This is a genomic window from Azovibrio sp. (genome assembly GCF_049658005.1).
In the GTDB taxonomy this organism is placed as follows: domain Bacteria; phylum Pseudomonadota; class Gammaproteobacteria; order Burkholderiales; family Rhodocyclaceae; genus Azovibrio.
Genome location: NZ_JBASOH010000120.1, coordinates 1 through 45,561 on the forward strand (window position 1 = coordinate 1; position 45,561 = coordinate 45,561).

Below are 45,561 nucleotides of genomic sequence, written 5' to 3' on the forward strand. Positions count from 1 at the left end.
GTTCGCCTCACCCGAGCCAGACCCGGCCATGCAGACCTGGTGGCTGGCCGTGCAGCAAGATGCTGTGGTATGGCGGCGAGACAATGAGCGGCTAGAGTTTGCTGCGCGCCCCTGGCAGACCTGACCCCCAGAAAGCACAACGCCCAGCGGAACGAATCGGGTGGGCGCAGTGATCAGCGGTATGGGAAGAGCTGACCTTGTGGCATGCCACCGCTTATGTGGGTTTTGGGGGGCAGGTGATTTTTTTCGAAGCGGCTACTGGAGCAACAACTGGGGCAACAACAGGAGCAACAACAGGAGCAACAACAGGAGCAACAACCGATAGAGATCCTTGAACATCAGGATGGTGTCGCGCACCTTCTGACTCTGGCGTTCTTTCTTTTCCGAGAGGCTCTCGATGAAGCCGGTACGCGGGTAAAAGTTCAGCACCGCCTCCTGATTGACCGCATCAACCGTGGGCAGTCGCACTGCAAACGGGGCGGTGGAGACGATGCTGCAGATCAACGGCGTCGCTGAGCGTTTCAACCGAACGTTAAAGGAACAGGCCATCCACGGCCGCGTGTTCAAGAATGTCGAGGCGGTCCGCGCCGCGGTCACTGAGTTCAAGGATCGTTACAATCGCCACTGGCGCCTCGAAAAACCGGGCTTCATGTCACCCCTCGAAGCCCGTCAGGCTCATGCCATTGGAAAGGTAGCCTGAGTTGCAAAACCGTGTCCAGGCAATCCGAGCCGGCACACACTAACTGACCACCGGGCGGGTGATGAGGAGTCTCGTGGGATACATCAGATTCCCTTGACGGAGTATTCCATCAAAGGTATATCGAACATATGAATTGGGTTGTCGAATACACCGATGAGTTCGGTGACTGCTGGAGCACGCTGTCCGAGGCCGAACAGGAGTCGCTGGCAGCCTCAGTGCAGCTACTCGAAGAACGTGGACCGAATTTGGGTTTCCCGCATAGCAGCGGAATCAACGGTTCCAAGCACAGCCACATGCGTGAGCTCAGGACGCAACACGAGGGTCGCCCTTATCGGACGCTTTATGCCTTTGACCCTCGCCGCCGTGCGATTTTGCTGATCGGTGGCGACAAGACTGGAGATGACCGCTGGTACGACGTCAATGTGCCGGTGGCGGACCGACTCTACGACGAACATCTGGAACAACTTCGAAAGGAAGGGCTGATCAATGGCTAAAAAATTCGCTGATCTGCGCGCTCAAATGTCACCTGGATCGCGCGCTCGGGCCGAAGCCAAGGCGCAGGCCATGCTGGCAGAAATGCCGCTCAACGAACTGCGTCAGGCGCGTGGGCTGTCGCAGAAGATGCTGGCCGAGGTGCTGCACGTTCAGCAGCCCTCCATTGCCAAGATCGAAAAACGTACGGATATGTACCTCTCCACGCTGCGCAGCCACATTGAGGCGATGGGCGGTGAGCTGGAAGTGGTGGCGCGCTTTCCCGACGGTGTGGTGAAGATTTCCAACTTTTCCGAATTGGGCAAAGCCACGCCGGCTTGAACCAGGCCCAGAAAGCACAACGCCCAGCGGAACGAATCGGGTGGGCGCAGTGATCAGCGGTATGGGAAGAGCTGACCTTGTGGCATGCCACCGCTTATGTGGGTTTGGGGGTCGGCGTGCAAATATTTTCGGTCACCAGGACTCCGGCTTGCGCAACGCCGAATGAGGAATGTGCTCGGGCAACTGGGCATTTCTCAGATACACGGGACTCAGCGGTTTGGACCAATGGGCATGCCGCGACAGGTCGGTCGAGATCCGGCGGTGATCATCACCAGGAATCGGTGCAACCAGCCCCAAACGAATCTCGGGATGATGCCGCCGCACCGTTGCCAGCGCAGCTTCCAGGTCCGTGTCGTTGCTGCACACAACGGCCTGGTCGCAGGCACCAGTCCAGGCACCCGCGATCAAATCCGCCGCGAGGTTGACGTCGGTTTTCTTTTCATTGAAGTCGTACACCTGCACCATCTGCAGGTCGGGCGCTTCGGCAATCGGTTTGACCAGTCGCTGAAATGGCGTCGTGGCAATGATCTTGCCTTCGATGATGGTGATCTGCGTCGGGTACATCTTGCGCAGTGCCTGCAGGTAGCGTCGTTGGCGTTGGGGTGTCTCCTGGTCATCGCACATCCGGCCCAGCACCGGCGCCGTGTAGTAGCGGACTTCGACCAGATCAGCCTCGGGATCAAGGACGTGGTCGCGAAAGAGGGCGAACAAATCCAGCTACTTGAGCGTGGTTTTTCTCAGCAACCCGTAGTACAGGTTGTAGCCATCGACGTAGACAACAGTCCGCAAAAATGCATCTCCAGAAAAGACAAAGCCGCCCGAAGGCGGCCTGTCGCCCCAAGAGCATCTGGCCAAACCAGACGGTCAAAGGGTGAGTCGTGAAAAAATCATACACCAACTTTGCGGTTGTGGACTACTTCACCCTGGAACGGAAGATTGCGACTCAAACTCCAGACCACGACGACGCACTCGCCCATGGCTGTCGCGCCCATAGCCATGGTACCGAGCCCGCACCCCAAGTGCGGCGATGAGGATGCCTTTGCCTTCCTCCCTGGACATGGCCTTGCCGCTCCAGCCCAAGCGTGTTTTAGACTCGCCCGATATTGAAGTCGGGATGACTGCGGATCATGGCGCAGGCTTGTCCCGTCAGTTCCCGGACGGCTGGGGCGGGGGGCGGGAGGATTTGATCAAACGGCCATGGCCGGGCTGCAGCGGCCGGGCGTTGGCGGGATAGAGCCGCGCCAGGATGGCTTCTTGTTCCGCCGAGATCTGCACCGGCTGCTGCAGCACCACCCAGATCACTCCCTCGGTGCAGGGAGGGGTGGTCAGGGAGCCCATGTAGGTGTGATAACCGCGTTGCTCCGGCAGCAGGCGGTTCAGGTCGATGGTCGCGTCAGGCGGCGCCACTTTCAGGTGTTTTTCCAGCGGCAGATAGTTCCAGAGCGTCTGGATCAGGGGATGGGCCTCGCCCTGTTCAAACAGTACGGCCACCACCAGTAGCTCGCCATCATTGGCGCGATGCACCAGATGCGCGCCCATGTCGAAGCCTCGTCCCTCGATCTTTTCCTCGGCCGGATGATGAAAATGCAGGTTTTGCAGCTCGTAATACTTGCCCAGCAAGCTCAGACGGTTGCCCCCGACCTGGACCTCGATGCCATGGCCGTTGTCCTGAATCACGAACAAGGAGGGCTGGTATTCAAAGTGCACCGGCTCCAGGTCGACGACGATGCCGTCACGGATGTCGATGGGCGACTGGCGCCGCCCTTCCCGGCAACTCATGGAGTCCGCGCGCACCTCGGCCCAGTGCTCCGGACCGCCCGGACCTTCATAGGCCCAGGTGGCGGGAGGGGGCGGCAATGACTTGGCGGAGGCGGCAGAAGCTCCCGTGCGGCGGGATGGGGCCGGTTTTTTCGGTGCCGGCGCCCGGCCACTCCTTCCTGCCGCCCCCCGCGCAGGGGAGTTGGCAGGGGAGTTGGCCTGGCGCTGCAGCATGGCCTCGTTGGCGGCATGCAGGGCGGCGGCCGCCGCACCGGCCTTGTCGGCGAGGCGCATGGCCTCACCCCGGATGCCGGGCGGGCGGCAAAGCTCGCGCAAGGTCCGGTCATCGAGCGTGCCGCTCCGCACCGGCATGGCGGACGAGGCGCGCACCTCTTCTTCGCGCAGCACTTCTTCATTCTGGCGGATGAAGCTGCGCTTCAGGGTCTGAGCGGTGCGCCGCTTGCAATCAAAAAGGGTGGTGGTCTGAATCGATTTGTAAGGTTCGCCACTGCGCAGGTCCAGGATTTCCTTGTCGAGCACCATGCGCGCCGTAGCCCGCACTTTGCCGTCCGCTTCGCGCTGGATGCTCGCCGTATCCACCTCGATCGAACGTCCTTTGTCGGTAGCAATCAGGCGCCAGGTGCCGGAAGCCTGGGCCAGGCCCGCCCCCAGGAGGAAACAGAGGAAAAGGAGGGCAGGCAGGGGACGATTCGTTTTCATCGGGAACAAAACTCCAGGGACAAGCTCGGTTTTTCGGCACCAGCGGACAATACCTGATGCCCCGGCAGGTTGTCATGATTGCCTTTGGCGCTGCTTTCCAGTAACTTCGGCCCCTTCGTTAGGGGTGCGAAGTTCCGCCATTTTCGCTGAGAAAAACCCTTTGAACCTGTACGGATCATGCCGGCGTAGGGAAACGAAGCGGTTCAACCGAACTTCCTCCCTCCTTGCCCGTCTCATCCAGCTTGCCGCCCGACCTTCCCGCAAGGAACACCATGAACGCCAAAGAACAATTCACCGCCGCCACCGCCCAGGTCGACGGCGCCGCCATCCAGCCCCTACCCAATTCCCGCAAGATTCATGTGCAGGGTTCCCGGCCGGACATCCGCGTGCCGATGCGCGAAGTCCGTCAGGACGATACCCCGACCGGCTTTGGCGGCGAAAAGAATCCGCCGATCTATGTCTATGACTGCTCCGGCCCCTATACCGACCCGGATGCCCGGATCGACATCCGCTTTGGCCTGCCGCCTTTGCGCCAGGGCTGGATCGAGGCGCGGGGCGACACCGAGGTGCTCGCCGAGCTTTCGAGCGCCTTCGGCCGCGCGCGCCTGGAAAAAGCCGCCGCCGACCCTGATCTCGACGAACTGCGCTTTCCCGGCTTAAGCCGCAAGCCCCGGCGCGCCAAGGCCGGCGCCAACGTCACGCAGATGCACTACGCCCGCCAGGGCATCATCACCCCGGAGATGGAGTTCGTGGCGATCCGGGAAAACCTGAACCGCCAGCAGTATCTGGAAAACCTGCGCAACAGCGGCCCGCTTGGCACGCAACTGGGCGAGAAGATGGTCAAGCTATTGAGCCGCCAGCATAAGGGCCAGGATTTCGGCGCCCGCATTCCGGCCGAGATCACGCCGGAATTCGTGCGCAGCGAGGTGGCGCGGGGCCGGGCGATCATCCCCTGCAACATCAATCACCCGGAGTCCGAGCCGATGATCATCGGCCGCAACTTTCTCGTCAAGATCAATGCCAACATCGGCAACTCGGCGCTTGGCTCTTCCATCGCCGAGGAAGTGGACAAGATGACCTGGGCGATCCGCTGGGGCGGCGACACGGTGATGGATCTCTCGACCGGCAAGAACATCCACGAGACGCGGGAATGGATCATCCGCAATAGTCCGGTGCCGATCGGCACGGTGCCGATCTATCAGGCCCTGGAAAAGGTGAATGGCAAGGCCGAGGAACTGACCTGGGACATCTTTCGTGACACCCTGATCGAACAGGCCGAGCAGGGCGTCGATTACTTCACCATCCACGCCGGGGTGCTGCTGCGCTACATCCCCATGACCGCGAACCGCATGACCGGCATCGTTTCCCGCGGCGGCTCGATCATGGCCAAGTGGTGCCTCGCGCATCACGAGGAAAGCTTTCTCTACACCCACTTCGAGGACATCTGCGAGATCATGAAGGCTTATGACGTGGCCTTCAGCCTTGGCGACGGCCTGCGTCCGGGTTCGATCTACGATGCCAACGACGAAGCCCAACTGGGCGAACTGAAGACGCTCGGCGAACTCACCGAAATCGCCTGGAAGCACGACGTCCAGACCATCATCGAAGGGCCGGGCCACGTCCCCATGCATCTCATCAAGGAGAACATGGACCTGCAGCTCGAATACTGCAAGGAAGCCCCGTTCTACACGCTCGGGCCGCTCACCACCGACATCGCGCCGGGCTACGATCACATCACGAGCGGCATCGGCGCCGCCCTGATCGGCTGGTACGGCACCGCCATGCTCTGCTACGTGACGCCCAAGGAGCATCTGGGCCTGCCGGACAAGAACGATGTCAAGGAAGGCATCATCACTTATAAGCTCGCCGCCCACGCCGCCGACCTGGCCAAGGGCCACCCCGGCGCACAGATCCGCGACAATGCGCTTTCCAAGGCGCGCTACGAGTTTCGCTGGGACGACCAGTTCAACCTCGGCCTCGACCCGGACAAGGCGCGCGAATTCCACGACGAGACCCTGCCCAAGGAATCGGCCAAGGTGGCGCACTTCTGCTCGATGTGCGGCCCGCACTTCTGCTCGATGAAGATCACCCAGGACGTGCGCGAGTTTGCGGCGCAGCAAGGCATCGCCGAAGCCGAGGCCCTGGAAAAGGGGATGGCGGAAAAGGCGGTGGAATTCGTAAAAACAGGGGCGGAGATTTATCGCAAGGTGTGAGCCCATGAACCCGCAACCGGAACAGGCCTGTCGCCCCCATTGCGCGGCCTGTTGCATCGCGCCTTCCATATCCTCCCTCAACAAACCTGCGGGGGTGGCCTGCCTGCATCTGGCTCCGGACCTGCGCTGCTTGCGCTTTCATCACCCCGACCGCCCCGCCTGCTGTTCCGGCCTGCAGCCCTCCCGGGAGATGTGCGGCGACAGCCGGGAACAGGCCATGGTCTGGCTGGCCGATCTGGAAAGGGCGACCCGGCCATCATGTTAGAATCGCCCCCCGCCCTTTTCTGCCGGCTTCGCGTGCCTGCCTCATGGACTTCATCCTTCTCCTCAAAGCCCTGATCCTCGGCATCGTCGAAGGATTGACGGAATTCCTGCCGGTTTCTTCCACCGGCCACCTGATCATCGTCGGCAGCCTGCTCGATTACACGGATGAGCAAAGCAAGGTGTTCAAGATCGTCATCCAGCTCGGAGCGATCCTGGCGGTCTGCTGGGATTTCCGGGCGCGGATCGGCAAGGTGCTGGGCGGCCTTTGCCGTGATCCGGGGCAACAGCACTTCGCCACCTTGCTGATCGTCGGTTTTCTGCCCGCCGCGGTATTGGGCGTGCTGTTTCACGGCGCCATCAAGACCTACCTGTTCAACCCCCTCACGGTGGCCATGGCCCTGATCGGCGGCGGCCTGCTGATTCTCTACATCGAAAAGCGCGCCGCCTTCCCCCGCATCGAGGCAGTCGACGCGATGCGCTGGCAGGATGCCCTCAAGGTCGGGCTGGCCCAGTCGGTCGCCATGTTCCCCGGTGTTTCCCGCTCCGGCGCCACCATCATGGGGGGCATGGTGTTCGGCCTGTCGCGCCAGGCCGCCACCGAGTTTTCCTTCTTTCTCGCCATTCCCACCATGTTCGCCGCCACGTTTTACGATGTCGCCAGGAACTGGAAGCTGTTGCACCTGGCCGATCTGCCGGTCTTCGCGGTGGGCTTCGTGGCCGCTTTCGTGGCGGCCATGCTCACCGTCAAAGCCTTGCTGCGCTTCGTTTCCAGCCACACCTTCGTCGGCTTTGCCTGGTACCGGATCGTCTTTGGCGTGCTGGTGCTGATCAGCGCCTGGACAGGAGCCGTGCAATGGACGGTTTGATCCAATGGACGGTTTGATCCTCTACCTGCACGGCTTCCGTTCCTCGCCGCTGTCCTGGAAAGTCCAGGCCTTGCGGCAGGCCATGGCTGAGCGGGGTCGGGCTGAGCGTCTGCTGGCCCCGGCCCTGCCTCCGGCTCCGGCCCAGGCCATGATCCTGCTGGAATCCCTGATCTGCCAGAGCGACGGCCCGATCACCCTGGTCGGCAGCTCCCTGGGCGGCTGGTACGCGACCTGGCTGGCGGAAAAATACGATCTCGAGGCGGTGCTGATCAATCCGGCGGTGGTGAGCGAACTGGACCTGAGCTCGTTCATGGGGCCCCAGGCCAGCTTGCACGACGACAGCGTCTTCGAATTCACCCCGGCCCATGCCGGGCAGTTGCTGGCGCTCGACATTCCCAGGCCGGATCCGGCCCGCTACCTGCTGTTGCTGGAAACCGGCGACAGGGTGCTGGATTACCGCCTGGCCGCCAACCGGTATGCCGGTTGCAAGCAGGTGATCCTCGCTGGCGGCGACCACAGCTTCACCCAATTTCCTCGCTTCATTCCGCAAATCCTTGAATTCGCCGGTTTATAATCCGGCGATGAACGTACTATTTGAAGAAGACGGCGGTTTCAGGGCCGGCAGCATTTTTGCGGATGGCGACACCTCCTTGCAGGTGGAAATGCCCTCCGGTAAGCGCAGCAAGATCAAGGCGGCCCAGGTGCTGCTGCGTTTTGCCAGCCCGGCCCCGGCCCAGATCCTGGAGCAGGCCGGGGCGCTCGCCACCGAGATGGAGGCGGAATTTCTCTGGGAAGTGGCCGGCGATACGGAATTTTCCTTTCTCGACCTGGCGCGCGACTATTTCGGCCACGAACCCACGGCGCCGGAAGCGGTGTCGCTCCTCCTCGCCCTTTATGCCGCGCCGATCTACTTTCATCGCAAGGGTAAGGGGCGCTTCAAGAAAGCGCCGGCCGACATGCTCCAGGCGGCCCTCGCCGGTCTCGAAAAAAAACGCCAGCAGGCGCTCGCGATCGAAGCCTGGGTCGAGGCGCTCAAGGCCGGGCAACTGCCCGCCGAAATCGCGCCCTACACGGATGCCCTGCTGGAAAAGCCGGATCGCAACCGGCCCGAGGTCAAGGCTTTCGAGACCGCCTGCGCCGAACTGGGCTGCAGCGCAGCACAACTCCTGCTCAAGACCGGCGCCCTGAAATCGCCTTATGAGGTGCATCTGCGCCGCTTCTTGCTCGAGCAGTTTCCCAAGGGCACCGGCTTTCCCGCCGTGGAAACGCCGCCCTGGCCGGATGACCTGCCCCAGGCCGGGGTGCGCGCCTTTTCCATCGACGATGCGGCCACCACCGAGGTGGATGATGCCCTGTCCGTCACCCGCCTGCCGGGCGTGGGCTGGCGCATCGGCATCCACATCGCCGCTCCGGGCCTGGCGATTGCCCAGGGTAGTCCCCTCGATGCCATCGCCCGGGCGAGGCTCTCCACGGTCTACATGCCCGGCGACAAGATCACCATGCTGCCCGATGCCGTGGTGCGCGCCTACACCCTCGAAGGCGGGCGGGACTGCCCGGCGCTGTCCCTGTACCTGACGGTGGACGACAACCTGGAAATCCTGGCGCACGAATCCCGCGCCGAGCAGGTGCACATCGCCGCCAACCTGCGCCACCACGAAGTCGAGCCCTGGTTCAATGCCGGGACCGTCGCTGGCCCCTTGCCGGACGAGCCCTTCAAGGACGAACTGCTGCTGCTCTGGCGCTTTGCCAATGCCTGCGAGAGCCGGCGCGGCAAGCCTTCCGCCGCCCAGGGCTTCAACGACTACAACTTCAGCATCACGGGCGACCTGGCCGATCCGGACAACTGCCGGGTCGAGATCAGCGAAAGGAAGCGCGGCAGTCCGCTCGACAAGCTGGTGGCGGAACTGATGATCGTCGCCAATTCGACCTGGGGCGGCCTCTTGGCGGAACGGGGCATCGCCTGCCTGTATCGGGCCCAGAGCGGCGGCAAGGCGCGCCTGAGCACCCAGCCCCAGCCGCACGAGGGCCTGGGCGTGCCCCAGTATGCCTGGATGACCTCCCCCTTGCGCCGCTATTGCGACCTGGTGAACCAGTGGCAGCTGGCCGCCTGCCTCACCGGCCAGACGCCGCCCTTCGCGCAGCGCTCGGCGGAGCTGTTTGCCGCCATGCGCGACTTCGAACTGACCTATGCTGCCTATGCCGAATTCCAGCGCAATATGGAACGCTACTGGTGCCTGCGCTGGCTGGTGCAGGAAAAACTGCAGCAGAGCGGGGCCACGGTGCGCCGGGACGAACTGGTGAAATTCGACCATCTGCCGCTGATGACCCGGGTCCAGGGCCTGCCGGAGCTGGCCCCCGGGCGCCGCCTGACCCTGCAGATCGACGACATCGACCCGCTGGGCCTGGAAGTGCGCTGCCATCTGCTCGAAGTGCTCCCGGAACGGGAAGCCGTGCCCGAACCGGCGGAGGCGGAGGAGGGGGAGGCAACGGCAGAGGCTCAGGACTGACCCATGTCGAAACGGCCCGCCTTCCTCGCCCAACTCTTCCCCCTGGGCTCCCCTCTGAGCTCCCCCTTGAGCCTTGCCCTGGCCGTCTCCTTCTTGCTGCACGGCCTGCTGCTTTCCCTGTACTTCACCTTCCCCGGGGCCTCGCAGAAGCGGCAGGACAAGACCCTGGACGTGATCCTGGTCAACAGCCGCAGCGCCAGCAAGCCCAGCACCGCCCAGGCCCTGGCCCAGGCGAATCTGGATGGGGGCGGCAATACCGATGCGGACCGGCGCGCCGCCACGCCCCTGCCGCCGACCCGGAAAACCCGCTCCGGCGAGCAGCTCGAACAGATGCAGCGCCGCGTCCAGGAACTGGAAAACCGGCAGCGGGAACTGCTGGCCAAGGCCAGCCAGGCCAGGACCCAGCCGCAGGAAAAAGCGGACGAGCCACTGCCCAAGCCGGCGCCCAGCACGGGTTTCGACCTGGCCGAAGCGGCCCGGGCCATGGCGCGCATGGAAGGCGAGATCAACAAGAACACCGAGGAATACAACAAGCGGCCGCGCAAGAAGTTCATCGGCGCCCGTACCAGCGAATACCGTTTCGCCCAGTACATTGAAGACTGGCGCCAGAAGGTCGAGCGGGTCGGCACCCTCAATTATCCGGAAGCGGCCCGGGGCAAGCTCTATGGCACCCTGATCCTGACGGTCACCCTCGACAAGAACGGGGAAGTGCTGTTCATCAGCATCGACAAGTCCTCCGGGCACAAACTTCTGGATGATGCCGCCCGGCGCATCGTCCAGATGGCCAGCCCCTACGCTCCCTTTCCCCCCGCCATCAGCCAGGATACCGATCAACTCGCGATCAGCCGGGCCTGGACCTTCACCCGCAGCGACAGCCTCGAAACAAAGTAAGCCGCCAGGGCCAGGTGGCGAGAGTAAAATCGCAGGTTCCGCTCACCCCGCACGACGCCCCATGACTTCCCTCTACGCCGTTTTTGGCAACCCCATCGCGCACTCGCTGAGCCCCCGTATCCACCGCGCCTTTGCCGAGCAGACCGGCGCGGATCTTCGCTACGAGGCAAGGCTTGCGCCGCTGGATGGCTTTGCCGCCGCCCTCGGCCAGTTCATCGCGGAAGGCGGGCAAGGCGCCAATGTCACCCTGCCCTTCAAGGAGACCGCCTTTCGCCTTTGCGACACCTTGAGCCCCCGGGCGCGGCGGGCGAAGGCGGTGAATACCCTGGGCCTGGACCGGGGCGGCATCGCCGGCGACAACACCGACGGGGCCGGGCTGGTGCGGGACATCGAAGCGAACCTCGCTTATCCCCTGGCCGGGCGCCGCATCCTGCTCTTGGGCGCCGGCGGCGCCGCCCGGGGCGTCCTCCTGCCCCTGCTCGAAGGCCGGCCCGCCTGCCTTCACCTTGCCAACCGCAGCCCGGCCAAGGCCGAGGCCCTGGCGGCCGAATTCGCCCAGGAGGCGCCGCTGCCGCTCCTGGGGAGCGGCTTCGAGGCGCTCGCCGGCCGGAGCTTCGATCTCGTCATCAATGCCACTTCCGCCAGCCTGGGGGGGGAAGCCCTGCCTCTGCCCGCAGGGTTGTTTGCCCCCGGCGCCCTGGCCTACGACATGATGTATGGCAAGGGCGAGACGCCTTTCCTCGCCCAGGCCCGGCAAGGCGGCGCCGCCCGGTGCGCCGACGGCCTGGGGATGCTGGTCGAGCAGGCGGCGGAAGCCTTTTCGATCTGGCGCGGCATCCGCCCGGCAACCGCGCCCCTGCTTGCCCAATTGCGGTCCGAATTGCGGGCCGGGCCATCGCCCGCCGCGCAGCCCTGAGGCGGTTCAACCTTGCCGCGTCCCATGCCCCGTCCCATGCCCCGTCCCTTTACTCACCCCCTTGCGGCCCTCAAATGGGGGCTGCTGATCCTGATCGGGCTCTTCCTCCTGACGCAGCTCTGGTTTCTGGGCTGGGTGCTGTGGTGGAAGTGGGTGCCGCCGCAGGAAACCCACTTCATGAGCCTGCGCCTTGCGGAACTGCGGCAGAAACAGCCGGATGCCCGGCTCAAATACCAGTGGGTGCCCTATGCGCGCATCTCTCCCCACTTGAAGCGGGCCATCATCGCCGCCGAGGACGCCCACTTCGTCGATCATGAAGGCTTCGACTGGGAAGGCATCCAGAAAGCCCTGGAAAAGAACCAGAAAAGGGGCCGCTTCGTGGCCGGCGGCTCGACCATCTCCCAGCAACTGGCCAAGAACCTGTTCCTCAGCCCGACCAGGTCCATGCTGCGAAAGGGCGAGGAAGCCCTGATCACCCTGATGATCGAGACGCTGTGGGACAAGCAGCGGATCTTCGAGGTCTATCTCAACGTGATCGAGTGGGGCGACGGCGTGTTCGGCGCCGAGGCCGCGGCGCGCCACTACCATGGCATCAGCGCCGCCCAGTTGAATGCCTTTCAGGCCGCCAGGCTCGCGGCGATGGTGCCCAATCCCCGCTTTTACGACCGCAACCGCAACGCTCCGGGCCTGGCCAGAAAAACCGCCATCATCCTGGCCCGCATGGGCGGGGCGGAAATGCCCTGAAACGGCCCTGAAAAAAATCAGCTGATGCTAGAATCCGCTACCTTTTTGCACTGCACCATGAGCCCGCCATGATCGACGACAATCTCTCGGAAGTAGATGAAGTGAAAGATTATCTGGCGCAAGTGCAGACCTTGCTGGCCAAGCACCGGCTGGTCGGCGAAATGGTGCGGCGCCAGGAAATGCCCCGCCATGAGCTGATTGAAGGCATGGTGCAAAAGCAGCACATTTCCGAACTGAAACAGCTGTTCGCCCGCCTGCCCCTCGTGACCGTCGCGCTGATTCTCAGCGCCCTTTCCGAAGAAGAGCGGCTGGTAGCCTGGAAGGAAGTCGAGGAAGAACACCAGGACGACATTCTGGAACTGCTCTCCGACGAAATCCGCGAGGCGCTGGTGGATGACGGGCATCGGCCCAGCAAGCGGGTCATGGTCAATGCCTTCGACCTGCACAACGGTCGCCTGCGCCAGGTCGTGGTGCAGCGCCCCTCCGATTTCGCCAATATCAAGCCGATCTGGGTGGACCTGGTGGCGCCGACCCCCCGGGTGCGGGAATGGGTGGGCAAGCAGTTCGGCATCGAACTCCCCGACCCGGCCAACCTGACCGACCTGGAAGCCAGTGCGCGCTTCTACATCGAAGACGACGATGAACTGCACCTGCACTCGGACTTTCTGCTCGACATGGCGGGCGAGTCGCGCAATGTGGCGGTGGCCTTCATCCTCAAAAACGACATCCTGTTTTCGGTGCGCTCCGAGGAACTCCCGGTCTTCCGTCTCCAGCGCCACCGGGCCCGCACCCACTCGGGCTATGTCGCCGATGCCAAGGACGTGCTGCTCGACCTGTACGCCGCCGATGCCGAATATTCCGCCGATGCCCTGGAAGACATTTATGCCTCCCTGGAAGCGGTCACCAAGCATGTGCTCAGTACCCACCCGACCGACGAAGAGGCCGGGCTGATCCTGGCCGACATCGCCAAACAGGAAGACATCAACGGGCGCATCCGCCGCAATGTGCTCGATACCCGGCGCGCCGTTTCCTTCCTGATGCGCGGCAAGTTCCTTTCCCCGGCCCAGCAGGAAGATGCCCGCCAGATCATGCGCGACATCGAATCCCTGGACGGCCACACCTCGTTCTTGTTCGGCAAGATCAACTTCCTGATGGATGCGGTGGTCGGTTTCATCAACATCAACCAGAATCAGCGCGTGTCGAAACTGACCAAACTCAGTATCGTCTTCATGCCCATCAACATCGTCGCCGGCATCGGCGGCATGTCCGAATTCTCGATGATGACGTCCGGCGTGCCCTGGCCGATCGCCTACGGGGCCCTCACCATCGGCATGGGCATCGTCGGCTGGCTGACTTATCTGGCCCTGTGCCAGGGTGAACGGCGCGAAGCGCGCAGCAAACTCGCCGCCGCCAACGCCAGGGCCCAGAACCGGGCCTGATCTCCCGGACCTTGCCCCTGGCCTCCCCCGGCGCCGCCTGCCGGCCGCCGGGGGAGTACACTTTTCTCCCTGAATTTTCCCTTCGCCCCCATGAAACCCAGCATCCGCCAGAAACTCGAACAACTCGCCTTCCGCCTCGACGAGGTGGATGCCCTGCTCTCCAGCGAGGATGCGGCCCGGGACATGGACCTGTTTCGCAAGATTTCCCGGGAGCGGGCCGAGATCGAGCCGGTCGTGCAGCTCTATGCCACCTACCGGCAGGCGGAAACCGATCGGGAGCAGGCCGGGGAGATGCTGGCCGACCCGGATCTGCGCGAGCTGGCGGAAGAGGAAATGGCCGCCGCCCAGGCCCGCATCCCGGACCTGGAACTGGAACTGCAAAAACTGCTGCTGCCCAGGGACCCCAATGACGAGCGCAACATCCTGCTGGAAATCCGCGCCGGCACCGGCGGCGACGAATCGGCCCTGTTCGCCGGCGAGCTGTTGCGCATGTACAGCCGCTATGCCGAGCGCCAGGGCTGGCAGGTGGAGGTGCTGTCGGCGAGCGAATCGGAACTGGGCGGCTACAAGGAAGTGATCTGCCGGGTGCTGGGCAACGGCGCCTATTCGCGGCTCAAGTTCGAATCCGGGGCGCACCGGGTACAGCGCGTGCCGGAAACCGAGACCCAGGGCCGCATCCACACCTCGGCCTGCACGGTGGCGGTGCTGCCCGAGGCGGACGAGGTGGAGGATGTGCAGCTCAACCCCGCCGAGCTGCGCATCGACACCTTCCGGGCCTCCGGCGCCGGCGGCCAGCACATCAACAAGACCGACTCGGCGGTGCGGGTCACGCATCTGCCCACCGGCATCGTCGCCGAATGCCAGGATGGCCGCTCCCAGCACGCCAACAAAGCCTCGGCCCTGAAGGTGCTGGCGGCGCGCATCAAGGACGTGCAGGTGCGCGAACAGCAGGCCAGGGAAGCCGCGACGCGCAAGAGCCTGGTGGGCAGCGGCGACCGCTCCGAGCGCATCCGCACCTACAACTTTCCCCAGGGCCGGGTCACCGACCACCGCATCAACCTGACCCTCTACAAGCTCGCCGCCATCCTGGACGGGGACCTGGACGAGCTCATCGCCGCCCTCACCGCCGAGTACCAGATGGAACAACTGGCCGCCCTCTCCGGCGACGCATGAGGCTGGATCACTGGCTCCAGGCCGCGCGGCGGCGCATCGACACGATCGATGCCCGCCTGCTGCTGCAGCAGGTCACCGGCCTGTCCCGCACCGACCTCATCACCCGCCCGGAAACCTTGCTGACGCCGGCCCAGGAGGAAGGCCTGGAAAGCCTGGTGGCGCGCCGCGCCGCCGGGGAGCCGCTCGCCTATCTGCTCGGGGAGGCAGGCTTTCGCGGCCGCCGCTTTCAGGTTTCCCCGGCCGTGCTGGTGCCCCGCCCCGAAACCGAGGCGCTGGTGGACCTGGCCCTGGCCAAGCTGGCGGAACTTGCGCAAGACAAACCCCGGGTGCTGGATCTGGGGACCGGCAGCGGCGCCATTTCCATCTGCCTGGCCCTGGAGTGCCCGGTCGCCCAGGTCAGCGCCGTCGATGTCTCCCCCGCCGCCCTGGCCGTGGCCCGTGCCAATGGCGAGGCCAATGGGGCCCGGGTGTGCTGGCACGAAAGCGACTGGTTTGCCGCCCTGGGTGAGGCACGCTTTCATCTGATCGTCTCCAACCCGCCCTACATCCACGCCGAAGACGCTCACCTGGCCGGTGACGGCCTGCGCTTCGAGCCGCGCCTGGCCCTCACCGACGAGGCCGACGGCCTGGCCTGCATCCGTCGCATCGTGGCGGACGCCCCGAGCCATCTGGAACCCGGCGGCTGGCTGCTGTTCGAGCATGGTTGGGACCAGGGCGAAGATTCCCGGAACTTGTTGACCGCGGCCGGGTTCAAAGCCGTGCAAACCTGGCAGGACCTGGCCGGACACGACCGGATCAGCGCCGGCCAGTGGCTCGCCTGATTCACAATCCCCCAATCACACCCCCCAATCACCCGGAGAAATCAATGTCCCGCGATGTACAAAAGGAAGTCCACGATCTGGTGACCCAGAACCCGGTGGTGCTCTACATGAAGGGCACCCCCCAGTTTCCCCAGTGCGGCTTTTCCGCCACTGCCGCCGACATCCTGAAGCGCTGCGGCGTCAAGGACTTTGTCGCCGTGAACATCCTGCAAGATGACGAGATCCGTCTCGCCATCAAGGAATACGCCAACTGGCCCACCATTCCCCAGCTCTACATCAAGGGCGAATTCATCGGCGGCTGCGACATCATGCGCGAGATGTACCAGGAGGGCGAACTGCAGAAGCTGCTGGAAGGCATTGCCGCCTGAGTGGTGACAACGTCGGCAAAGCCGGGGCATCCCGGCTTTGCCGGAATCCTTTATCATGGCGCCTCCCGTCTTTTCACTGGCCTGTCCATGCTCCGCAAGACCGCTCCCTTGTTGTTGCTTGTCCCCTTGCTCCTTGCCGCCTGCGGTGAAGTGGAAGATACCCGCCCCGGCAAGCCCGTGGCCACCCGCCAGCAGGATTTCAAGGCCATCCTGCGTAGCTTCGAGCCCATGGGAGTTCAACTGCGGGAAAAGCGTTACACACCCGACACCTTCCTGAAGCTGGCCCGGGAACTGGACCGGATCAAGGCGGCCCCCTGGTCCCATTTCGGCCCCGACACCCACTATCCTCCCACCAGGGCCACGGCAAAAGTCTGGCAGGAGCCGGAGCGCTTCGCTGCCGACCAGGAAACCTTCCTCGCGGCGGTGAGCCAGTTGCGGGCCGCCGCCGAAAGCCGCGAAGAAGCCAGGGTGGGGCCGGCCTATCAGGCCGTGCAGGACAGCTGCCGCAGCTGCCACAAGCGGTTCAAGAAGTAAGCCCCAAGAAAAAACCCCAAGAAAAAACCCTCACAGCCAGCCGGATTTCCGGAAGCGGTAGTGGAGCAGGCCGCAGGTGCTGGCGATCAGGCCCAGGGCGGCCGGATAGCCCCAGGGCCACTCCAGTTCCGGCATGTGCTTGAAGTTCATGCCCCAGATGCCGGCAAAAGCCGTGGCGGTGGCAAAGATGCTGGCCCAGGCCGCAAGGCGCTTGGTCACTTCGCCATCCTCGATGGTGACCAGCGAAAGACTCGCCTGGATGGCCATGCCGACGGTGTCGCGCAGATTATCCAGGGCGCTGTTGATGCGGATCAGATGGTCGTGCACATCGCGGAAATAATCCTGGCAGGAAATGCAGAGGGGCGGTACCCGGCCGCCGTGCAGTTTGCCGGCCACCTCCATCAAGGGGGACACCGCATGCTTCAGGATCATGATCCGGTGTTTGATGCTATACAACTGCTCGATATTGTCCCGGGGTTGGGCCCCCTTGGCGAAAATGCGTTCCTCGACCGTTTCCAGCTCCGTTTCCAGGCTGTCGATCAGGGGAAAATAGCGGTCCACCACGGCATCCATCAAGGCATAGAAGACAAAACCCGACCCGAGTTGCAACAACTGCGGCTCCCGTTCGCAGCGGGCCCGCACCCCGAGGAAAGCCTGCCGGCTGCGGTTGCGTACCGTGAGGATGTAGTTCTGCCCGACAAAGACATTGACCTCGCCCAGTTCATAGTCCTCCTCGCCCGGCTCCAGCAGGTGCATGACGGCAAACAGGGTATCCCGGTACTCCTCCAGCTTGGGGCGCTGGTGGCCGTGGAGGGCGTCCTCCACCGCCAGGGGCGGCAGATCGAATTCTTCTTGCATTTGCAGCAATTCTTCCGGCGTGGCATCGCGCAGCGCCACCCAGACGAAACAGTCGGGGCGGGCTACATGATCGCTGATGGCCGCCACCGGAATGTCGAGCAGTTTGGTGCCGTGCTGGTAAACCGAGCAATTGATCAGCATGTAAATATCCCGTAAACGTCAGCGGCAATTTTAACGCGGCAAAGAAGAATCCCCGGCCGGAAAAGCATTGTCACAAATATGAGGTTGAAGCCGGGGCGCCCAGCCCATAAGCTACCCGCCTCTCTTACGCGGCTACCCTTCATGGAACTCCTGTTCACCCCGGAACTCATCGTTGCCTTTCTCACGCTCACCGCCCTGGAGCTGGTGCTGGGGATCGACAACATCATCTTCATTTCCATCCTGGTCGACAAGCTGCCGCCGCAAAGGCGCAACTTCGCCCGCAAGCTGGGGCTGTTCCTGGCGATGTTCCTGCGCCTCGCCCTGCTCGCCGTCCTCTCCTGGCTGGCGGGCCTGACCACCCCCCTCTTTGAACTCTTTGGCCACGGCATCTCCTGGCGCGACCTGATCCTGATCGCCGGCGGCCTGTTCCTGGTCTGGAAGAGCACCGGGGAAATCCACCAGTTGCTCGAAGGAGCGGAGGGTGAGGCTTCTGCGGCGGTGCCGGCCAATTTCATGGCGGTCATCGTGCAGATCCTCGTCATCGACCTGGTGTTCTCCCTGGACTCCATCATCACCGCGATCGGCATGGTCAATAACCTGCCGGTGATGATGGCCGCGGTGGTGGCATCCGTGGCCCTGATGATGGCGGCCTCCGGCCCCATCGCCGCCTTCGTTTCCGAACACCCCACGGTGAAGATGCTGGCCCTGTCCTTCCTGATGGTGGTGGGCGTGGTGCTGATTGCCGACGGCTTCGGCCACCATGTGCCCAAGGGTTACATCTACTCGGCCATGGCCTTCTCTGTCATCGTGGAAATGCTCAACATCCGCCTGCGCAAGAAAGCCCTCAAACCGGTGGCGCTGCACGAGCCTTATGTCGCCGCAGAAACCCCCCGGGGCGAGGAGGCCTGAGCCGCACACCCGGCCCGGCGCCGTTGCCGGCCCCGTCGGCGGGTAACGAGCCGGGTAACGGGCCGGGTAACGGGCCAGGTAACGGGCCAGGTAACGGGCCAGGTAACGGGCCGAGTAACGGGCCGAGTAACGGGCCAGGTCACGGCCTTCTCCTGCTGCCCATCGGCCTCACGCCTGGCCGGCCCGGCGCCTCGCCACGCCAGGCTCAGCCCGGCCGCCCATGACTGGGGCAAATCTCCACGAGAAATACCGGAATATCGCCGCCCGCCTACTTCATCAGCCGCCGCCGGGTAAGGCCGAGGGCGATGCAATAGGACACTGCCGTCAGGCCCAGCAGGGCGCCGACATGGGTCGGGATGCCGTCTGGCACCTGGCCATCGAGCAGGGGACGCACCAGGGCCACGCCCTGGGCCAGGGGCAGCCAGCCGCCGATGGTGGCGAGCCAGCCGGGGAGCTGATCGGTGGGAAAGAACACCCCGGAAATCAGGGTCATCGGGGTGATGAACAAGGTGAAGTAGTACATGAAGAAATCATAGGAGGGCGCCAGGGCGTTGCAGATCAGGCCCAGGGCGGCAAAGGCGAGGCCGGTGAGGAGGATGGCGGGCAGGGCCAGCAGCACCAGACCGCCCTGAGTCAGGCCCATGGCGCTCACCACCAGCAGGATCGCGGCACCCGAAAGCAGGGCTTTGCTCGCGGCCCAGGCCAGTTCCCCGAGCAGCAGGTCGTTCATGCCCAGGGGGGTGTTGAGGATGGCTTCCCAGGTTTTCTGGACATGCATGCGGGAAAAGGCCGAGTAGAGCGCCTCGAAGGTGGCGGCGTTCATGGTCGAAGAGCAGATGATGCCGCTGGCCAGAAAGGCCACATAGGGCTGTCCCCCGTCCAGGGAAGGCAGCAGCTTGCCCAGGCCATAGCCGAGGCCGAGCAGGTAGATCATGGGGTCGGCCAGGTTGCCGAGAATGGCGGGCAGGGCCAGCTTCTTCCAGACCAGGAAGTTGCGGCGCCAGACGGGCAGCCAGCCAGTGAGAAGCGAAAGGGGGGAGGCAGCAGCGGACATGGGAAGACCCGACCAGGAAAGAGCGTGGATTGTAGCCTTCCGGGGCCGGGGCGGCGCAAATCCCGTCGGGGCGGGCGCTTTTTCCGGGAACGCTGGAATCCCGGCTGCGGGCCCGGTACCATCGGCACTCTTCATTTTCAGGGGGGCGGTGGTGAAACTGCGTTTTCCGGCTCTGTTTTTCGCCCTTGCCCTCGGTCTGATCCAGGGGGGCTGCAAGCCTTTCAATCCCCATTACGATGCCGGCAAGGCCCACCACCGGCCCCAGGGCTTTGCCAATACCGACCCGGTGGTGCAAGGCGGCAGGATGCCCTGGTACGAGATGCTCTGGCGCTTTGTCCGCCGCGACTTTCGCCCCCGGCACCCGCCCGCGGGAGGCTACGCGGCCTTTGCCGCCCAATGGTCCGCGCCGGTCGATTTCGCCGCCATCGGCGAGCGCCACGCCGCCCCCGTCATCACCTGGCTCGGCCATGCCGGCGCCCTGTTACAGGTGGGCGGTCTCAATATTCTCCTCGACCCTCACTTGAGCGACTTTGCCGGGCCCGTCTCCTTCCTCGCCGCGCCGCGCCGGGTGCCGCCGCCCCTGACGGTGGCGCAACTGCCGCCCATCGATCTGGTGCTGATCTCCCACAATCACTACGATCACCTGGACGAAACCACCGTGCGGCAACTGGCAGCCCGCCCCAATCCACCCCGCTGGTTGGTGCCCCTCGGCCTCAAAGCCTGGTTCGAGGCGGCCGGCATCGGCACGGTGGAAGAACTGGACTGGTGGGAGGCGCGGCGCATCGGGCCGCTGCAATTGACCTTCACCCCGGCCCGGCACTGGAGCAAGCGCACGCTTTTTGATACCAATGCCAGCCTCTGGGGCGGCTTCATGGTGGCCTGGCAAGCCGCTGCGGCGGGCCGGCCCTGGCAGTTCCTCTACACCGGCGATACCGGCTATTCCCGCGATTTCCAGGAAATCCGCGCGCGCCTGGGGCCGGTGGATTTTCTCATGGTGCCGGTGGGCGCCTATCAGCCGCGGGACTTCATGCGGCCCCAGCACATCGACCCGGAAGAAGCGGTGCGCATCTTCCGGGAGGTCGAGGCCCGCCAGGCCCTGGGCGTGCACTGGGGCACCTTCGAGCTGACCCAGGAAGCCTTCGACGATCCTCCCCGCGACCTGGCCCGGGCCTTGCAGCAACAGGGCATCGCGGCAAAGGACTTCTGGCTGCTCAAGCACGGGGAAAGCCGCCGGATTCCCCTGCCGAGCGACTCGCCCCGATGGGCCGGATTGCTGCAACGCACCAAGCCTGGGCCCGGTGGCCCGCCCCGCGCACCAGAAAAGTCAGACATCTCGGGAGGGGTATTGGCTATCCCATTGAAAGTGAATGGGAAGGCATTTGGCATGTTTTTTGCGGAAGAGAGTCCAGCGATTGCTTCTGGAGGATAGAAACATGGCTGACCCTTACGAACTGCCCCGCCTGTTGTCCCGCTTCAAATTGCAGGTGCGCCGCCTGCTCAATCAGCAAGTCGACCTGGAAAAGCTGACCCGGGAACCGGAGTATGCCCGTCAGCGTCTGGCCGAGATCGAGGACCTCGCCGAGGATGAGGAATTGCTGGTACTGGTGCTGCGCCTGCGCGACCTGCTTTTTCCTCCCGAAGTACAGACACCCCCCGCGCCCGAGCCCCTCGCGGCGCCGCTGGAGGGGACTTCTCCCAAGACCGGGGGGCGGGATTACCGCTTCGGCGCCCGGGCCTGGTAAGGCGCGGCCAGGCAGGGGGGCCGGCCTTCCGGGCTCGCCCATGACGGGTGCTGTACAGTGATCAGTGATGGGCGCTGTACACGACAACGCGACCGCAACCTGGGGCATGAACCTGGGGCATGAAATCCCCCCCCCCGCCAGGCAGGCATCATGCGACTGCCTGATCTTGTTGCAATCAAGAAAGAGGCACCCGCGGCGGCGGCTGGCAGTAAAATGCGCTCCGGTATGAGCCCGCAGCGCGAACTCGCCAGCATCGGGCCATTTCCCTGGCGGCGTGGGAACGGCTCCGGCAGCCGACCCATCGGGATATTTCGATGCCGATGCCGATGCCCCTGAACCGGGGGCGCCCACCGGAAAATCCGGAGATTGAAATGACCGGGCCGTTATTGCAACGGCTTTCGCCCACCGGAAAATCCGGATGCCCATGAAAAAAGTCTGGTACCCCTTCTTCCGAATCTTCCATCTTGGCCACGACCAGGATGCCCCGGAAATGATCGACGAAACCATTCGCAAGGGTGTGTCGGTCGGCGGGGCCAACTTGTGGGAGCTGTTTTTTGCGATCCTGATCGCCTCGATCGGTCTCAACGTCAATTCGACGGCGGTGATCATCGGCGCCATGCTGATTTCACCGCTGATGGGGCCCATCGTCGGCATCGGCTACGGAGCCGGCGTCAAGGACATGGGGCTGATCCGCCTGTCGCTGCGCAACCTGGGCATTTTTGTCGCAATCAGCCTGTCGACCGCCACGCTCTACTTCCTGCTGACTCCGCTGACCCACGCCCAGCCGGAACTGCTGTCCCGCACCAACCCCACGCTGTGGGACGTGCTGATTGCCTTCTTTGGCGGTGCCGTCGGCATGATCGGCGCAACCCGGCGCTACAGTTCGAATGTCGTGCCGGGTGTTGCCATCGCAACAGCCCTGATGCCCCCGCTGTGTACCGCCGGCTTCGGTATTGCCTGCGGCAACTGGCGCTATTTTGGCGGCGCGTTCTACCTGTTTGCCATCAACAGCGTCTTCATCGCCTTTGCCAGTCTGCTCGTCGTGAAACTGCTGCGACTGCCCGAGCATGGCGAAATCGACGCCGTGACCCGCCGGCGCACTCGCCTGATCATCGCCTTCATCGTGACTGCCACCGCCGTTCCGAGTGCTTTTCTGGCCTACGATCTGGTCGGCCAGAAGGTGTTCGAGCAAACGGCCCTGAGCATCTTCCAGGGCATCGACAAAGACAGCCGCTATGTTCTGCTCGGTCGGGAAATTTCATTCGCTCCACGGCGCGTCATGTTGACCGTCGGGGGCGATGGACAGATCGAGGAGATCCGCCAGACGGTCGAACGCCAGTTTGCCGCCAGAGGCTATGACGATGTGGTCGTCACCGTTCGCTATGTCGGGGCCGAGAAGTTCGATGTCACCCAGCTAAAGCAGGAACTGCAGCAGCAGGTGTTCAGCAATACCTTGAAGGAACTGCAGGACAGCATCGCCGCCCGGGGACGCCTGGAGGCTGAAATCAAGTCGCTCAAGGCCGGCCAGGAGGATCATCAGCATCTGATCAGGGAAATTGGCGCCCAGTACCCGGAAGCGCTGCGGATCACGGTCGGGAGCGGCAGCAAGGCTCTGCGCCATGCCGAGGCTCCCGAGCCGTCGATCATTGTGGTGATGGTGGTCGATCAGCCCATTTCGACTCAGGATCGCACCCGTCTTCAGGCCTGGCTGGAGGCGCGCTATCCCGGACAAGCGGTGGAGCTGGTCATCAATGAGGAGATACCGCAGGTCAAGCCTCCCCCCAGGGCCAGGCGCCGCTGAGGGCTCGCCGATGCCGGGCTCCTGCCCGCCCCGGCAAGGGGAAGCCTCAGCCAGATGGCAAGGCGGTTCCGGGCGACAGGCAATCCGGGGGTTTTGCCAGGGGTTGCCGGGGGTTTGCCGCATGCTGCTGGCAGCGAGAGGCGCCGGGATGAATCGCCGGAAATCAGCAGAGGCCCTGGGCCAGGGCCCGGGCGCGCAACTGGCCGCAGCCGCCTTCCACGTCCTGTCCGGCGGAGTTGCGGATGCGGGTGAGGATGCCCTGGCGGTTCAGGCGGCGGGTCAGTTCGGCCACGGCTTCACCGGCGGGGCGGTGATAGCCCAGTCCTTCATTGGCGTTGTAGGGAATGAAGTTGAGCATGGCGTATTTGCCCTTCAGCAGTCTGACGATGCCTTCCAGCTCCGCTTCGGTGTCATTCACCCCGGCCAGCAGGGTCCATTGGTACTGGATCGGGTAGCCGGTCTGGCGGGCGTAGGTTTCACCTTGCTCCACCAGTTCCTCGGGGCTGAGGAGCGGGGCGCGCGGCAGGAGTTCCCGTCGCCGCCCGGGCTGAGTGCTGTGCAAGGAGAGGGCCAGGGCGGGTTTGACGGTTTCCCGCGGCAGGCGCTCGAAAATGCGGGGATCGCCGACGCTGGAAAATACCAGATTCTTGTGGCCGATGCCGCCGGCGGTGCCGAGCAGATGGATGGCTTCGAGCACGTTGTCCAGATTGTGGGCCGGTTCGCCCATGCCCATGAATACCACCCGTTTCACCGGGCGCCGGGTGCGGGCCAGCACCACCTGGGCGACGATTTCGGCGCTGCCCAGCTGGCGCAGCAGGCCGGCCTGCCCGGTCATGCAGAAGGTACAGCCCACGGCGCAGCCGAGCTGGGTGGAAATGCAGAGCCCGTCCCTGGGCAGCAGGACGCTTTCCACGCTCTGGCCGTCCGCCAGTTTGAGCAGTAGCCGGGCCGAGCCATCCTGCCCCGGGTGTTCGGCCTGAATCCGGGCCAGCCCCTGCAGTTGCCGGCTGAGTTCGGGCAGGGTCCGGCGGACTTGCAGGGGCAGGAAGTTTTCCGCCGGCTGGTGGCGGGGGCCGGCTTCCAGGGGGCGGGCCTGCAGCCAGGCGCGCAGCACGCGTTCGGTGTGGCCGGTCTTGGCGCCCTGTTCGTGCAGGATCTGGCGGATGTGTTCGATGCGCATGGGGGGCGAATGCTAGCACCGTCGTGGAAATAGATGAATCCTGCTATCTTGTCGGGTGCTTGTGGCAGCGAGTCCCTGTATTCATCGTGATTGAAAACCCCTATAAAGTTCTTGACCTGAGCCATGGCGCCTCTGCGGCGGAAGCCAAACGGGCTTACCGGCGTCTGGCCATGCGCTGGCATCCGGACCGCAATCCGTCCCACGAGGCCGAAGCCCGCTTCAAGCGCATCAAGGCGGCCTACGAATTGATCCTCGACCCGGAGCGCCTGGCCGCCTGGATGAAAGCCCACGGGCATCAGGCGCCTGCTTCTGAGCCTGAGCCTGAGCCTGAGCATGAAGCCGCTCCGTCGCCAGCGCCGGAGGCCGCACCAGATCGGCCCCGTAACGAGGACCTGGTCCAGACCGTGAGTCTGAGCCTGGAAGAAGCGGCGCTGGGGTGCACCACCCTGGTGACCCTGACGACGGCCAGGGATTGCGAGCACTGCGCCGGTACGGGCCGCGTCACTTACGCCCATTCCCGCGCCTGCCGGAGCTGTCAGGGCATCGGCCGGATACGGACCCCGGAGGGGACGGAAGAATGTGGCGCCTGTGCCGGCAAGGGCTTCGTGCGCAAGGCGGAGTGCAGCGCATGCGAGGGGAGTGGCCGGGTGGAGGCCCAGCGCAATCTGGAGGTGCGGATTCCACCCGGCCTGTTGCCGGGTGAGCGGGTCCGTCTGGCCGGTCAGGGGCAGCGGGCCAGTGCGACGCACGCGGCGGGCGACCTGTATCTGGAGGTGGCCTTGCGCCCCCATGACCTGTTCACCCTGGTCGGGCGCGACCTGCATTGCCGGGTGCCGGTGAGCATCCTGGTGCTGATGGCGGGCGGCAGCGTGACGATTCCCTTGCTGGCCGGCCAGCGGCCCCTGAAGCTGAAGCCTTATCCGGCACACGGGCTTGCCTATCGCCTCAAGGGCGAGGGCTTTCCTGGCAAAGGCGGCAAGGGGGGTGGCGATCTGTTGATCGAGCTGGTGCCGGAATTCCCTTTGCACCTGGGGGCGGATGAGCAAGCCCTGCTGCGGCAGCTACAGGCCCGGATCGAAGCCAATCTGGCCTTGCACGCGCCGAATCTGCGGGACTGGCAGGACCGCCTCGCGGCCCGTGCGCCGGATTGAGGCCACGGAAAGGCCGGTTCAAGGAAGCCGCCCCAAGGAAACCGGTTCAAGGAAGCCGGATCAAGGAAACCGGATCAAGGAAGCCGGATCGAGGAAACCGCCTCAATGAATCCGGCCCCAGGAAACCGGATCGAGGCCGGCTTCCTGGGGCGCGCGGGCCGAGGGGGTTCAGCCGTCGGCGTTGATCTGGGCGATCAGTTCCTTCAGGGTGCTTTCGGCCTGATCGTTGGCGACCTGGCAGGTGCCGGCGGCCTGGTGCCCGCCGCCGCCATACTTCAGCATCAGTTCGCCCACATTGGTCTTGCTGGAGCGGTCGAGGATGGACTTGCCGGTGGCGAACACGGTGTTCTGTTTTTGCAGGCCCCACATCACATGGATCGAGATGTTGGTCTCTGGAAACAGGGCGTAGATCATGAAGCGGTTGGTGGCGTAGATCGGGTCTTCGTTGCGCAGGTCGAGCACGGCCAGGTTCTGGTGCACGGTGGTGCAGCGCAGGAGCTGCGCCTTCGCCTTTTCGGCGTGGTCGAAATAGAGCTCCACCCGCTCCCTGACGTCCGGCAGGGCCAGGATTTCGTCGATCGTGTGGTTCTTGCAGTACTGGATCAGGTCCATCATCAGGGCGTAGTTGCTGATGCGGAATTCCCGGAAGCGGCCCAGGCCGGTGCGGGCGTCCATCAGGTAGTTGAGCAGCACCCAGCCCTTGGGGTCGAGCACCTCATCCCGGCTGTACTGGGCGCTGTCGGCCTTGTCCACGGCGGCCATCATGTCGTCGGAGATGTCCGGGAAGCGGGCCTTGCCGCCGTAGTAGTCATAGACCACCCGGGCGGCGGAAGGGGCATCGGGGTCGATGATGTGATTCTGGTGTTCGCCGGGGTTGCGCAGGGTTTCCGAGAGATGGTGATCAAACACCAGATGGGCGGCGGCCACATAGGGCAGGTTGGTGGTGATGTCGCGCGGGGTGATGTCGATCTTGCCGTCCTGCATGTCCTTGGGGTGCACGAACTTGATGTCGTCGATCAGGTCGAGCTCGTTCAGCAGCACGGCGCAGACCAGGCCATCAAAGTCGCTGCGGGTCACCAGGCGGAATTTTTCTTGGCTCATGGAGCATCCTCCGAACATTAGTGGGGGCTATTAAAGCACAGGACCGCGCCTTGTTGGGCGCGGTCCTGGCGGGCTGGGCGGTCCTGGTGGTCTTAGCGGGCGATTTCTTCGGTAACGACCAGGGCGGTCAGGTTCACCACCCGGCGCACGGAGGCCGAGGAGGTGAGCACATGCACGGGCAGGGCGGCGCCCATCAGGATGGGGCCGATGGTGACGCCGTCGCCGCCGGTCATCTTGAGGAGGTTGTAGGAGATATTGGCGGCATCGAGATTGGGCATCACCAGCACGTTGGCCTCCCCCTTGAGCGGCGAATCCGGGTCGCAAGACTGGCGCAGCTCTTCGGAGAGGGCGCTGTCCCCATGCATTTCGCCATCCACTTCCAGGTCGGGGGCCTGGGCCCGCACCAGGGCCAGGGCCTCGCGCAGCTTTTGCGCCGAGGCGGACTGGGAGGTGCCGAAGTTGGAGTGGGAGAGCAGCGCCACCTTCGGGGTGATGCCGAAGCGGCGCACGTTCCCGGCCGCCATCAGGGTGATCTCCGCCAGCTGCCGGGCGTCGGGGTCCTCATTGACGTGGGTGTCGCAGATGAACAGGGCGCGGCCGGGCAGGAGCAGGTGGTTCATGGCGGCCAGGGTGTTGTGGCCGGGGGCCTTGCCGATGATTTCTTCCACCTGGCGCAGGTGATGGGCAAAGCGGCCGGAGATGCCGCAGATCAGGCCGTCGGCATAACCGAGCTTCAGGAGCAGGGCACCGATGGTGGTGGCATCGGAGCGCACGCGCATCTTGGCGATGTCGATGGTGACGCCGTGGCGCTTCATCAGCTGGTGATAGGTGGTCCAGCATTCCCGGTAGCGTTCGTCGGCTTCAGGATTGACGATTTCAAAATCGACGCCGGGGCGCATTTTCAGGTTGGCCTTCTGCAGGCGCATTTCGATCACCTGGGGACGGCCCACCAGGATGGGCTGGGCAAGCCGCTCTTCCAGCACCACCTGCACGGCGCGCAGGACCCGCTCGTCCTCGCCCTCGGCATAGATCACCCGCTTGGTGGGCAGCTGCCGGGCGGCCTGGAAGATGCTGCGCATGCCGGCGCCGGTCTGGTAGATGAATTCCGAGAGGCGCTGCTTGTAGGCGGCCATGTCGGTGATGGGCCGGGCGGCGACGCCGGAATCCATGGCGGCCTGGGCTACCGCCGGGGCGATCTTGACGATCAGGCGGGGGTCGAAGGGCTTGGGAATCAGGTAGTCCCGGCCGAATTCCAGCGGCGTGCCGGCAAAGGCCAGGGCCACTTCGTCGGCCACCTCGGCCTCGGCCAGTTCGGCGATGGCCTTGACGCAGGCCAGCTTCATGGTTTCGGTGATGGTGGTGGCGCCCACATCCAGGGCACCGCGGAAGATGAAGGGAAAGCAGAGGACGTTGTTGACCTGATTCGGGTAGTCGGAACGGCCGGTGGCGATGATGGCGTCGGGGCGCACGGCGCGGGCCAGTTCGGGCATGATTTCCGGGGTCGGGTTGGCCAGGGCGAACACCAGGGGATCGGCGGCCATGGTGGCCACCATCTCGGGCTTCAGCACGCCGGCGGTGGAGAGGCCCAGGAACACGTCGGCGCCGACGATGGCCTCGGCCAGGGTGCTGGCTTCGGTGACTTGCGCGTAACGGGCCTTGGTGGGGTCCATCTTCTCGTCGCGGCCGACCCGGATCACGCCCTTGGAGTCGCAGACGGTGATGTTTTCCTTCTTCACGCCCAGATCGCACCACAGGTTGAGGCAGGAGATGGCAGCGGCGCCGGCACCGGAACAGACCACCTTGATGTCTTCAGCCTTCTTGCCCACGACCTTCAGGCCGTTGAGCATGGCGGCGGCGGAGATGATGGCGGTGCCGTGCTGGTCGTCGTGAAAGACGGGAATCTTCATGCGCTTCTTGAGCTGTTCCTCGATATAGAAGCACTCGGGGGCCTTGATGTCTTCCAGGTTGATGCCGCCCAGGGTGGGCTCCATGGCAGCGATGATCTCGATCAGCTTGTCCGGGTCGTTCTCGGCGAGCTCGATGTCGAACACATCGATATTGGCAAACTTCTTGAACAGACAACCCTTGCCTTCCATCACCGGCTTGGCGGCCAGGGGGCCGATGTTGCCCAGGCCGAGCACGGCGGTACCATTGGTGATGACGCCCACCAGGTTGGCGCGGGAGGTGTAGAGGGCGGCGTTGGCCGGGTCTTCGACGATGGCATCACAGGGCGCGGCGACGCCAGGGGAGTAGGCCAGGGCCAGGTCGCGCTGGTTGGTCAGCCCCTTGGTGGGACGGACGGAGATTTTTCCGGGGGTGGGCAGAAGGTGATATTCGAGCGCGGCCTCGCGCAAATCCTTTTCCATGTTTTCCTCATTGTTCTGGATTCCCGGGCCAGGGGGCGGGGGAACGCTCGAAGATACTGCAATCCCGGCGGCAAGTGAAGCCGGGAAAGGTCCGATTTTCAGTCCGGAAAGATTTTTTCCGCGCCCCTCTTTCGCCGCTGCGCTTCAAGGGCGGCCCGCATGGCTTTCACCCCGCCGTCGGGCTGCTTGTCTTCCGGGGCTGCTGCAACTGGCGGGCGCCGGCAATGCCGGTCTGCCAGGGGAAAGCCAGGGGAAAGCCAGGGGGAAGGGGAGCGGGGCCGTTCGTTCGCCATTGCCGCGCGGAACTTGCTAAGATGCCCATCTTTCCGGCGCCTTCCATTGGCGCGGATGATGTGGACGAGGTTCTCATGACGGTTTGGTGGCTGCTGTACCTGGCGCTGGGCGCCTTTTCGGGGTTTTTTGCCGGTTTGCTGGGGATTGGCGGCGGTGCGGTGCTGGTGCCCTTGCTGGTGATGTTCTTTACCGCCCAGCAGTTTCCCTCCCAGGAGGTGATGCACCTGGCGCTTGGCACCTCCATGGCCGCCATCTTGTTTACCTCGATTTCCAGTGTCCGGGCCCATCATCAACTCGGGGCCGTCCAGTGGCCCATCGTCATCCGCATCACGCCGGGCATCCTGCTGGGGACCTTGCTGGGGACGGAAGTGGCGAGCCGGGTGCCTTCGACCTGGCTCGCCATCCTTTTCACCGTTTTCATTTTTTATGTTGCCGTGCAGATGATCGTCGGCTTCAAGCCCAAGCCAAGCCGGGAACTGCCGGGTGTCCTCGGCACCGGGATGGTGGGCGTGGGGATCGGCGCTTTTTCCTGTCTGGTGGCGATTGGTGGCGGGGTGCTGTCGGTCCCCTTCATGGTCTGGTGCAATGTGCGCGTGCAGCATGCGATCGGCACCTCTGCGGCGATTGGTTTTCCCATCGCCCTGGGCGGGGCGGCGGGCTACATCTACAACGGCTGGCGGGTCGAGGGGCTGCCGGAATTCTCCTTGGGTTTCGTCTATTTGCCGGCCCTGGTGGGCCTGGTGGCGGCGAGTGTGCTGACGGCGCCTCTGGGCGCCCGGCTGGCGCATCAATTGCCGGTGAATTCGCTCCGGCGGGTCTTTGCCGGGCTGCTGCTGCTGCTGGCCCTGAAAATGTCATGGGGCTTGCTGGCTTCCTGACTGCCCGAGGGGCCTGCTTGCAGGCATGCCGGCCGGGCTGACGAGACGTGGCCGGACTGCGGCGCGCCGGCCGGGCATTTTGCAGGAGGCTCATTTGAACAATAATTTCTGCACTTCTGGCTGAGCTCTGGTAAATTGCTGTAAGAAATTACAGTAATCATGTGAGGGAAGTCATGACCAAGCTCACCCCCCGTCAGCGGGAAATCATGGAGTTCATCCGCAACACCGTCGAGGTGCTGGGGGCCCCCCCGACGCGGGCGGAGATTTGTCAGGCCTTCGGGTTTTCTTCTCCCAATGCGGCAGAAGATCATCTGAAGGCCTTGGCGAAAAAGGGAGTGATTGTGCTCGAACATGGTTCTGCTCGCGGCATCCGGCTTGTCGAGCAACTGGGGCTGCCGCTGGTGGGTTCGGTGGCCGCGGGCTCACCGCTTCTGGCGGTCGAGAACATTCAGGCGCGCTATGCGCTCGATGCCTCGCTTTTCTCGCCCAAGGCCGATTATCTGCTGCGGGTGAGAGGGTTGTCGATGATGGATGCCGGTATTCTCGATGGCGACCTGCTGGTCGTGCACAAGACGGGTGAAGCCAGAGATGGGCAGATTGTGGTGGCCAGACTGGCTGACGAGGTGACCGTCAAGCGTTTCCGTCGTCATGCCGGCACGATCGAACTCATGGCCGAGAATCCGGACTTTCCCTCCATTCAGGTCAAATCCAGCTCCGATGAGTTTGCCATTGAAGGCATTGCGGTTGGATTGATCCGGGGCGGCTTGCACTGACAGGTGCAAACGATTCCGCCCTTCAATGTTTCGGGCGGCGGACCGCCTTTTCAGACTCAGGATGGCGTGCAGGAGAACTACGATGCGGATGTGTGCAAAACAGTCGGTATTGCTGCTGGTCGATCTCCAGGAGCGCTTGCTGCCGGCGATTCATGATGGACGGTCCGTCGTGGCCCATGTGTCGTGGCTCATGGGCGTCGCTCAGGCCCTGGGGGTGCCGGTACTGGCTTCGGAACAGTATCCCCAAGGCCTGGGCGCCACGCTTTCCACCCTGCGTTCCCAGCTGAAAACCGGGGCGGTGGTGGAGAAGGAACATTTTTCTGCGGTGAGCGGAGGTTTGTTGTGGAAGGCGCCCGGAGGGGAGCGCCATCAGTGGATTGTCACCGGCACTGAAACCCATGTCTGCGTGCAGCAGACCGTGCTGGATTTGCTGGCGGCGGGGCGGCGGGTGTTCGTGGTGGAAGAAGGGGTCGGTTCCCGTCAGGAACGGGACAAACAATTGGCCCTCGAACGGATGCGGAGCCACGGGGCAGATATCGTGTCGCGGGAAATGGTGGCGTTCGAATGGCTGGAGAGGGCGAATACCGATGTTTTTCGTACGGTCCTGAAAACCTTCATCCGTTGATTTCATCCGTTGATTCGCGCGCGGGCGGTGCAATTTTTTGCCTTAACTCGAACTCGATGCGGTCTTGATCGAACGCGTGCTTTTCAATCTGCTTGAAAACGCCGGGAAGTACACCCCGAAGGGCTGCCGCATCGAAATCGGCGCAAAAGTGAATGGACCCAACGTCGATATCTGGGTTGCCGACAATGGTCCCGGCCTGCCCAAGGGAAAAGAGGAAGACATCTTCAAGAAGTTCGAGCGTGGCCAGAAGGAGAGCGCAACGCCCGGAGTGGGCCTCGGGCTGGCGATCTGCCAGGCCATCGTCGAAGCCCATGGCGGCAGGATTCGCGCCGAGAATGGGCCCGAGGGCGGCGCGCGCTTCATCTTCTCCCTGCCGCGCGGCAATCCTCCCTCTCACGACCCTGCGGAACAAGCCGTGTCCGCCGCTGAAGGATGAGGGCGGAGGGGCGGAGGGGCGGAGGGCGGTGCGCAGCGGGATGTCGAGCCGATACTGACGTCAGCACGGCGCGGTGAGCTTCCCGAGAGCAGCGCGGGAAGGGCAAAACGGGCGATTGAGAAAAAATCAATTGCCGTTTCTACTGCCAGCCCTGGGGCCTGTCCGTTAAACTTCCGGCTTTGTCGCTCGGCGACCCATCCTCGAATCACAAAGGAGCCGCACATGGAGAAGCCGCACATGGCCGATACCAAGGAACTGATCATTGAAGACCTGCGCGTGGGCGAAGGTGCCGAGGCCACTGCCGGCCAGCATGTTTGGGTGCATTACACGGGCTGGCTCACCGATGGCAGCAAGTTCGACTCCAGCCTCGACCGCGGCGAACCCTTTGCCTTTCCTCTCGGGGGGCGCCGGGTCATTCAGGGCTGGGACGTGGGCGTGCAGGGCATGAAGGTGGGCGGTCTGCGCAAGCTGACCATTCCTCCCGAAATGGGCTACGGCCGCATGGGGGCCGGTGGCGTGATTCCTCCCAATGCCACCCTGGTGTTTGAAGTGGAACTGCTGGAAATTCAGTGAGCGAAGCGCACAAACCCAAACGGGTCCGGGTAGAGGGGCCGGGCTGCGATGCCGGTTCCCGGTCCCGGCCGGCCTCCCCTGCGCCTCGGCCGCTGGCAGCGCCAAAACCGGTTGCCGCTGCCAGCGGCGAGGCGCCAACCGGGGTGCGCGTTTCCAAACTGCTGGCCGAGCAGGGCCTCTGTTCCCGCCGCGAAGCCGACGCCTACATCGAACGCGGTCTGGTATTCGTCGATGGGGTGCGGGTCACCGAACTGGGAACCCGGGCGGCGCCTGATGCCGTGGTCACCCTGGGGGCCGAAGCCAGGAAGAGCCAGGCCCGCCTCGTCACCATTTTGCTCAACAAGCCGGTGGGCTTCGTTTCCGGTCAGCCGGAACCCGGCTATGAGCCGGCAGTGGTGCTGATCCGCAAGGAAAACCAGTGGCGCGAGGAGGGCGATCCGGAGTTCGACCCCCGGCAGCTGCGCGGCCTGGCCCCCGCCGGCCGGCTGGACATCGATTCCACCGGCCTGCTGGTCATGACTCAGGATGGCCGCATTGCCCGTCAGTTGATCGGCGAGGATTCCGGGGTGGAGAAGGAATACCTGGTGCGGGTGGAGGGGCAGTTGATCCCCGGGGGGCTGGAACTGCTGCGCCACGGGCTTTCCCTGGATGGCAAACCCTTGCGGCCCGCGAAGGTGGAGTGGCAGAACGAGGATCAGCTCCGCTTCGTGCTGCGCGAAGGCAAGAAGCGCCAGATCCGCCGCATGTGCGAACAGGTGGGGCTGCGCGTGGTGGGCCTGAAGCGGGTGCGCCTGGGCCGGGTGCGCCTGGGCGACCTGCCTGCGGGCCGCTGGCGTTACCTGCGCGAGGGTGAAAGCTTCTGAGGCCGGAAAAGCGGCTCAGGCCGTCAGCAGGCCGCGCATCTTCTGCAGGGCCTTCACCTCGATCTGGCGGATGCGCTCGGCAGAAACCTGGAACTCGTCCGCCAGGTCATGCAGGGTGGCGCTCTCGTCCCCGGCCAGCCAACGGGCTTCGATGATGCGGCGGCTGCGGGGGTCCAGGCCATCGAGGGCGCTGCGCAGTCCTTCGTCCTGCAGGCGGGCATATTCCCGAGCTTCGATCACCTGGGTGGGTTCGTAGTGGCTGTCCGTCAGGTAGTCGATCGGGGCGTAGGCATCCTCGTCATCATCGGCGCTGTTTTCCAGGGCCATGTCGCGCCCGGTCATGCGGGTTTCCATCTCCCCGACTTCCTCGACCTTGACGCCCAGTTTCGCGGCAATCTCGGCGGTCTGCCCGGGGGAAAGGCTGTGGCCACCTTCGTAACCGTTCTTGAGACTGCGCAGGTTGAAGAACAGCTTGCGCTGGGCCTTGGTGGTGGCCACCTTCACCATGCGCCAGTTCTTCAGGATGTATTCGTGGATTTCGGCCTTGATCCAGTGAATGGCAAAGGACACCAGGCGCACGCCGCGGTCCGGGTCGAAACGCTTGACGGCCTTCATCAGGCCCACATTGCCTTCCTGGATCAGGTCCGCGTGCGGCAGCCCATAGCCGAGATAACCCCGGGCAATGGAAATCACCAGACGCAAATGGGAAAGTACCAGTTGCCGGGCCGCCTCCAGATCTTGTTCCTCATGAAAGCGACGGGCAAGCTGGATTTCTTCTGCTTCTGACAGCATGGGCACCCGGTTCGCGGCCTGAATGTAGGTCTCGATGCTGCCGACTGTCGAGGGAATGGAAAAAGCCAGGGCTTGGGTCATGGTTCGGTTTCCTCCTTGATGACGGATTATTTTAGCACTCGTTTCATGAGAGTGCTAAAAGGGAGAAAAGGTTCGTTGCGATCCGGAGGTTCGAAATCGATCAAAGCCGCTTCACCTCTGGCCGGATTCTATCTTTTTGCAAGGAACTTGGCGCCCGAATGTGAAAGGCATCGGGAAAGCCATCGGGAAAGGCATCGGGAAAGCAAGCAATCGGAGCGTTACGCGGCAACCGCAGGGCCTGAGCGATTATCCGGCAACTGGGTCGCAAAGCAAGCCCTGAAGCAGGGCAAATCCGCCGCCGGCTTTTACGGCGTCGGCAGGCGCCGGGCTGGGGCTCACTCCATCTGGTGCAGGGCCATGCTCACTGAAAGCTGGGCGCCCAGCCAGCCGAGGCCGGCGCCGATGCCGGCGAGCAGGGCGAAGAACTGGGGGGAGAGGCCCTGGAGCGCGAAGGCGCTGCCGTAAAGGCTGGCCAGTTCGGCGACGGGCGTGGCCAGAGCCCGGATGCCGAGGCTGATGATGAGACCGGCGGCAAGCCCCCCGAGGGCGCCCTGGAGGGCTCCGGAATAGTAGAAGGGGCGGCGGATGAAGGCGTCGGTGGCGCCGATCAGCCGGGCTACCTGGATTTCGTCGGCCTGGGCCAGCACTTGCAGGCGGATGGTGTTGAAGGTGACGGCGGTGAGCCCTGCGGCGAAAATGGCGGCGAGCAGGCTGACGGCCAGTTTGCCGAGCCGGAGGAAGGCGTCGAAACGCTTGATCCAGGCCGAATCCAGTTGCACGTGGGCGACGCCGGGCTGGCTGGCAAAGCTTTCCCGCAGGGCTTCCAGGGTTTCCGGGGAGGCGTCCCGAGGCTCGACGATGAAGGCGTCGGGCAGGGGGTTCCGGGGCAGGCTGGCGACGATCTCGGCCATGCCTTCGGTGGATTTGAGGCGGTTCAGGGCGGTTTCCCGGGGCACGAAATGCCATTGGCCGGGCACCTTGTCTTCCAGGTGCTGTTCCACCCCCTTGACGACATCCGCGCTGGCGCCGGTCTGCATGAAGATGCTGATCTGCTGCACCCCGGCGGCGCTCTTGCCCAGGGTTTTCAGGTTGTCCAGGAAGACGTAGCCGGCGGCGGGCAGCGTCATGGTGATGCCGATCACCAGCAGCGACAGCAGGGTGTTCAGGGGGGCGGCCCAGAGCCGGCGCAGGGCGCGGCGGAAGGCGGCCAGGTGTTGGCGGAGCCAGGTATTCATGGGGCGATCCTGCCGTGATCCAGGGTGATCAGCCGGGGTTTGCGGCCGGATATGTCGTGGGGGGCGTGAGTGGCGATGATGACGGTGACCCGCACCTGGTTGAAGGCCGCAAACAGATCGAACACCTGACGGGCGGAATCCGGGTCCAGGTTGGTGGTGGGTTCATCCGCGAGCAAGATGGTGGGGCGGTTGACCACGGCCCGGGCGATGGCGAGGCGCTGTTGTTCGCCGCCGGAAAGGGCGATGGGGTTGGCCTTTTCCCGCTCCAGCAGGCCCACCTTGTCGAGGGCGGCGCGGGCCCGGCGCTGGGCTTCCCTGGGGGGCAGGCCGATGATTTCCAGGGGCAGCAGCACGTTGTCCAGGGCGCTGCGGTCAAACAGCAGCTTCTGGTCCTGAAAGATCAGGCCCAGGTTGCGGCGCAGGTAAGGCAGGGCGGCCTTGCGCAGGGCGGTCAGGTTCTGGCCGTTGACGATCAGGCTGCCGGAGGTGGGGCGTTCGATGGCGCCGAGCAACTTCAGCAAGGTGGTCTTGCCGGCTCCCGAGTGGCCGGTGATGAAGACCATGTCGCCGCCGGCGATCTCGAAGCCGAGATTCTTGATGGCTTCGTAGCCGCCGGGGTAGCGCTTGGTGAGGCCGCTGCAGACGATCATGCGAAGATCGCGTCCACGAAGTCCCGCGCCACGAAGGGGCGCAGGTCGTCGATGCCTTCGCCGACGCCGATGAAGCGGATCGGCTTCGGGCACTGGCGGGCGATGGCGGCAATCACGCCGCCCTTGGCGGTGCCGTCGAGCTTGGTCAGCACCAGGCCGGTGATGTGGATGGACTTGTCGAAGGCCTTGACCTGGGCGAGGGCGTTCTGGCCGATGTTGGCATCGAGCACCAGCAGCACCTCGTGCGGGCCGCTCGGGTCGGCCTTCTGGATCACCCGGCGCACCTTGGCGATTTCTTCCATCAGGTGCAGCTGGGTGGGCAGGCGGCCGGCGGTGTCGGCCAGCACGATGTCGATGCCCCGGGCCCGGGCGGCGCTGATGGCATCGAACACCACGGCCGCCGGGTCGCCGCCGTCCTGGGCGATCACGGTGACGTGGTTGCGTTCGCCCCAGATCACCAGTTGTTCCCGGGCAGCGGCGCGGAAGGTGTCGCCGGCGGCCAGCAGCACGCTCTTGCCCTGGTTCTGGAAGTACTTCGCCAGTTTGCCGATGGAGGTGGTCTTGCCGGCCCCGTTCACCCCGGCAATCATGATGATGTAGGGCTGTTGCCCCTCGATCTTCAGGGGCTGCTCCAGGGGCGTCAGCAATTCGGTCAGTGCATCGGAAAGGGCGGCCTGGATTGCTTCCGGCGTGTCCAGCGCGTCCTTCCTGGCGCGGGATTTGAGGGCATCGAGCAGGTGCTGGGTCGCCTCCACGCCCACGTCGCTGGTGAGCAGCAGGGTTTCCAGCTCCTCCAGCAGCTCCTCGTCCACCTTGCCGCGGGAGAAGATGGACTTGAGCTTGCCGCCCAGCTGGGCCCGGGTCTTGGCCAGGCCGCCAAACAGGCGCTCCCGCCAGGAGAGGGATTTTTCGAGGGGTTCGGTCGTGGCCGCATCCTGTGCAGATCCGGTCGTTGCATCGCCGCCTTTTTTCTTCAGGAAACCGAACATGGAACGTTGTCTTTTCAGGTGGTGTCGTAGGAAAGTTGTCACGCTTGGGCTGACAGCCCGGCGACTTGCCATTAAGATGCCGCCGGAGTCGCAAATTCTAACAGAAAGCCCTGATTTCCCATGCGAAAACACGGAGTCGCCCTGCTTTTGAGCGGCCTGGTCCTGGCGCTGCCGGTCCTTGCCAATCCTTATGAAACCACATTGAAGAACGGCCTGAAGGTGGTGGTCAAGGAAGACCACCGCGCCCCGGTGGTGGCCCACATGGTCTGGTACCGGGTAGGCAGCATGGACGAGGTGGATGGTACCTCCGGCGTGGCCCACCTGCTCGAACACATGATGTTCAAGGGCACCCCCAGGGTGGGGCCGGGCGAGTTCAGCAAGCGGGTCGCCGCCGCCGGCGGGCAGGACAACGCCTTCACCAGCCGCGACTACACGGCCTACTTCCAGCAGATTCCCAAGGAAAAGCTGGGGGACATGATGGCCCTGGAGGCCGACCGGATGCGCCACCTGAACGTGGCTCCCAAGGAATTCGCCCAGGAAATCAAGGTGGTGATGGAGGAGCGGCGGCTGCGCACCGAGGACAATCCCCAGGCCCTGCTGTTCGAGCAGGCCAATGCGGTAGCCCTCCAGGCCCACCCTTACCGGCGCCCCATCATCGGCTGGATGAATGATCTGGAAAACATGACGGCCGCCGATGCCAGGGCCTGGTACGACCAGTGGTATGTGCCCAACAACGCCACCTTGGTGGTGAGCGGCGACGTGGATCACCAGCAGGTGTTCAAGCTGGCCCGCCAGCATTACGGCCCGCTCAAGCCCCGCGCCCTGCCGGTCCGCAAACCCCGGGCCGAGCCGGAGCAAACAGGCATCCGGCGCCTGATAACCAAGGGGCCGGCAGAACTGCCGCTGCTGCTGCTGGGCTGGAAAGCCCCCAGGGTGGAGCGGGTGGATGGCCCGGTGGAGCCCTTTGCCCTGGAGATGCTGGCGGCGATCCTCGATGGTCATGACGCGGCCCGGCTTTCCAGAAGCCTGGTGCGGGAGCAGCGTATCGCCACCAGCGTCGGCGTGGATTACGACGCCCTGGGGCGGGGGCCGGCCCTGTTCTACCTCTATGGCAGCCCGGCCGGGGGGCACAGCCCCGAGGCTCTGGAAAAGGCCCTGCGCGCCGAGGTGGATCGCATCGCCCGGGAGGGCGTGGATGAGGCCGAGCTGAAGCGGGCCAAGGCCCAGCTCATCGCCGGCCAGATCTACAAGCTCGATTCCGTCTTTGGCCAGGCCATGGAGATCGGTTCCATGGAGGCGGTCGGGTTGGGGCATCAGGACATCGCCGCGCTCCAGGCCCGGCTCGAAGCCGTGACGGCGGAGCAGGTCCAGGCCGCCGCCCGCCGCTGGTTTGGTGATGACAGCCTCACTGTCGGCCTGCTCGAACCCCTGCCCGCCGCCGCCAAGCCCCCGGTCGCCACCCCTGGCGCGGGGCACCATCATTGAGGATCGATCCATGCTGAAGCGTATTTTTTTCCTGGCCCTGCTGGCCCTGGGCGGGACAGTCCAGGCCGGGGTCGCCATCGAACATTGGCAGAGCCCGGTGGGCACCCGGGTGTATTTCGTGCATAGCCCGGCCCTGCCGATTCTGGACGTGCAACTGGATTTTGCCGCGGGCAGCATGTTTGATCCTCCCGGCAAGGAAGGGCTGGCCGGCCTCACCCATGGCCTGCTCGACCTGGGGGCCGGCGAGCTGGACGAGACCGACATCAGCAACCGCATGGCCGATGTGGGCGCCAGCCTGGGCGGCAGCCTGGACAAGGACCGGGCCAGTCTCAGCCTGCGTACCCTGTCCCGGCCGGACAGGCGTGAAGCGGCCCTGGCCGTGCTGGAACAGGTGCTGCGCCAGCCCCGTTTCGAGGCGGCGATCCTGGCGCGCGAGCAGGGCCGCAGCATCGCTGCGCTCAAGGACGCCCTGACCCGGCCCGACACCCAGGCCAGCCGCGCCTTCTGGGCCGCCCTCTATCCGGCGCATCCCTATGGTCGCCTGAGCACGCCGGAGTCCCTGGCGGCTGTCCGTCAGCCCGATCTGCGCGAATTCTGGCGCAAACACTACAACGCCGCCAACGCCACCCTGACCCTGGTGGGTGATATTTCCCGGGCCGAGGCCGAGGCCCTGGCCCAGCGCCTCAGCGCCGCCCTGCCATCGGGCGAGCCCGTCGCCCTGCCCGCGCCTCCCGTCGCAGCCAATGGGCAGCGGCTGGAGCTGGCCTACCCGGCCAGTCAGGCCCACATCCTCGTGGGCATGCCCAGCGTGGTCCGGGGCGACCCGGATTTCTTCCCCTTGCTGGTGGGCAACTACACGCTCGGGGGCGGCGGCTTCGTTTCCCGCTTGATGCAGGAGGTGCGGGAAAAGCGGGGTTTTGCCTACAGCGTCTACAGCTACTTCGCCCCCATGCGCCAGGCAGGCCCCTTCCAGATCGGCCTGCAGACCAAGAAGGAGCAGGCGGAGGAGGCGCTCACCGTGGTCCGCCAGGTGCTGACCGGCTTCCTGGCCGAGGGCCCCACGCCTGCCGAACTCGAAGCGGCCAAGGCCAATCTGATCGGCAGCTTTCCCCTGCGCCTGGACAGCAACCGCAAGATCCTCGATCACGTCGCCATGATCGGCTTTTATGGCCTGCCCCTCGACTACCTCGATACCTATCAGGCCCGGGTTCGGGCCGTCAGCGCCGCAGACATCCGCCGCGCCTTCGCCCGCCATGTGCAGCCGGAGCAGCTCGTCACCGTGACGGTGGCGGCCGGGTGAATCAGGTCAGGATCATCGGTGGCCAGTGGCGCCGCCAGGTGCTGCGTTTTCCCGATAGCGAGGCCTTGCGGCCGACGCCGGACCGGGTGCGGGAAACCCTGTTCAACTGGCTGGGCCAGGACCTGAGCGGCCAGACCTGCCTGGACCTGTTTGCCGGTAGTGGCGCCCTGGGCTTCGAGGCTGCCTCGCGGGGGGCGGGGAAAGTGGTGCTGGTGGAACAGGCGCCCCGGGTGCTGGCCGCCCTGAAAGACAATGCGCAGCGATTGCAATGCGGCAATACGGTGGAGATAGTGGGCGGGGATGCGTTAAAATTCGCAGCTTCCTGCCGACAGCCCTTCGATGTACTGTTTGCCGACCCGCCCTACAAGCAGGGCTGGCTGGCAAGGCTGGAACCCCTGTTGCCCGGCCTGCTGGCCGGGGACGGAGCCCTGTACCTGGAGGCAGAAGCACCGGTGGCGGCCCTGGGGGCCTGGAAAACCGTGCGCCAGGGCCGGGCCGGGCAGGTTTATTTTCATTTGTTGCGGCAGGAGTCGAACGCGTGACGAGACAGGATTACCGCATCGCCATCTATCCGGGCACCTTCGATCCCATGACCAAGGGGCACGAGGATCTGGTGCGCCGGGCTTCCCGATTGTTCGATCGCCTGATCCTGGCCGTGGCCGAGAGCCCTTCCAAGCAGCCCTGCTTTCCCCTGGCGGACCGGGTGGAGATGGCCCGGGAGATCCTGGCCGACCTCGAAAACGTGGAGGTCTCGGGTTTCAATACCCTGCTCATGGATTTCGTCCACGAACAGGGCGCCAGCGTGATCGTGCGCGGCCTCAGGGCCGTTTCCGATTTCGAATACGAATTCCAGATGGCGGGCATGAACCGCCAGCTCTACCCCAATGTCGAAACCGTGTTTCTGACCCCGGGAGAGCAGTACATGTTTGTTTCGGCGTCAATGGTGCGCGAAATCGCACGGCTGGGCGGTGACGTCAGCAAGTTTGTCCAACCCGCTGTAGCAAGGCGACTGGCCGCCAGAAAAGCCAGCTAATTTTGATATGAGACGAGAGGAACGACTGCCATGGCTTTGATTATTACCGACGAATGCATCAACTGCGACGTTTGCGAGCCCGAGTGCCCCAATGGGGCCATTTCCCAGGGTGAGGAGATCTACCAGATCGACCCGGACAAGTGCACCGAGTGCGTTGGCCACTATGACGAACCTCAGTGTGTCCAGGTGTGTCCGGTCGATTGCATTCCCAAGGACCCCGCCCACGAAGAAAATGAAGATCAGCTCTGGGCCAAGTACGAGAAGCTCACCGGCAACAAGCGCCCGGCCTGATTCTGGCCTGATTCTGGCCTGATTTTGGCCTGATTTTGGCCTGATCCTGGCCTGATTCTGGCCTGATCCCGGCCTCTGTGCCACAAAAAACCCCGCGTCTCCGGCGGGGTTTTTTGTGGCATCCGGCAAGCTTTCGCCGCGTGCCCAAGCCCGTGCGGGGCCACGGGTCCGGCTCAGGGCTTACCAGGCTCTCCGGGCTTAGTGGGTGGGGCTTTCTTTTTGCTGCGAATCTTCTCGATGTTGGCAACCAGCAGCGTGTGCAGTTCGCTGCCTGGCTCGACCTGGGGCAGCACTTTTTCCCAGTAATCGGCGGCCCTGGTTTTGTCGCCGGCCTCCAGCGCAGCGGCGCCGGCCAGGAGCAGGGCCTGGCCGTATTCCGGATTCAGCTTCAAGGCCTGCTGGAGCAGCTCGCTGGGCTTGCCTTTGAAACCCTTGCCGGAGGACAGGGCCAGGGTTTCGGCGTAATCGGTCAGCAGGGCGGCATCCGTGGCCACCCGCTTGCCGGCCTTGGCATAGGCCTGGGCGGCGTCTTCCAGGCGGCCCATGACCTTGTAGGAGCGGGCCAGCATCACCCAGCCTTGTTCGTCGTCCGGATTTTCCGCCAGGCGGGCGGCCAGTCTGGCCACCATGGCTTCAATCTGCTCCGGGGTCATGGCGGGCGCCTGCGGCCGGGCCTGGCGCATGGCGGGGTCCAGGGCGGCGGGGGTGCCCAGCAGGGCATAACCGGCAACAGCCGCAACGGTCAGCCCCAGCAGCAAGGCGATGGCCAGCGCTGTGCTGGGCGTGTCGCGGGCCTGGGCCGGGCTGGCATCGGCCTGGGCGGTTTCTTCGAGAATGCGTTGCTTCAGTTCATCCCGGGCCTGGGTGAAATCGGCCCCGGAAAGATCGCCTTCCTGTCGTTCCTGTTCCAGTTCGGCGAGTTGGTCGCGCAGGATGGCCTGGTTGGTTTCCCGTTGCGCAACCTGGGTCGGCGCGCGGGATCCCGACCGCAGCAGGGGCGGCAGCAGGAACAGGGCGGTGGCGGCCAGGAGCGCCAGAGCGGCGAGGAGGAATATCGTCATGGCTGGAGATCTTTGCCTTGAAAGGGGCCTTGGAGGGGGCTGTCGGCGGGGTCGGGCTCCGTCAGCAGGGCGTCGGCCCGGCGGGCTTCCTCTCCGGAAAGCGGTCGGGCGGCCTGCAGCACCCGGTTGCGGCGGCGCAGGTAGAACTGCAGGGCGCCGATGCCCAGCACCAGAAATATCAGGGGACCGCCCCAGAGCAGCAGCGTCGTCGCCTTGAACGGCGGGCGGTAGAGCACGAAATCGCCGTAACGGGCGACCATGAAGTCGATGATCTGTTGGTCCGACTGGCCCGCCTGGATCATGCCCCGGATTTCCCGGCGCAGGTCCTTGGCCAGATCGGCGTTGGAACTGGCAATGGTTTCGTTCTGGCAGACCAGGCAGCGCAGTTCGGCGGAGATGGCCTGCAGGCGTTGTTCTGACACCGGGTCGTCGGACAGGGGGCGGGCCTCTTCGGCCAGGCCCAGCTGGCAGGCCAGGGCCAGGCCGAGGGCGGCAAGGAAGCGGCTGAAATAAAGACGGGCGCTCATTGGTTCAGCTCCGCGATCAGGGGCAGGATCTTCTTTTCCAGCACCTCGGGGGTGAGGGGGCCGATCTGCTTGAAACGGATGATGCCGGCCTTGTCGATCACATAGGTTTCCGGCACCCCGTAAACCCCGTAATCGATCCCCACCCGGCCATCGAGATCAAGCACCGTCAGGGTGTAGGGGTCGCCATGGTCGTTCAGCCACTGAGTGGCCCGCTCCCGGGCCAGGGCATGTTCCTGCTCCAGGGGCATCTTGCTGCTGTCGAGACTGCCGTCGCCGCGCACTTCCTTGTAGTTGAGGCCGACAATGGGCGCAACTTGCTGCTTGCCCAGCTGCACCAGGAGCGGGTGTTCCTGGCGGCAGGAGACGCACCAGGAGGCCCAGACATTGAGCATCCAGACCTTGCCGCGCATCTCTTCTGGAGCGAAGGCCTGGCCTGCGGCGCCCAGCCTGGGCAGCTTGAAGGCCGGAGCGGGCTTGTCCACCAGCGGCGAGGGCACTTCCCGGGGGTCCAGGTTGAGGCCCACGGCCAGGAGGATCACCAGGGCGGCGAAGGCCACCAGAATCCAGGCAAACTTGTTCTTCATCATGGCGCTTCTCCTGCGGGGCGGTTGGCCGGGTTTTTGCGCCGGCGGCGCGTGCGGTAACGGCGGTCGAGCATGGCGACCAGCCCGCCCAGGGCCATGATGCCGCAGCCGGCCCAGATCCAGTCCACGAAGGGTTTGTAATAGACCCGCACCGCCCACTCGGCTTCGGGCTTGTCCCGGTCGATCGGCTCGCCCAGGGCAACATAGACATCGCGCAGCAGTCCGGCGTCAATGGCGGCCTCGGTCATGGGCATCATGGAAGAGCGGTAATGGCGCTTTTCCGGATGCAGCCGCTTGTCAAGCCTGCCATCCCGCAGCAATTCCACCTGACCCTGCCAGGCGGTGTAGTTGGGGCCTTCGACCTGCTTTACGCCGAGGAAGCGGAAGGTGTTGCCGGAGACGGTCACCGTGTCGCCGGGAGCCATCTTCACGTCCTTCTCTTCTTGATAGCCGCCGACCATGGTGATGCCGACCACGAACACGGCGACTCCCAGATGGGCCAGGTGCATGCCCCAGAAGTGGCGCGGCTGACGCAGGGCGGCGCTCAGGAAGCTGTCGCTGCCACGGGTGGCCTGCACGCGCTGGACAAAATTGATGGCCACGGTGAGTGCCACCCAGGTCGCCAGGAGCAGGCCCAGGCCGACCAGCGGGGTCCAGCTGCCGTACATGAAGGGCAGGGTCACGGCCACCACGCCGGCGACGCCCAGGGCCCATTTCAGCAGGCGGGCGATTTCCGGCAGGGAGGCATGCTTCCAGCGGGCAAAGGGGCCGATCCCCATCAGGAACACCAGCGGGGCCATGATGGGAACGAACACCGCATTGAAATAAGGCGGACCGACGGAAATCTTGCCCAGGGCCAGGGCGTCGATCAGCAGCGGGTACAGGGTGCCCAGCAGCACCGTGCCGGCCGCCACCACCAGCAGCACATTGTTGGTGAGCAGCAGGGATTCCCGGGAAAAGAGGCCGAAGCGGCCGCCCAGGCCCACCTTGGGGGCGCGCCAGACGAACAGGGCGAGCGACAGGCCGATCACCGTGACCAGGAAGGCCAGGATGAAGATGCCGCGCGTCGGGTCGGTGGCGAAGGCATGCACCGAGGTGAGCACCCCGGAGCGGACCAGGAAGGTGCCCAGCAGCGACAAGGAGAAGGCGGAAATGGCGAGCAGCACCGTCCAGTTCTTGAAGCTGCCGCGCTTTTCCGTCACCGCCAGGGAGTGCAAGAGGGCGGTGCCCACCAGCCAGGGCATGAGGGAGGCGTTTTCCACCGGGTCCCAGAACCACCAGCCACCCCAGCCCAGTTCGTAATAGGCCCACCAGGAGCCCATGGCGATGCCCAGGGTCAGGAGCACCCAGGCGGCCAGGGTCCAGGGCCGGGACCAGCGCGCCCAGGCGGCATCGAGCTGGCCGGAGAGCAGGGCGGCGATGGCGAAGGCGTAGGCCACCGAGAAGCCGACATAGCCCATGTACAGCAGCGGCGGATGAATCACCAGGCCCGGGTCCTGCAACATCGGGTTCAGGTCCCGGCCTTCGGCCACGCCGGGCAGGACGCGTTCGAAGGGGTTGGAGGTGAGGAGGATGAACAGCAGGAAGCCGAAGGCCACCAGGCACAGGGTGCCCAGCACCCGGGCCAGCATGGGGGCGGGCAGATTGCGCGAGAATCCGCTCACCAGCAGGGCCCACCAGGTCAACATCAGCATCCACAGCAGCAGCGAACCTTCGTGCCCGCCCCAGACCCCGGCAATGCGGTATTGCAGCGGCAGCAGGGAGTTGGAGTGCTGGGCCACATAGATGACCGAGAAATCGTTGGCCACGAAGGCCTGGGTCAGGCAGAGGTAGGCAATCGTCACCAGAAAAGCCATGGCCTGGGCGCCGGGACGGGCCAGGGCAATCCACGGGCCACGGTTCTGGTGCGCGCCCAGGAGCGTCAGCACGCCGACGGCGAGGGAGACGAGCAGGGCGAGAATGAGGGCGAAATGGCCGAGTTCGGGAATCATGAGGGCTTCCGGTTACTTGCCGTAGGGGGCGGGGGCGGGGACGGGGACGGGAGCGGGGACGGTGGTCGGG

48 protein-coding genes and 1 riboswitch are annotated in these 45,561 nt (G+C 64.6%); of the genes, 32 read left to right on the forward strand and 16 right to left on the reverse strand.

The annotated features are described in order from the left end of the window. Positions 1-255 precede the first annotated feature (255 nt). Positions 256-504 carry a hypothetical protein gene (locus WBH99_RS11275; RefSeq protein ID WP_424220189.1) on the reverse strand — a complete coding sequence of 83 codons (249 nt, stop codon included), beginning with the start codon at positions 502-504 and terminating at the stop codon, positions 256-258. Here WBH99_RS11275 and WBH99_RS11280 point away from each other — a divergent pair. The 3 genes from WBH99_RS11280 (at position 491) to WBH99_RS11290 (ending at position 1,513) form a co-directional block, all read left to right on the forward strand. Beyond that, a complete protein-coding gene (locus WBH99_RS11280) occupies positions 491-700 on the forward strand; it encodes an integrase core domain-containing protein (protein ID WP_424220190.1) in 210 nt (69 codons plus the stop codon). The two genes, WBH99_RS11275 and WBH99_RS11280, sit on opposite strands and share 14 nt — an antisense overlap. A gap of 128 nt (positions 701-828) precedes the next feature. After that, the gene (locus WBH99_RS11285) at positions 829-1,194 is read left to right on the forward strand and encodes a type II toxin-antitoxin system RelE/ParE family toxin (protein WP_424220191.1); all 366 of its coding nucleotides are present in this window, start codon (positions 829-831) and stop codon (positions 1,192-1,194) included. After that, the gene (locus WBH99_RS11290) at positions 1,187-1,513 is read left to right on the forward strand and encodes an XRE family transcriptional regulator (protein ID WP_424220192.1); all 327 of its coding nucleotides are present in this window, start codon (positions 1,187-1,189) and stop codon (positions 1,511-1,513) included. The genes WBH99_RS11285 and WBH99_RS11290 overlap by 8 nt, the downstream gene beginning before the upstream one ends. A gap of 132 nt (positions 1,514-1,645) precedes the next feature. Here WBH99_RS11290 and WBH99_RS11295 read toward each other — a convergent pair whose 3' ends face one another. Next, complete coding sequence (locus tag WBH99_RS11295; RefSeq protein WP_424220193.1) at positions 1,646-2,224, reverse strand: NYN domain-containing protein; 579 nt, start codon at positions 2,222-2,224, stop codon at positions 1,646-1,648. A gap of 435 nt (positions 2,225-2,659) precedes the next feature. After that, positions 2,660-3,991, reverse strand: a complete 1,332-nt coding sequence (locus WBH99_RS11300) for a carbonic anhydrase (protein ID WP_424220194.1) — start codon at positions 3,989-3,991, stop codon at positions 2,660-2,662. A 110-nt stretch (positions 3,992-4,101) separates the two neighbouring features. Next, positions 4,102-4,200: riboswitch (TPP riboswitch) on the forward strand. 63 nt (positions 4,201-4,263) lie between these two features. On the opposite strand from WBH99_RS11300, the gene thiC reads away from it, so the two are divergent. The 13 genes from thiC to WBH99_RS11365 all read left to right on the forward strand — a co-directional run bounded on the left by thiC (position 4,264) and on the right by WBH99_RS11365 (position 16,727). Then, the gene (gene thiC / locus WBH99_RS11305) at positions 4,264-6,204 is read left to right on the forward strand and encodes a phosphomethylpyrimidine synthase ThiC (protein WP_424220195.1); all 1,941 of its coding nucleotides are present in this window, start codon (positions 4,264-4,266) and stop codon (positions 6,202-6,204) included. 4 nt (positions 6,205-6,208) lie between these two features. Continuing rightward, positions 6,209-6,469 (forward strand): YkgJ family cysteine cluster protein, encoded by a 261-nt coding sequence (locus tag WBH99_RS11310; RefSeq protein ID WP_424220196.1) that lies wholly within the window; start codon positions 6,209-6,211, stop codon positions 6,467-6,469. Positions 6,470-6,512: 43 nt separating this feature from the next. Continuing rightward, positions 6,513-7,334, forward strand: coding sequence for an undecaprenyl-diphosphate phosphatase (locus tag WBH99_RS11315; RefSeq protein ID WP_424220197.1), 822 nt, complete (start codon positions 6,513-6,515; stop codon positions 7,332-7,334). A 4-nt stretch (positions 7,335-7,338) separates the two neighbouring features. Continuing rightward, positions 7,339-7,908, forward strand: coding sequence for a YqiA/YcfP family alpha/beta fold hydrolase (locus WBH99_RS11320; RefSeq protein ID WP_424220198.1), 570 nt, complete (start codon positions 7,339-7,341; stop codon positions 7,906-7,908). 7 nt (positions 7,909-7,915) lie between these two features. Next, the gene (locus WBH99_RS11325; RefSeq protein ID WP_424220199.1) at positions 7,916-9,841 is read left to right on the forward strand and encodes a ribonuclease catalytic domain-containing protein; all 1,926 of its coding nucleotides are present in this window, start codon (positions 7,916-7,918) and stop codon (positions 9,839-9,841) included. Between the two features lie 3 nt (positions 9,842-9,844). Then, positions 9,845-10,732: an energy transducer TonB gene (locus tag WBH99_RS11330; RefSeq protein WP_424220200.1), complete on the forward strand. Its 888-nt coding sequence runs from the start codon at positions 9,845-9,847 to the stop codon at positions 10,730-10,732. Between the two features lie 61 nt (positions 10,733-10,793). After that, positions 10,794-11,648: a shikimate dehydrogenase gene (aroE, locus tag WBH99_RS11335; protein ID WP_424220201.1), complete on the forward strand. Its 855-nt coding sequence runs from the start codon at positions 10,794-10,796 to the stop codon at positions 11,646-11,648. A 24-nt stretch (positions 11,649-11,672) separates the two neighbouring features. After that, entirely contained in the window at positions 11,673-12,392 is a 720-nt protein-coding gene (gene mtgA / locus WBH99_RS11340) for a monofunctional biosynthetic peptidoglycan transglycosylase (protein WP_424220202.1), read from the forward strand. 68 nt (positions 12,393-12,460) lie between these two features. Beyond that, positions 12,461-13,831: a CorA family divalent cation transporter gene (locus WBH99_RS11345; RefSeq protein WP_424220203.1), complete on the forward strand. Its 1,371-nt coding sequence runs from the start codon at positions 12,461-12,463 to the stop codon at positions 13,829-13,831. Between the two features lie 90 nt (positions 13,832-13,921). Beyond that, positions 13,922-15,004, forward strand: coding sequence for a peptide chain release factor 1 (gene prfA / locus WBH99_RS11350; protein ID WP_424220204.1), 1,083 nt, complete (start codon positions 13,922-13,924; stop codon positions 15,002-15,004). Further along, positions 15,001-15,825 carry a peptide chain release factor N(5)-glutamine methyltransferase gene (prmC, locus tag WBH99_RS11355; protein ID WP_424220205.1) on the forward strand — a complete coding sequence of 275 codons (825 nt, stop codon included), beginning with the start codon at positions 15,001-15,003 and terminating at the stop codon, positions 15,823-15,825. Before prfA ends, prmC begins: the two co-directional genes overlap by 4 nt. Positions 15,826-15,869: 44 nt before the next feature. After that, positions 15,870-16,193 carry a Grx4 family monothiol glutaredoxin gene (gene grxD / locus WBH99_RS11360; protein ID WP_424220206.1) on the forward strand — a complete coding sequence of 108 codons (324 nt, stop codon included), beginning with the start codon at positions 15,870-15,872 and terminating at the stop codon, positions 16,191-16,193. Positions 16,194-16,280: 87 nt separating this feature from the next. Continuing rightward, the gene (locus WBH99_RS11365) at positions 16,281-16,727 is read left to right on the forward strand and encodes a c-type cytochrome (RefSeq protein ID WP_424220207.1); all 447 of its coding nucleotides are present in this window, start codon (positions 16,281-16,283) and stop codon (positions 16,725-16,727) included. A 30-nt stretch (positions 16,728-16,757) separates the two neighbouring features. Here WBH99_RS11365 and corA read toward each other — a convergent pair whose 3' ends face one another. Further along, on the reverse strand, positions 16,758-17,726 hold the full coding sequence (gene corA, locus WBH99_RS11370; RefSeq protein WP_424220208.1) for a magnesium/cobalt transporter CorA: 969 nt from the start codon (positions 17,724-17,726) through the stop codon (positions 16,758-16,760). A 141-nt stretch (positions 17,727-17,867) separates the two neighbouring features. Between corA and WBH99_RS11375 the strand changes: the two genes are divergently transcribed. Then, positions 17,868-18,635 carry a TerC family protein gene (locus WBH99_RS11375; RefSeq protein WP_424220210.1) on the forward strand — a complete coding sequence of 256 codons (768 nt, stop codon included), beginning with the start codon at positions 17,868-17,870 and terminating at the stop codon, positions 18,633-18,635. A 268-nt stretch (positions 18,636-18,903) separates the two neighbouring features. On the opposite strand, the gene WBH99_RS11380 is transcribed toward WBH99_RS11375, so the two are convergent. Continuing rightward, on the reverse strand, positions 18,904-19,689 hold the full coding sequence (locus tag WBH99_RS11380) for an ABC transporter permease (RefSeq protein ID WP_424220211.1): 786 nt from the start codon (positions 19,687-19,689) through the stop codon (positions 18,904-18,906). Positions 19,690-19,840: 151 nt separating this feature from the next. Between WBH99_RS11380 and WBH99_RS11385 the strand changes: the two genes are divergently transcribed. The 3 genes from WBH99_RS11385 (at position 19,841) to WBH99_RS11395 (ending at position 23,232) form a co-directional block, all read left to right on the forward strand. Then, a complete protein-coding gene (locus tag WBH99_RS11385) occupies positions 19,841-21,118 on the forward strand; it encodes an MBL fold metallo-hydrolase (RefSeq protein ID WP_424220212.1) in 1,278 nt (425 codons plus the stop codon). Between the two features lie 4 nt (positions 21,119-21,122). After that, positions 21,123-21,431: a hypothetical protein gene (locus WBH99_RS11390; RefSeq protein ID WP_424220213.1), complete on the forward strand. Its 309-nt coding sequence runs from the start codon at positions 21,123-21,125 to the stop codon at positions 21,429-21,431. A 424-nt stretch (positions 21,432-21,855) separates the two neighbouring features. Further along, positions 21,856-23,232, forward strand: a complete 1,377-nt coding sequence (locus WBH99_RS11395) for a DUF389 domain-containing protein (protein WP_424220215.1) — start codon at positions 21,856-21,858, stop codon at positions 23,230-23,232. Positions 23,233-23,395: 163 nt separating this feature from the next. Here the strand turns inward: WBH99_RS11395 and WBH99_RS11400 are convergent, their stop codons facing one another. After that, positions 23,396-24,412: an RNA methyltransferase gene (locus tag WBH99_RS11400; protein WP_424220216.1), complete on the reverse strand. Its 1,017-nt coding sequence runs from the start codon at positions 24,410-24,412 to the stop codon at positions 23,396-23,398. A gap of 86 nt (positions 24,413-24,498) precedes the next feature. Between WBH99_RS11400 and WBH99_RS11405 the strand changes: the two genes are divergently transcribed. Beyond that, the gene (locus tag WBH99_RS11405; RefSeq protein ID WP_424220217.1) at positions 24,499-25,563 is read left to right on the forward strand and encodes a DnaJ C-terminal domain-containing protein; all 1,065 of its coding nucleotides are present in this window, start codon (positions 24,499-24,501) and stop codon (positions 25,561-25,563) included. Positions 25,564-25,731: 168 nt separating this feature from the next. Here WBH99_RS11405 and WBH99_RS11410 read toward each other — a convergent pair whose 3' ends face one another. Further along, the gene (locus tag WBH99_RS11410; protein WP_424220218.1) at positions 25,732-26,664 is read right to left on the reverse strand and encodes an exopolyphosphatase; all 933 of its coding nucleotides are present in this window, start codon (positions 26,662-26,664) and stop codon (positions 25,732-25,734) included. A gap of 92 nt (positions 26,665-26,756) precedes the next feature. Then, the gene (locus WBH99_RS11415) at positions 26,757-29,030 is read right to left on the reverse strand and encodes an NADP-dependent malic enzyme (RefSeq protein WP_424220219.1); all 2,274 of its coding nucleotides are present in this window, start codon (positions 29,028-29,030) and stop codon (positions 26,757-26,759) included. A gap of 314 nt (positions 29,031-29,344) precedes the next feature. Here WBH99_RS11415 and WBH99_RS11420 point away from each other — a divergent pair, with 314 nt between their 5' ends. The 6 genes from WBH99_RS11420 to WBH99_RS11445 all read left to right on the forward strand — a co-directional run bounded on the left by WBH99_RS11420 (position 29,345) and on the right by WBH99_RS11445 (position 33,472). Further along, positions 29,345-30,202 carry a sulfite exporter TauE/SafE family protein gene (locus WBH99_RS11420; protein ID WP_424220220.1) on the forward strand — a complete coding sequence of 286 codons (858 nt, stop codon included), beginning with the start codon at positions 29,345-29,347 and terminating at the stop codon, positions 30,200-30,202. 173 nt (positions 30,203-30,375) lie between these two features. Then, complete coding sequence (gene lexA, locus WBH99_RS11425) at positions 30,376-30,975, forward strand: transcriptional repressor LexA (RefSeq protein WP_424220221.1); 600 nt, start codon at positions 30,376-30,378, stop codon at positions 30,973-30,975. A gap of 88 nt (positions 30,976-31,063) precedes the next feature. Further along, positions 31,064-31,600 (forward strand): isochorismatase family protein, encoded by a 537-nt coding sequence (locus WBH99_RS11430; RefSeq protein ID WP_424220222.1) that lies wholly within the window; start codon positions 31,064-31,066, stop codon positions 31,598-31,600. Positions 31,601-31,664: 64 nt separating this feature from the next. Beyond that, positions 31,665-32,036, forward strand: coding sequence for an ATP-binding protein (locus tag WBH99_RS11435; protein ID WP_424220223.1), 372 nt, complete (start codon positions 31,665-31,667; stop codon positions 32,034-32,036). 222 nt (positions 32,037-32,258) lie between these two features. After that, the gene (locus tag WBH99_RS11440) at positions 32,259-32,609 is read left to right on the forward strand and encodes an FKBP-type peptidyl-prolyl cis-trans isomerase (protein ID WP_424220224.1); all 351 of its coding nucleotides are present in this window, start codon (positions 32,259-32,261) and stop codon (positions 32,607-32,609) included. Between the two features lie 143 nt (positions 32,610-32,752). Continuing rightward, the gene (locus WBH99_RS11445; protein ID WP_424220225.1) at positions 32,753-33,472 is read left to right on the forward strand and encodes a pseudouridine synthase; all 720 of its coding nucleotides are present in this window, start codon (positions 32,753-32,755) and stop codon (positions 33,470-33,472) included. Positions 33,473-33,487: 15 nt separating this feature from the next. Here the strand turns inward: WBH99_RS11445 and rpoH are convergent, their stop codons facing one another. From rpoH to ftsY, 4 genes are all read right to left on the reverse strand, one after another. After that, on the reverse strand, positions 33,488-34,345 hold the full coding sequence (gene rpoH / locus WBH99_RS11450) for an RNA polymerase sigma factor RpoH (protein ID WP_424220226.1): 858 nt from the start codon (positions 34,343-34,345) through the stop codon (positions 33,488-33,490). Positions 34,346-34,680: 335 nt separating this feature from the next. Then, positions 34,681-35,580, reverse strand: coding sequence for a permease-like cell division protein FtsX (gene ftsX / locus WBH99_RS11455; RefSeq protein ID WP_424220227.1), 900 nt, complete (start codon positions 35,578-35,580; stop codon positions 34,681-34,683). Next, positions 35,577-36,230, reverse strand: coding sequence for a cell division ATP-binding protein FtsE (locus tag WBH99_RS11460; protein ID WP_424220228.1), 654 nt, complete (start codon positions 36,228-36,230; stop codon positions 35,577-35,579). The genes ftsX and WBH99_RS11460 overlap by 4 nt, the downstream gene beginning before the upstream one ends. Next, positions 36,227-37,219, reverse strand: coding sequence for a signal recognition particle-docking protein FtsY (ftsY, locus tag WBH99_RS11465; RefSeq protein WP_424220229.1), 993 nt, complete (start codon positions 37,217-37,219; stop codon positions 36,227-36,229). Before ftsY ends, WBH99_RS11460 begins: the two co-directional genes overlap by 4 nt. 120 nt (positions 37,220-37,339) lie before the next feature. On the opposite strand from ftsY, the gene WBH99_RS11470 reads away from it, so the two are divergent. The 5 genes from WBH99_RS11470 to WBH99_RS11490 are packed head-to-tail and all read left to right on the forward strand — an operon-like array spanning position 37,340 to position 41,328. After that, positions 37,340-38,704, forward strand: coding sequence for a M16 family metallopeptidase (locus WBH99_RS11470; RefSeq protein ID WP_424220230.1), 1,365 nt, complete (start codon positions 37,340-37,342; stop codon positions 38,702-38,704). Between the two features lie 10 nt (positions 38,705-38,714). Next, a complete protein-coding gene (locus WBH99_RS11475; RefSeq protein WP_424220231.1) occupies positions 38,715-40,004 on the forward strand; it encodes a M16 family metallopeptidase in 1,290 nt (429 codons plus the stop codon). After that, a complete protein-coding gene (gene rsmD / locus WBH99_RS11480) occupies positions 40,001-40,546 on the forward strand; it encodes a 16S rRNA (guanine(966)-N(2))-methyltransferase RsmD (protein ID WP_424220232.1) in 546 nt (181 codons plus the stop codon). Before WBH99_RS11475 ends, rsmD begins: the two co-directional genes overlap by 4 nt. After that, positions 40,543-41,037 (forward strand): pantetheine-phosphate adenylyltransferase, encoded by a 495-nt coding sequence (coaD, locus tag WBH99_RS11485; protein WP_424220233.1) that lies wholly within the window; start codon positions 40,543-40,545, stop codon positions 41,035-41,037. The genes rsmD and coaD overlap by 4 nt, the downstream gene beginning before the upstream one ends. A 30-nt stretch (positions 41,038-41,067) precedes the next feature. Beyond that, positions 41,068-41,328: a YfhL family 4Fe-4S dicluster ferredoxin gene (locus WBH99_RS11490; protein ID WP_424220234.1), complete on the forward strand. Its 261-nt coding sequence runs from the start codon at positions 41,068-41,070 to the stop codon at positions 41,326-41,328. A gap of 173 nt (positions 41,329-41,501) precedes the next feature. Here WBH99_RS11490 and ccmI read toward each other — a convergent pair whose 3' ends face one another. Genes ccmI through WBH99_RS11510 form a run of 4 tightly spaced genes read right to left on the reverse strand, consistent with a single transcriptional unit; the run spans position 41,502 to position 45,491 of the window. Continuing rightward, the gene (gene ccmI, locus WBH99_RS11495) at positions 41,502-42,389 is read right to left on the reverse strand and encodes a c-type cytochrome biogenesis protein CcmI (protein ID WP_424220235.1); all 888 of its coding nucleotides are present in this window, start codon (positions 42,387-42,389) and stop codon (positions 41,502-41,504) included. Beyond that, positions 42,386-42,916: a cytochrome c-type biogenesis protein gene (locus WBH99_RS11500; RefSeq protein WP_424220236.1), complete on the reverse strand. Its 531-nt coding sequence runs from the start codon at positions 42,914-42,916 to the stop codon at positions 42,386-42,388. The genes ccmI and WBH99_RS11500 overlap by 4 nt, the downstream gene beginning before the upstream one ends. Next, the gene (locus WBH99_RS11505; protein WP_424220238.1) at positions 42,913-43,500 is read right to left on the reverse strand and encodes a DsbE family thiol:disulfide interchange protein; all 588 of its coding nucleotides are present in this window, start codon (positions 43,498-43,500) and stop codon (positions 42,913-42,915) included. The genes WBH99_RS11500 and WBH99_RS11505 overlap by 4 nt, the downstream gene beginning before the upstream one ends. Continuing rightward, the gene (locus WBH99_RS11510) at positions 43,500-45,491 is read right to left on the reverse strand and encodes a heme lyase CcmF/NrfE family subunit (protein ID WP_424220237.1); all 1,992 of its coding nucleotides are present in this window, start codon (positions 45,489-45,491) and stop codon (positions 43,500-43,502) included. The genes WBH99_RS11505 and WBH99_RS11510 overlap by 1 nt, the downstream gene beginning before the upstream one ends. Between the last annotated feature and the right edge of the window lie 70 nt (positions 45,492-45,561).

Bases quoted from the DNA above. Each gene is read 5' to 3' on its own strand.
- prfA (WP_424220204.1), top strand. From the start codon at position 13,922: ATGAAACCCAGCATCCGCCAGAAACTCGAACAACTCGCCTTCCGCCTC.
- WBH99_RS11345 (WP_424220203.1), top strand. From the start codon at position 12,461: ATGATCGACGACAATCTCTCGGAAGTAGATGAAGTGAAAGATTATCTG.
- WBH99_RS11365 (WP_424220207.1), top strand. From the start codon at position 16,281: ATGCTCCGCAAGACCGCTCCCTTGTTGTTGCTTGTCCCCTTGCTCCTT.
- WBH99_RS11440 (WP_424220224.1), top strand. From the start codon at position 32,259: ATGGAGAAGCCGCACATGGCCGATACCAAGGAACTGATCATTGAAGAC.
- WBH99_RS11300 (WP_424220194.1), bottom strand. From the start codon at position 3,991: ATGAAAACGAATCGTCCCCTGCCTGCCCTCCTTTTCCTCTGTTTCCTC.
- WBH99_RS11390 (WP_424220213.1), top strand. From the start codon at position 21,123: ATGGCTGACCCTTACGAACTGCCCCGCCTGTTGTCCCGCTTCAAATTG.
- WBH99_RS11375 (WP_424220210.1), top strand. From the start codon at position 17,868: ATGGAACTCCTGTTCACCCCGGAACTCATCGTTGCCTTTCTCACGCTC.
- lexA (WP_424220221.1), top strand. From the start codon at position 30,376: ATGACCAAGCTCACCCCCCGTCAGCGGGAAATCATGGAGTTCATCCGC.
- WBH99_RS11380 (WP_424220211.1), bottom strand. From the start codon at position 19,689: ATGTCCGCTGCTGCCTCCCCCCTTTCGCTTCTCACTGGCTGGCTGCCC.
- thiC (WP_424220195.1), top strand. From the start codon at position 4,264: ATGAACGCCAAAGAACAATTCACCGCCGCCACCGCCCAGGTCGACGGC.
- WBH99_RS11415 (WP_424220219.1), bottom strand. From the start codon at position 29,030: ATGGAAAAGGATTTGCGCGAGGCCGCGCTCGAATATCACCTTCTGCCC.
- mtgA (WP_424220202.1), top strand. From the start codon at position 11,673: ATGCCCCGTCCCATGCCCCGTCCCTTTACTCACCCCCTTGCGGCCCTC.
- WBH99_RS11280 (WP_424220190.1), top strand. From the start codon at position 491: ATGCTGCAGATCAACGGCGTCGCTGAGCGTTTCAACCGAACGTTAAAG.
- ftsY (WP_424220229.1), bottom strand. From the start codon at position 37,219: ATGTTCGGTTTCCTGAAGAAAAAAGGCGGCGATGCAACGACCGGATCT.
- WBH99_RS11330 (WP_424220200.1), top strand. From the start codon at position 9,845: ATGTCGAAACGGCCCGCCTTCCTCGCCCAACTCTTCCCCCTGGGCTCC.
- WBH99_RS11320 (WP_424220198.1), top strand. From the start codon at position 7,339: ATGGACGGTTTGATCCTCTACCTGCACGGCTTCCGTTCCTCGCCGCTG.
- WBH99_RS11490 (WP_424220234.1), top strand. From the start codon at position 41,068: ATGGCTTTGATTATTACCGACGAATGCATCAACTGCGACGTTTGCGAG.
- WBH99_RS11470 (WP_424220230.1), top strand. From the start codon at position 37,340: ATGCGAAAACACGGAGTCGCCCTGCTTTTGAGCGGCCTGGTCCTGGCG.
- WBH99_RS11430 (WP_424220222.1), top strand. From the start codon at position 31,064: ATGTGTGCAAAACAGTCGGTATTGCTGCTGGTCGATCTCCAGGAGCGC.
- WBH99_RS11310 (WP_424220196.1), top strand. From the start codon at position 6,209: ATGAACCCGCAACCGGAACAGGCCTGTCGCCCCCATTGCGCGGCCTGT.
- WBH99_RS11285 (WP_424220191.1), top strand. From the start codon at position 829: ATGAATTGGGTTGTCGAATACACCGATGAGTTCGGTGACTGCTGGAGC.
- ftsX (WP_424220227.1), bottom strand. From the start codon at position 35,580: ATGAATACCTGGCTCCGCCAACACCTGGCCGCCTTCCGCCGCGCCCTG.
- WBH99_RS11475 (WP_424220231.1), top strand. From the start codon at position 38,715: ATGCTGAAGCGTATTTTTTTCCTGGCCCTGCTGGCCCTGGGCGGGACA.
- WBH99_RS11400 (WP_424220216.1), bottom strand. From the start codon at position 24,412: ATGCGCATCGAACACATCCGCCAGATCCTGCACGAACAGGGCGCCAAG.
- prmC (WP_424220205.1), top strand. From the start codon at position 15,001: ATGAGGCTGGATCACTGGCTCCAGGCCGCGCGGCGGCGCATCGACACG.
- WBH99_RS11505 (WP_424220238.1), bottom strand. From the start codon at position 43,500: ATGAAGAACAAGTTTGCCTGGATTCTGGTGGCCTTCGCCGCCCTGGTG.
- WBH99_RS11290 (WP_424220192.1), top strand. From the start codon at position 1,187: ATGGCTAAAAAATTCGCTGATCTGCGCGCTCAAATGTCACCTGGATCG.
- WBH99_RS11500 (WP_424220236.1), bottom strand. From the start codon at position 42,916: ATGAGCGCCCGTCTTTATTTCAGCCGCTTCCTTGCCGCCCTCGGCCTG.
- WBH99_RS11420 (WP_424220220.1), top strand. From the start codon at position 29,345: ATGCCCATCTTTCCGGCGCCTTCCATTGGCGCGGATGATGTGGACGAG.
- WBH99_RS11395 (WP_424220215.1), top strand. From the start codon at position 21,856: ATGAAAAAAGTCTGGTACCCCTTCTTCCGAATCTTCCATCTTGGCCAC.
- aroE (WP_424220201.1), top strand. From the start codon at position 10,794: ATGACTTCCCTCTACGCCGTTTTTGGCAACCCCATCGCGCACTCGCTG.
- grxD (WP_424220206.1), top strand. From the start codon at position 15,870: ATGTCCCGCGATGTACAAAAGGAAGTCCACGATCTGGTGACCCAGAAC.
- WBH99_RS11325 (WP_424220199.1), top strand. From the start codon at position 7,916: ATGAACGTACTATTTGAAGAAGACGGCGGTTTCAGGGCCGGCAGCATT.
- WBH99_RS11410 (WP_424220218.1), bottom strand. From the start codon at position 26,664: ATGAGCCAAGAAAAATTCCGCCTGGTGACCCGCAGCGACTTTGATGGC.
- WBH99_RS11510 (WP_424220237.1), bottom strand. From the start codon at position 45,491: ATGATTCCCGAACTCGGCCATTTCGCCCTCATTCTCGCCCTGCTCGTC.
- corA (WP_424220208.1), bottom strand. From the start codon at position 17,726: ATGCTGATCAATTGCTCGGTTTACCAGCACGGCACCAAACTGCTCGAC.
- ccmI (WP_424220235.1), bottom strand. From the start codon at position 42,389: ATGACGATATTCCTCCTCGCCGCTCTGGCGCTCCTGGCCGCCACCGCC.
- rpoH (WP_424220226.1), bottom strand. From the start codon at position 34,345: ATGACCCAAGCCCTGGCTTTTTCCATTCCCTCGACAGTCGGCAGCATC.
- WBH99_RS11315 (WP_424220197.1), top strand. From the start codon at position 6,513: ATGGACTTCATCCTTCTCCTCAAAGCCCTGATCCTCGGCATCGTCGAA.
- WBH99_RS11460 (WP_424220228.1), bottom strand. From the start codon at position 36,230: ATGATCGTCTGCAGCGGCCTCACCAAGCGCTACCCCGGCGGCTACGAA.